Below are 54,988 nucleotides of genomic sequence, written 5' to 3' on the forward strand. Positions count from 1 at the left end.
CAGGGTCGCGCCATCGACGGCGTCGACGAAGGCATCGTCGACGTAGGCGCGGGTCTCGAAGCCTTGCTCGACCAGCGCGGCGGCCAGCGCCTGCCAGTCGTCACGGGTCGTCGGATGAGACATCGCTTGGGACTCGGTGGTCATGAAGGGCTCCCGTGATCAGGCCGGACGGTCGGCGCGAGCCAGCATGGCGTCGCACAGCACCTGGGCCCCCAGGCTGCAGTGCTCCGGGGTGGCGTACTCGGCCTCGTTGTGGCTGATGCCGTCGCGGCAGGGAATGAAGATCATCGACGTGGGGACGACGCGGGACACGTAGACGGCGTCGTGCCCGGCGCCGCTCATCATGCGCCGCCAGGGCACCGCCTGGGCCTGGGTGGCGGCCTCTACCGCGGCGATGCACTCGGGGGCGAACTCCACCACCGGCGAGGCCCAGATCCGCTGCTGTGATACCGCCACGCCGAAGGTCTCGCCGGCGGCAGCCAGCTCGCGCTCGAACAGCGCCTCCAGAGCGTCCAGCTCGGTCTCCACCACATGGCGCAGGTCGACGGTGAGGCGCACCTCGCCGGGGATCACGTTACGCGAGGCGGCCTCGATGTCCAGGCAGCCGCAGGTGACCTTGGTATCGCCGCTGGCATCGGCCAGGGCGTGGGCCTGCAGGCGGTCGATCAGGCGCGCCGCCGCCGCCAGGGCGTCGTGGCGCAGCCGCATCGGGGTGGGGCCGGCATGGGCCGACTGGCCGGTAAAGGTGACGTCGAACCAGCGCATGCCCTGCACGCCGGTGACCACGCCGACGGATTCCCCGGCGTCCTCGAGCACCGGCCCCTGCTCGATGTGCAGCTCGAAGAAGCCGTCCAGCCGCGGCTCGCCCACCGGCAGGTCGCCGGCGAAGCCGCAGGCCACCAGGGCCTCGCCGAGGGTCACGCCGTCGGCGTCGCGACGGGCCAGGGTGTCCTCGACGGCGAACTCGCCGGCATAGGTGCCGGAAGCGACCATCGCCGGGGCGAAGCGGCTGCCTTCCTCGTTGGTCCACACCACCAGTTCGAGGGGGCGCTCGGTGACGATGCCCTGGTCGTGCAGGCTGCGGAACACCTCGAGCCCGGCCAGCACGCCGAGGATGCCATCGAAGCGGCCGCCCTTGGGCTGGGTATCCAGGTGGCTGCCGGTGGCCACCGGCTCGAGGTCTTCGCGCTTGCCGGCGCGACGGATGAACAGGTTGCCGACCCGGTCGACCCGCCAGGTGCAGCCGATCGCCTCGCACCAGTCGAGCAGCAGGCGCCGGCCGGCGGCATCCTCGGGGGTCAGCGCCAGGCGGCAGCTACCGCCGTTGGCGGTGGGGCCGATCTCGGCCATGGCCATCAGCGTGTCCCACAGCCGCTGGCCGTCGATGGTCGTCGTCATGGTGCGCTCTCCGATCGTTGTTCGTCATGCCAGCGACCTTACGAGGACGGCGCAAGTCCCCGATATACCCCAATCAGGATATGTTGACGATAGCGCCTGAGGCGGGAACGGATTCCCGGTCGGCAGCCGGTACGCCTCGCCGGTGTGCCGACTTCCCTCGTTCGGGGTATATTGACGGCGTGTCGCCCCGCCCTACCTTGTTCGGAGGGCCGCACTCGCACTGTCTCCAGATGCCACCTCCGGAGGGCCCCGCACCATGACCACCATGCCGGCCACCTCCCGACAATACGATTGCCACAGCAGCACCGACTGGTTCGCCCTGAGCGCGCAGCACGACGCCTTCCGACTGCGCTGGGACCAGCCCGCGGGGCGCGGCTGGGAGGCCTGCTATCGCCTGTCCCCCGGCCTCTGGCTCCGCACCCTCGACCTGGAGCAGGCCTCGGGCTGCCTGCCGGCCTGGATCCCCGGCGGCCATCTGACCCTGGCCGGCATGCTGGACGGCGTCACCGCCCTGGAAACCCCGGAGGGGGAGGCCTTCGAGCTGGGAGACGGTCGGTTGCTGTGCAGCCATCGTCGCCAGGGCACGGCCTTCCTGGACCGTTGCCCAGAACCGGGGCGCTACCTGATGGTACTGCTGATCCTCGACCCCGAACGCCTGCGCCGACCTCCCTTCGGACTCACCGCCAACGATATTGCCCGCTTCGCCCCGGGAATCGACGGCAACCGCCGCCTGCCCCTGGACGCCGCGTTGCACCGCTGCCTGAGCGACATGGCCTCGCCGCCGGTGGATCCACGCCGCCTGCCGCTCTACCTGCAGGCCAAGATCAGCGAATTCCTCTGCCTGCTGATGAGCCCCCCCGCGCAGGCCTCCCCGCTCCCGGAGAGCGAGTGCAGGGATCGCGAGGCCCTGGAGGCGGCACGCCGCCGACTGCTCACCAACCTGGCCCGGCCACCGCACCTCGCCGAGCTGAGTCGCGCCATCGGCATGAGCGAGAGCAAGCTCAAGCAGCGCTTCCGGGAATACCACGGCCAGTCGCTCTCCGACTGCCTGCGCCAGGCGCGCCTGCGCGAGGCCGAGCGACTGCTGGGCGACGAGCGCCTGCCCATCGCCCGGGTCGCCGAGGCCCTGGGCTACGAGCATCCGGCCAACTTCACCACCGCCTTCAAGCGCGAGCTCGGCCTGACCCCGCGGGACTATCGCAAGCACAAGCGCCAGCGGCTTCAGCACTGAGCCCAGTCCGTTGCGCCACGGTACAGCTCCGTCTCGTCGCAATAGTTTTCCGGCTCGACGCAAAACATCGCCACCCCCGGCCCTGATAGCTTGTGGATGTCGCCATCCATAATCACAACCAAGGGCCCCTCCATGACTCACGACTCCCGTGCTCCGGCCGTCCGCGGCCCCCTCCCTCGGCGTCTCGATCCCGACGGCTATCCCGCCACCTTCCTGGTCTCCCTGGCCGGCTTCGGCGGCCTGGTGGTGCTGGCGGTACTACCCCTGCTGGTCACTCGCCTGGTGGTGGAACTCGGCCATAGCGAGGCCCAGGCCGGGATGGTGGTCTCCGCCAACCTCTTCGGCAACGCCCTGGGCATGCTCGGCGTCGCCGGGCTGCTGCGCCGCACCGGGCTCAAGGCCCTGGCGGCGGGTGGCGCCAGCCTGATCCTGGCCTGCGAGCTGGCCTCCCTGACCGTTACCGCCCTGGCGCCACTGGTGTTGGTGCGCCTGGCCTCCGGGCTCGGCGGCGGCCTGCTGGCCGGCGCCGCCTATGCCTGGGCCGCCCGGCGCCACCATCCCGAGCGCGGCTACGCCATGCTGCTGTTGCTGCAGTTCCTCGGCGCGGGCCTGCTGCTGTTCCTGCTCGAGGCCCCGGTGGCTCGCTTCGGCCTGTCCGCTCTCTACCTGACTTTCGCCGGCTGTGCCCTGCTGGCACTGCTGTGCATCCCCGCCATGGGCCGCACGGCCCCCGACGCCGCCGCGCCCCTGGGCAGCGCCCGCCACGGCACCAGCGCCATCTGGCGGGATTGGCGGCTGTGGGGCCTGCTGCTGGCCATCGCCCTGTTCGAGGTCGCCAACGCCGGCGCCTGGGCCTTCCTCCAGGCCTTCGGCCAGGCGCTGGCGCTGCCCGAGGCGCAGATCCATGGCGTCACCGTGATCGCCGGCGGTATCGGCGGCGTCGGCGCCCTGGCGGTGATGTGGCTCGGCGAACGCCGGGGACGCACTCGTCCCCTAGCCGCGGGGCTGCTGCTGTCGCTGGGCGCCACCGCCGCACTGCTGCTGGACCGGGGCCTCGCGCCCTACGCCGCGGCGGTGATGGTGCTGAGCATCTGCTGGGCCTTCACCCTGCCCTACCTCCAGGGCGCCCTGGCCCAACTGGATCGCCATGGCGAGCTCACCGCCATCGGCTGTTTCGTGATGATGTGCAGCCTGTCCCTGGGGCCCTGGTTGGTCGGCCTGGGCATCGATGCCGGCGGCAGCCCCCTGGGCCTGCTGCTGATCCTTGGCTGCTTCGCCGCCTGCCTGGCCGCCGCCCTGCCGGTGACCCGGCTCACCGATGCCCCCGCCACCCCCACCGAGGAGATCACCCCATGAACCTGGACCTTTGCTACCTGAGCGCCCGGGAATGCCTGAATCGCTTCCGCCGTGGCAGCCTCTCCCCCGTGGAACTGCTGGATGCGCTGATCGAGCGCGCCGAAGCCCTGGAGCCGCGCATCAACGCTTTCTCCTTCACCTATTTCGAGGAGGCCCGCGAGCAGGCGAAGCGGGCCGAGCGTGCCTGGCGCGACGGCACCGCCCGCCCCCTGGAAGGCATCCCGGTAGCGATCAAGGACGAGCCGATGATCGAGGGGCGCCCCACCACCAACGGCTCACTGCTGCTGGAGGGTCATGTGGCCGACTACACCGACCCTCTGCCACAGCGGCTGCAGGAGGCCGGCGCCATCATCCATGCCCGCACCACCACTCCGGAATTCTCCATGTCGCTGGCCACCTGGTCGACGCTGTGGGGGGTGACCCGTAACCCCTGGAACCCCGACTGCACCCCCGGCGGCTCCTCCGGCGGCGCGGCGGCGGCCCTGGCTGCCGGCACTACCATCCTGGCCAGCGGCAGCGATATCGCCGGCTCGATCCGCATCCCCGCTTCTCTCACCGGGAACGTCGGCTTCAAGGCGCCCTGGGGCCGGGTCCCCGAGATGTACCCCTGGAACCGCGAGCCCTTCGCCCAGAGCGGCGGCCTGGCGCGCTCGGTCGGCGACATGATCCTGATGCAGAACGTGATCGCCGGCCCCCACCCCTACGACCTCTGTTCGCTGCCCGCCTACACCCTGCCCAAGCGGCAGGCACCCATCGCCGGCATGCGCATCGCCCTGTGCCCCGACCTGGGCTATTTCGCCGTGGACCCGGAGGTGCGCCAGGCCCTGGAGGGCGCCGCCGAGGCACTGCGCGACCTGGGTGCCGAGGTGGAGGTCATCGATATCGACTGGCCCAGCGAGGCCGGCCGGGTGATCATGCAACACCTCATGTTCCAGGCCGGCAGCGTCTTCCATGAGCAGTTGGGCGATGACATCCCCATGGACAAGCTCACCTCCTATGCCCGCGAGATCGTCGAGGGTCGGGCCGGGGTCTGTTTCGACGACGAGAAGGCCGGCTGGCGAATCGCCGACGCCATGCTTCGCGAGCTGCAGGACAAGGTCTTCCAGGCCGGCTTCGACGCCCTGATCTGCCCCACCATGGCCACCACCCGGATCCCCGCGGACTACGACCAGACCCGCGACGTCCTGACGGTGGACGGCCGGCCGATCGACGGCATTACCGGCCTGTGCCTGACCTACCCCTTCAATATCCTCAACCGCTTCCCGGTGCTCTCGGTACCGGTGGGGGTCGGCGCCAACGGCGTGCCCATCGGCATGCAGATCGTCGCGCCGTCCTACGACGACGCCACCGCCTTCCGCATCGCCGGCGATCTGGAGGGGGTGCTGCCGACGCCTTTCACCGCCGGTCAACGACCGAAACTGACGTAACCCCAGGCCGCCGACCATCGGCGCCCCCTCCGCTACCAGCCCCCGCCCATGGGCGCGGGGGCGCGTCTCGTTGGCCGCCCAGGCCTCGGCGTCCACCCGTCTCCATCGACATATACCCCAATCAGGATATGTCGCCCCCTGCCCAGGGCTGGCTAGGCTGGCCTCCACTCGACAGGAGGTAATGCCATGACCACAACAAGCCCCCATCCGACAACCGACCGCCCCGTCCTCGATACCGAGACCCTGTGGCAGAAGGACAAGGATCACTTCATCCACCCCTTCACCGACTTCAGCGTCTTCCACGAGGAAGGCTGTGAACTGATCACCGACAGTGACGGCATCTACGTGGAAGACTCGCGTGGAAATCGCTTTATCGATGGCATCGCCGGGCTGTGGTGCGTCAACGTCGGCCATGGCCGCGCCGAGATCGGCCAGGCCATGGCCGACCAGGCCACCCGCATGGCCTACTTCTCTACCTTCAACAACCTGTCCAACGCTCCCGCCGCCGAGCTCTCCGCCAAGCTGGCCGAGCTCGCGCCCTCGCATCTCAACCACGTGTTCTACAGCTGCGGCGGCTCGACGGCCAACGACGCCACCATCCGCCTGGTCCACTACTACTTCAACCGGCTGGGCAAGCCGAACAAGAAGCGCATCATTTCACGCAACAACGCCTACCACGGCACCACCTACCTGGCCGCCACCCTGACCGGCATCGAGAGCAACAACTGGGCGTTCGATACCCTCGACCATCTGGTGACCCACCTCAGCGAGGCCAACTGCTATCGCCGGCCCGAGGGCATGAGCGAGGCCGAGTACTGCGACCATCTGGTCGATGAGTTCGAGCACACCGTCGCCGAGATCGGCGCCGACAACATCGCCGCCTTCATCGCCGAACCGATCATGGGGGCAGGCGGCGTGCTGGTGGCCCCGACGGGCTACCACAAGCGCATGCAGGCGGTATGCCGCGCCAATGAGATCCTCTACATCGCCGACGAGGTAGTGACCGGCTTCGGCCGCCTGGGGCATTTCTTCGCCTCCGAGGCGGTATTCGAGACCCAGCCGGACATCATCAACTGCGCCAAGGGCCTGTCGTCCGGCTACGCACCGCTGGGCGCCACCCTGATCTCCGACGAGATCTACGAAGTGCTGGGCACCCCACAGGGCAAGGGCGGCGTGCTGAGCACCGGCTTCACCTACTCCGGCCATCCGGTGAGCTGTGCGGCGGCGCTCAAGAGCATCGAGATCATCGAACGCGAGGCGATCTGCGAGAACGTTCGCGAAGTGGGCCCCTATCTCGAGCGGCAGCTGAAGACGCTCGGCCACCACGCCACCGTCGGCAACGTGCGGGGCAGCCACTTCATGATGTGCCTGGAGAACGTGGCCGACAAGGACACCAAGGCGCTGCTGCCGGTGGAGGCCCGAGTCGGCGACCGCATCGCCTTCGAGGCCCAGAAACGCGGTCTGATCATCCGCCCGGTGGGCCATCTGAACGTCATCTCGCCGACCCTGATCTGGACCCGCGAGACCGTCGATACCGCCGTGGCGATCCTCGACGAGGCGCTCTCCGCGGCCACCGAGTCGCTCCAGCGAGACGGCTTCCTGTAATCGTCCGATGCGGCGCCGTGACGGGCGCCGCACGCGTCAGATCCGCTCAATAGACAACGACAAAAGAGATCTCCCATGGAAACCTATGGCGCCTGGAGCCTGATCCCCACCCTGGTGGTGCTGGGCATGGCTCTCCTGACCCGACGCACCATCGAGTCCCTGCTGGCAGGCACCCTGGTCGGTCTGCTGATGATCGACCCGACCACCGTCATCACCCAGGGGTCCGATATCCTGCTCGGGGTGCTGGGCAACGATACCGTGACCTGGATCATCCTGGTCTGCGGCCTGTTCGGCAGCCTGATCGCCCTGCTGGTGAAGACCGGCGGGGTGCTCAGCTTCGGCGACGTGATGACACGCCGTATCCGGCACAAGCATCAGAGCCTGCTGACGACCTGGGTACTGGGCCTGGTGATCTTCGTCGACGATTACCTCAACGCCCTGACCATCAGCGCCTCGATGAAGAAGATCACCGACCGCTTCGGCATTTCCCGCGAGAAGCTGGCCTACATCGTCGACTCCACGGCGGCGCCGGTATGCATCCTGGTGCCTTTCTCCACCTGGGCGGTGTTCTTCGCCGGCCTGCTGGAGGAGAACAACGTGACGGGCAACGGCATGGGCCTGTACATTGAGGCCATTCCCTACATGTTCTATGCTTGGGTCGCGGCCGCCATCGTGCCGCTGGTGGCGCTCGGGTGGATGCCCGACATCGGCCCGATGAAGACCGCCGAGGCGCGCGCGACCGGCGGCCATCCGATACCCGAGGGGGTCGCCGACGCCACCCTGGAAGTCGACGAGGACAAGCCCCGCCCTCACCTGATCAACTTCCTGCTGCCCATCGCCACGCTGATCTTCTTCACCTGGTACTTCGACATCGATATCCTGCGTGGCGTCATCGTGTCGCTGGCCGTGCTGCTGGTGCTGATCGGCGCTCAGCGACTGCTGAGCTTCCACGAGACCTTCGACACCGCACTGGACGGTTTCAAGGCCATGATCATGCCGCTCGGCACCCTGGTGGCCGGCTTCACCCTCAAGGAAGTCAACGACGTCCTGGGGCTGACCGATTTCGTGATCGCCACCGTCGAACCGCTGATGACCCCCGGCATGCTGCCGGCGGTAGTCTTCGTCACCATGGCCTTCCTGGCGTTCGCTACCGGCTCCTTCTGGGGGCTGTTCGCCGTGGCCATGCCCATCGTGCTGCCGCTGGCAGGAAGCGTCGACGCCAGCATGCCGCTGGTGGTGGGCGCCCTGATCTCGGCCAGCGCCTTCGGCAGCCACGCCTGCTTCTACGGCGACTCCACCGTACTCTCCGCCCAGGGTAGTGGCTGCACGCCGATGGCCCATGCCCTGACCCAGCTTCCCTACGTGCTGATTGCCGCCACCATCGCCACCGGTGTATTCCTGGTGGTCGGTCACCTGTGAGACCCGACATGACGATGACATCAACCCAAGGCGCCCGGTCGGGCGCCGCTCCTCAGAGCCCGGCCGCCCGGGGCTTCGCCATGCCCGCGGAGTTCGCCCCCCATGATGCCTGCTGGATGCTCTGGCCCCAGCGCCCCGACACCTGGCGCTATGGCGCCAAACCGGCCCAGCAGGCCTTCGTCGAGGTGGCCACCGCCATCGCCGAGAGCGAGACGGTGTTCGTCGGCGTCAACGACGAGCAGTACGAGAATGCCCGCATCCAGCTGCCGGAACACGTGCGGGTGGTCGAGATCTCCAGCAACGATGCCTGGATGCGCGATGTGGGCCCGACCTTCCTCACCCACCCCGACGGCCGGATGGCGATGGTCGACTGGGAATTCAACGCCTGGGGCGGCCTGAAGGGCGGGCTCTACTTCCCCTGGGACAAGGATCGCCGCATCCGCACCAAGATCGCCGAGATGCTCGGTATCGAACGCTTCGTGGCGCCCGTGGTGCTGGAAGGCGGAGCCATCCACGTGGACGGCGAAGGCACCCTGCTGACCACCGAGGAGTGCCTGCTCAACGAGAACCGCAATCCGGACCTGTCGAGGGCCGAGATGGAACGCATCCTGTGCGATACCCTCGGCGTGGAGAAGGTGATCTGGCTGCCTCGCGGCTGCCACCTCGACGAGACAGACGGCCACGTCGACAACCTGGCCTGCTTTGTGGCCCCCGGCGAAGTGGCCCTGACCTGGACCGACGACGAGTCCGATCCCCAGCACGCCATCTCCCGGGAGGCGCTGGCGGTGCTGGAAAGCGCCACCGACGCCCGCGGGCGCCCCCTGACGGTACACCGACTGCCCCAGCCCGGCCCGCTGCACATTGCCGAGGACGAGGCCAGCGGCATCGACCGCCTCAGCCACTCGCACCCGCGGCGCCCCGGCGATCGCATGGCCGGCTCCTACGTCAACTTCTACATCGGCAACTCGGTGGTGGTGATGCCGCTGCTCGACCCGGCGCATGACGACGAGGCGCACGCCATCGTTCAGCGCCTGTTTCCGACCCGGCGGGTGATCGGTGTGCCGGCCCGGGAGATCCTCCTCGGCGGCGGCAATATTCACTGCATCACCCAGCAGCAGCCCCGCCCCTGACCCCGCCCCTGCCCCCCGTCCCGACGGGGGCAGGCTCACAGCACCAGGCTGACGATCAGCGCCGCCCCGCCGACCAGCAGGGCGGTGACCACGGCCAGGATGACCAGCCGATCCAGCCAGCGATCGAGGAGCGTCCAGTCGAGGCGGTGTGAGCGGCGATGCGGAGTGGCTCCGCGTCGTCGCGACGGGGAGCCCGGGGACCTGGGCGACATGAGCAAGCTTCCTTGTGCATCCTGTCTTCTGAGCTTAAGGGGGGCGCCGTAACGAAGCCAGCGGGCGCGTCCATTCGACCACGGCCATTGTGTCGAGCGGCGGTCGTCCCCATGTAACATTGAGCAAGCTAATGACTGGAGCCCTCATGCCCCGCCTCAACGAGATTCCGCTCTCGGTGCTCGACCTCGCCCCGATTCGCCACGGCGGCAGCGCCGCCGAGACCTTCGACGACAGCGTCACCCTGGCCCGACTGGCCGAGCGCCGCGGCTTCGAACGCTTCTGGCTGGCCGAACACCACAGCATCGACGGCATCGCCAGCGCCGCCACCTCGGTGCTGATCGGCCACGTCGCCGGCCGGACCTCGCGCATCCGCGTCGGCAGCGGCGGCATCATGCTGCCCAACCACCCACCGCTGGTGATCGCCGAGCAGTTCGGCACCCTGGAAACGCTCTATCCGGGCCGCATCGATCTGGGCCTGGGCCGCGCCCCGGGCGCCGACGCCGCGACCATGGCCGCCCTGCGCCGCGACGCCTTCGCCGGGGTCGACGACTTCCCCCAGCGCCTCGAGGAGCTCAAGGGCTATCTCGACGACGAGCGCCCCGGCCAACGGGTACGCGCGGTGCCCGGCCAGGGCACTCGGGTGCCGCTGTGGCTGCTGGGTTCCAGCGACTACAGCGCACGGCTGGCCGGCCGCGAGGGCCTGCCCTTCGCCTTCGCCGCCCAGTTCGCCCCGGCCCGCCTGCACGAGGCGCTCAGGGTCTATCGCGACAACTTCCAGCCCTCGGCGCTGCTCGATGCGCCCTACGCCATGGTCGGCCTGCCGGTGATCGCCGCCGACAGCGACCTGCAGGCCGAGTACCTGGCCAGCACCGCGCGTCAGAAGTTCCTCGGCCTGGTGCGCGGCCAGCGCATCCTGGCCCAGCCGCCGACGGAGCACCTGGACTGGTCGCCGCTGGAGCAGTCCCAGGTCGAGCAGTTCCTGGGCGCGGCGGTGATCGGCGGCCCGGACACCGTGCGCGAGGGCCTCGAGGCCTTCCTCGAGGCCACCGGCGCCGACGAGCTTATGCTGCACACCGACGTCTACAGCCTCGAGGATCGGCTTCGCAGCTACGAGATCGTCGCCGACCTGTGGCAGGCCGATACCTGAGGCGCCCCGACTGCAACGATTCTCCACTCGCGATGTCGATGGTGCGACGATGTCGAGATCGTGGGCCTCGATGGCGGCGACCGCGAGCTCGAACTCACACTCGATCACGACCTCAAGGTCACGGGAGCGGAAGATGACGGATAGACGCCAAGGGCAAGACCACAACGCCGCCTGGATGGCGGCCCGGCAGTGGCGGGAACGGGCGCGCCAGGCACGCCCGACCGGGGCCATGAGCGGCCCCCGGCTGGTGCTCACCTGGCTGCTGTTCGGCGCCATGATGATCGTCGGCACCCTGCTCGGCCTGGTGTTCCTGCTGGTCGGCTGGCTGATGCTGCCGTTCCTGCGCCACCGCATGAAGAAGCGCATGGAGCAGATGCGCGCCGAGCAGGCCGAGGACGTCGGCGGCGGCGCCCATCGCGAGGCCCCGTCACGGGAGCGCGAGGCGCGCCAGGGCCGCAGCGTCCGGCATGACACCCTGGAAGGCGATTACGTGGTCAAGGACGACGAGCGCTAGGGCCCCGGCGACGATTCGGCAACGCCTTGGGTGTCTAGTCCCGACGGCGCGCGTCGCCGATCTCCTCACCATCCCGGCGAGCCAGCTCGCCGCGCAGCGCGCCCACCTCCTCGCGCAGGGCGCGCACCTCGCCGTGCAGGTCACGGATCAGGTCGCGATTGGCCCGGTGCAGGCGTGACTGCTCGCTCTCCTGGTCATCGACGAACAGCGAGCCGACGTAAGCCGCGAAACTGCCGAACAGCCCCACGCCGGCGACCATCAGCGCCACCGCCACCATCCGCCCCAGGGTGGTGACCGGGAAGAAGTCCCCGTAGCCCACCGTGGTCACGGTCACGAAGGCCCACCACAGCGCCTCCTCGGCGGTGTCGATGGTACTTTCGGGATTGGGCCCCTCGACCAGCAGGATGGTCACCGAGCCGAAAGCCACCAGCAGCAGGGTCGCGGTGGCAGCCGAGACGAAGATGCCCTCGGCGCGATTGCGGAACAGCAGCCGCCAGATCATGTGCAGCGACTTGATCGCCCGCAGCAGACGGATCACCTGCACCACCCGCACCAGGCGGCCGGCGAACAGCAGCCCGGCCGGAATGCTCGCCACCAGATCGATCCAGCCCCAGCGCATGAAGCGCCACTTGTCCGTCGCGGCCCGGAAGCGCACGCAGAAGTCGGCGAAGAAGAACAGACAGGCCACCAGGTCGAGATAGTGCAGCAGCCGCGAGACCTCGGGCCGCAGGTCGAAGAGCACGTCCACGGCCAGGGCGCCGAGCACGTAGAAGGACAGGATCAGGATCAGCAGCTGAAAGGGCGTAAGGCGATCGTTCATGGCGGGTCGGTCAGCGTCCGTGGCACGAGCCTTCGCACCTTACGCCCCCGACGCCCGCTTGTCGCCCCGCACGCCCGGCTGCCCCCATCCCACGTCAGAGGAGCCGGGGCGAGACACCCGACGACGCTAGTGCGCCAGCATCTCCTCGGCGATCGCCTCGCCGTCCATGTCGGCGGGATAGTAGGTCGGCCAATGCTCGACCTCCTCCAGCAGCGCCTGGCGATCGTCGCCCCAGTACAGGTGGTAATGATGCGCATCGCGGGGGGCAATCGCATGATCGCTGAACTGGATGAACGCTGGCAGAGCCTCACCCCCGGCTTGCCGCTCGAAGATATAGCGGACACCGCGATTGCCGGCCTCGTAGGTCAGGACCTCGTAGCCGTCATAGGCATACTCTCCGGTACGTGCCCCTTGCGGGTCATGCAAAGTGACGTCACTGCCATCGATCTCGATACGCGCGACGTCCGTCCGGTAGCCTTTCTGGTAGTACGCCTTGACGTCATCGGCCGTCTTGTCGGCACTGTCCACCGCCTTGGCGGCCATCACCGGGTCGAGCGTGCCATCCTGAAGGTAGGGATAGACCGACTGCCACTCGCCCTGCCAGTCCGCCAGCGAACGGTCTTCGATCTGCTCGTCGTCGAAGTGGCCGGCGTAGATGTCCTCATCGTGGACATGTTCATGTCTGTGTTCATGAGCATGATCGTGGGTGTGATCATGCTCGTGGGCATCATCGGACGATTGGGCCCAGGCCCACTGGCCGCCGGCCATCACCAGCAGGCCGATGGCCAGAACGCCGAGTTTTCCAGGATATGTCATGTTCGCTATCTCTCCTCAGGGTGGTGGAACGCACCGGGCACCCGCATAAAAACAACGTTATAACATATCAAAAAAGGCCAGTGCGACCTGACCTTCCACCGAGGCCCGGGCGAGACGTGATTCTCGCGAAAGGCAGGCCCTTCACTACCCGAGCGACGCCGACCTGAACGCCATGACCAACTCATCCGGGGCGCATCGCCACCCACGCATTGGCCGGAAGCTTCTGCCGGCCGATGCGTTGTCGGAAGTATGCCGAGCGTGCCAGAGCGCTACTCCAGCGGCTCGTAGGGCAGCCCGACATAGTTCTCGGCGATGGTGGTGAGCCCAGCCTTGGAGCCGGTGACGTAGTCGAGCTCGGCCTGCTGCATGCGGGTGCCGAAGTCCTCCTCCTCGGAGAACTTGTGCAGCATCGAGGTCATCCACCAGGAGAAGCGCTCGGCCTTCCAGATCCGCTTGAGGCAGGTCTCGGAATAGCGCGGAATCAGGTCGGTGCGGCCCTCCTGGTAGACCTTGACCAGCAGCCGATAGAGAGTGTTCACGTCGCTGGCCGCCAGGTTGAGGCCCTTGGCGCCGGTGGGCGGCACGATATGGGCGGCATCGCCGACCAGGAACAGCCGGCCGTGCTGCATCGGCTCGACCACGAAGCTGCGCAGCGGGGCGATGCTCTTCTCCAGCGACGGGCCGGTGACCAGCGCCTCGGCGACCTCGTCGGGCACGCGGCGCTTGAGCTCTTCCCAGAAGCGCTCGTCCGACCAGTCCTCCACCTTCTCGTCCAGCGGCACCTGAATGTAGTAGCGGCTGCGGGTCTCGGAGCGCATGCTGCACAGCGCAAAGCCGCGCTCGTGGCGGGCGTAGATCAGCTCGTCGACCACCGGCGGCGTATCGGACAGCAGGCCCAGCCAGCCGAACGGATACACCCGCTCGAACGCCTTGATGCGGTCTTCGGGGATCGAGCGCCGCGACACGCCGTGGTAGCCATCGCAGCCCGCCACGTAGTCGCAGTCGAGACGCACCGTCTCGCCGTCCTTCTCGAAGGTGATGTAGGGGCTGTCGCTCTCGAGGTCGTGGGGCTGGACGTTGTCGGCCTCGTAGATCGTGGTGCCACCGCCGGCCTCGCGGGCCGCCATCAGGTCGCGGGTCACCTCGGTCTGGCCGTAAACCATCACCTGCTGGCCGCCGGTCAACGCGGCCAGGTCGATGCGCACCCGGCGGTTGTCGAAGGCCAGCTCGACGCCGTCGTGGGGCAGGCCCTCGGCATCCATGCGCTCGTCCACGCCGGCCTCGCGCAGCAGGTCGACCATGCCCTGCTCCAGCACGCCGGCGCGGATGCGGCTCAGAACGTATTCGCCGCTCTTTCGCTCGAGAATGACGTTGTCGATGCCCTGCCGGCTCAGCAGCTGGCCCAGCAGCAGCCCCGAGGGCCCCGCTCCGATAATAGCGACCTGTGTCTTCATGGCGAACTCCACCGTGTAGGGGTTTATCGTTGTAGAGTTGCATTTTTCCCTTAAGCGGACGCCTTTATAAGGCAATTTCTCCGTCAGAAATTGGACATTACCGGCATTCATGACCGACATTGGTCGTAGCCCCACTCAGGATGCGCCGCCATGCCCGACTCCCTCGTGCCCGTCTTCAAGCTCTACGGCGAGACCCGCCAGTGGCCGACGCCGGACCTGCTGCACTGCGAGTCGATCCCCGAGCGCAGCCGGCGCCACGACTGGCATATCCGCGCCCATCGCCACGCCGACCTCCACCACCTGCTGCACCTCTCGGCGGGCGGCGTGCGACTGGAACTGGAGGGCAGCAGCCGGGCCTACGACGGCCCGCTGCTGATTGTGGTACCGGCCATGAGCATCCACGGCTTCCGCTTCTCACCGGACACCACAGGTCACATCGTCACCCTGTCGCGGCCGCTGGTCGAAGGGCTGCAGCAGCGTCTGGGCGATCAGGCCGGCGTGCTGGCACGTGCTGAGGCCCATCCCCTGACCGCGCCGCGGCAGCGCGAGCGCATCGCCATCCTGGTGGCACAGATCGACGACGAGTATCGAAACCCCGCGCCGGGGCGCCGCCGCCTGCTGGAGGCGCTGATGGAAGCGCTGGTCGTGGAAACAGCCAGGCTGGCCGCGCCGGCCGCAAGTGCCCAGAGGTCGACGCCCCGGCAGCGCGATGAGGCCAGGACGCACCTGCAGGCGTACCAGGCGCTGATCGAGACGCACTACACCGAACAACCTCGCATCGAGTGGTTTGCCGAACGGCTGGGAATCACCGGCGACCACCTCAGCCTGCTGTGCCGGCGCCTGGCGGGCCGCAGCGCCCTGCAGCTGCTCCACGAGCGCCTGCTGCTGGAGGCCAAGCGCCAGCTCATCTACACCAACCTGACGGTGGGCGAGGTGGCCGACGGCCTGGGCTTCTCCGAACCCGCCTACTTCGCGCGCTTCTTCAAGCGCCTCGCCGGCACGCCGCCGCGCGACTTCCGCCGGCGACAGGACGAACAGGAAGGGAACGCATCCGGCGTGCCCTAACCCTGCCTCGCGCCAAGCTCCGACAGCCGCCAGCGCACCACGTTCGTCGAATTGTCGCTATCGACGCGACTGCTAGGCTCCTGATGGCGCAAAGCAAACATTAGTTCGCTTTGCGAATATCGCGGGCGCCACGTTCCCAGGGCCTGCCTTTGATCAGGAGATCGACAAGTCATGAATCTGCGCCCCATTCCCCTCCTGCTATTCGGCCTGTCGGCCGGCATGTCCGGCGCCGCCCTCGCCGAGACCAATATCGTCATGCTGGGCACCGGCACCCCGGTGCCCGACGGCGAACGCGCCGGAGCCGGCGTGGCCGTCATCCACGACGACGAAGCCTATGTGTTCGACGTCGGCGCCGGCGTCGTCGAGCGCGCGACCCAGGTCGCCGAGCGCCACGGCATCGAGCCCCTGAGCCCCATCAACATCGAGCATCTGTTTCTGACACACCTGCACAGCGACCACGTGCTCGACTATCCGGAGCTGCTGGCCACCTACTGGTGGCGCCGCAGCGACCCGCTGCAGGTGATCGGCCCGCAGGGCACCCAGGCGATGAGCGACGGCATCTACACCATGCTGGCCGAGGACACCCAGACCCGTCTGGCGGACAAGAGTCCGGTCACCAACCCCGACGCGGCTTACGCCGACGTCACCGAGATCGAGGGCCCGGGCGTGGTATTCGACGAGGACGGCGTGCGCATCGAAGCCTTCCCGGTCACCCACGGCCACTGGGACAGGGCCTATGGCTTCAAGGTCACGACCCCCGACAAGACCGTTGTCATCTCCGGCGACACCTCCCTCAACGACGAGGTACAGCGCCAGGCCGAAGGCGCCGATATCCTGGTCCATGAGGTGATCAGCCGCAGCGGCTGGGAGGAGCTCCCGGAGCAATGGCAGGCCTATCACCAATACGCCCACACCCTCACCGACGAGCTGGCGGGGCTGGCCACTGCCGCCGAGCCCGACCTGCTAGTGCTCTACCATGTGCTGCACTACGGAGCACCGATCGAGTCCGCCCTGGTGGAGGTCCAGCAGCAGTACGACGGCGAGGTGGTGCTGGCAGACGATCTCGACGTCTACCACTGATCGCTCGCCACCTCCGTTCGTCCCGGACCTCCCCGCTGCGAGGTCTCGCGGCGGGGAGGTGTCGTTCCGGACCCTGTCGAGGCCGAAGCTGCCGGAAGATCATCGTGTCTGACTCAAATAAAAAAACCGGCCCTAGGGCCGGTTAATCCATCGCCTGTGGGCAGGCAAGGTCAAAAGGAAGTCACGCGATCAGAAGTGGAACTGGGCACTGGCCTGCAGCCGGCTGGCATCCACTTCCTCGCCGTTGACCCGCTCCAGGTCGATCAGCTGGTACTCCATGCCCACCGTCATGCGCGAATTGACGTCCCAGATCAGGTTGACGTGCGAGTACTGCACGGTATCGGCCAGGCTCTGGAAGCCCGGGGCGTCGTCAGGCAGGTCCTGCTCGACCCGCGAGGTACCGATGGAGCTCGACCAGGCGTCGTTCCAGCGATGTTCCAGCGACACGCCGACGCTCTGCAGGTCGACGGCCTCGAGGTCGCCATTGGCATCCAGGTAAGCATCCGGCGCCCGATTCTTGGCGGCCCCGGGCGGCACGAAGTCCAGGTAACCTCCCAGGCCGCTGCCCACCATCATATTGCCCTTGAGTGTGGTGCTCCCCATTGGCAGCGCCCCTTGGGCGATCACGCCATAGCCAGTGGTGCTCTCGTCCTGACCGCTCACCGCCGAGTCGGTGGAGAACTGCCGCACCACCCCGGAGATCCCGAAGTTGCGCTTGTAGCGATAACGCAGGGTCAGGTCCGGCAGCTCGGTGTTCTCATCAACCGTGCCGCCGGGGCCGGCATCGGAGATGGAGTACTCGGGATTCTCGAGGGCCACCGCAAAGGTGTTGCCGCCCGCCTGATGGGTATAACGCACCTGCTCAGGCCGCCCGGCGGCATAGCCGATAGGATCGCCAAGCTTGAGCGTCCGCGGTGCGCCAAGGAAAAGCATGGCGTTGGACCAGGTCTGACCCGCCAGAAAGCCGTTGTACTCGCCGTAGGCGTGGCGCAGGTTCCAGCTGTTATCGGGGACGAAGTGGCCCTCGACATAGGTCTTGAGCATCTCGTCACCGAAACGCGTCTGGGTGCGGAAGTTGAGGCGAGACTCTTGGGCGGTGAAGGTCGTCTTGCCGTCGGTGGCATTGCCTTCACTGGCGGCTGCCAGCGGATCGGTGACCTCGCCCAGATCATAATCGAAGTCGTAGAGGGCATCGAACTTGACGTAGCCGCCGAAGGCAACATCGGTGTTGGTGCCGGGAATATTGAAGGTACTGCGATGGGCCCAGGGCGGGCCCACGCGGCTCGGCTCGCCGGTGACCACCGGCTGGCCAGCCTCGACCACATCGAAGGCAATGACGCTCTGGGCAGGCAGGAGGCTGGCCGGCAGCAGGGCCAGCAGCAGAGTCTTCTTGGCTTGCATATCGATCTCTCTAGTTGGTTGTTATGTATGCGTTGAACAACATTGTTTTTATAAAATTAAAACTGAATCAGAACTCTTTTTAGTCTCAACACCTCCTTTGGGCGCAGCGGTAGGAGCACCACCGATTCCTCGGTGGCGCTCACCTCTGAGTGAATGACGGGATTAGCGCAGGCTTACAGCAAGAACAGGCCGGTCAGCGCCGGGAACAGAATCAGCAGCGCCAGGCGCAGGAAGTCCGAGGCGATGAACGGCGACACGCCGCGAAAGATCTCGCCCAACGACACGTGCGGCGCCATGGCCTTGATCACGAACACGTTCATGCCCACCGGCGGGGTGATCAGGCCCAGCTCCACGGTCAGCACCGTGACGATGCCGAACCACACCGGATCGACGCCCAGCGACTGGATGATCGGGAACACCACCGGCACCGTGATCACCAGCATGGCGATGGCGTCCATGAACATGCCGAGCACGAAGTACATCAACAGGATGCACAGCACGATCACAATCGGCGCCAGGTCCATGCCGTACAGAAAGTCGCTGATCGAGAACGAGATCCGCGACACCGAGATGAAGTAGCCCAGGGTGTCTGCGCCCACCAGCATGAAGAACACCACCGTCGACAGCGACAGGGTCTCCTGCACCGCGCGCCACAGTTCGCGCCCGCGCAGGCCCTTGACCAGGGCATAGAGCAGGGTGGCGAAGGCGCCAACGCTGGCCCCCTCGGTGGGCGTGAAGATGCCGAAGTAGATGCCCAGAATCATGATCAGGAAGACCGCAAAGAACGGTACCAGTCCGCCCAGCGAGGCCAGCTTCTCGCGCCACGGGGTCGCCTCACCGGCCACGGCCAGCGACGGCTTCATGCGCATCACCACGGTCACGGTCAGGGCGTACATCACCAGCCCCATCAGCCCCGGCACCAGCCCGGCCATGAACATGTCGCCCACCGACTGCTCGGTGAGGATGGCGTAGATCAGCAGCGCGATGGACGGCGGGATCATGATGCCCAGGGTGCCGCCGGCGGCCAGCGCCCCGGTGGCCAGGCCGCGGTGATAGCCGTAGCGCTCCATCTCCGGCAGCGCGACGCGGGTCATGGTGCTGGCGGTGGCCAGCGACGAGCCGGAGATCGCGGAGAACACCCCACAGGAGCCCACCGCGGCGATGGCGAGCCCGCCCTTCCAGCCGCCGCAGATCACCCGGGTAGCCTGGAACAGCTTACCGGCCATGCCGGAATGCGCCGCCAGCACGCCCATCAGGATGAACATCGGCACCGCGCTGAAGCTGTAGTTGGACAGCACCTCCACCGGCACCGTCTTGAGCTGGGCGATGGCGGCGTCCCAGCTGATCACCTGGGCGAAGCCCACCACGCCGACGATCAGCATGGTCAGCGCCACCGGCACGCGCAGGATCATCAGGATCAGCAGCGCGCCGAGGCCCAGCGCGCCGATCATTTCACTCCCCATGGGACACCTCCGACTCGTGACCGAACAGCGCGCCGAGCAGCGCCTCGATCAGGCTGCGCACGCCCAGCAGCAGGCTCAGCAGCGACGCCGCGTAGTAGATGGGACTCATCGGCAGACGCAGGTCCTGGGTCACCTCGCCGTGGGAGGCGGCATTCTGCGCCGAGTCGAACAGGCTCAGGCACAGGATCAGGCCCAGCGCCGCGAAGCCCAGCAGATAGACCCCGTGCAGGCGATGCTTGATCGCCGGCGCGAGACCATGAGAGAAGGCCTCCACCACCACCTGACTCTTCTCGACGTTGGCGGCCATGGCCGCCAGCAGCGAGCACAACATCAGATAGCTGACCAGCTCGACGCTGCCGGTCACGCGCAGGGCAATGGCGCCCTCGGTGAGGCGATACAAATAGCGGGTGCTGACATCGGCGATGGTCACCGCCAGCAAGGCGACCAGGGCGACGCCGGCCACCACCCGACAGACGAGGGCCAGCCCGCGGCTGGCCCGTTCCAGATAGGCCGTCATCATGGCTTATTCCTGGGGAGCCGCGCAGGACTCGCTGGCCGCCAGCGCCGCCTCGTAGACCTCGCGGCCAGGCAGGCCGCGCTCCTCGAGGCCGGCGAGGTAGCCGTCGATGCCGTCCTGGAGCGGCTTCTGCCAGTCGGCATCCTGCAGCGGATCGGCGATCTCGCGGATGGTGTGACCGGCCTCGGCGGCCTCCTGCTTGCCCTCGCGGTCGAGGCGGTCGAACACCGCGCCGGCGTTCTCGGCCCACTGCATGCCGGAGTTGTCGTCGATCACCGCCTGCTGCTCGGGGCTCAGGCGGTCATAGGTGCGCTGGCTCATGGTGGCGACGAAGATCAGCGAGTAGAACGGCACCTCGGTGTGGTGCTCGGTCAGCTCGTTGAGGCGAAACACCTTCATGCCCTCCCAGGGGAAGCTCAGGCCGTCGATCACGCCGCGCTGCATGGCGGTGTAGATGTCCGGGGCCGGCATGCCGACCGGGCTGGCGCCCATGTTCTCGAGGATATCGCCGGCTACGGAGGTCGGGCGGCGGATGCGCAGCCCCTCGAGGTCCGCGGGCAGCTGCACGTCGGTGTCGATGGTGTGGATGCCGCCCGGCCCAGTGGTGAACATGAACAGCGGGCGAGTGTCCTCGTACTCGGCGTCCAGGTGGCCGTCGTCGTAGAGGGTCTGCAGCACGCAGGCGCCCTGGGTGGCATTGGTGGCCACGCCGGGCAATTCGACGATCTGCGACAGCGGGAAGCGCCCGGCGGTGTAGCCCTGGGCAGTGGCACCGATGTCGGCGATGCCGTTGGCCGCCGCCTCGTAAATGCCATCGGGCTTGGCCAGGGTGCCGGAGGGATACATCTCGATACGCAACTCGCCGTCGGACGCCTCCTCGATGGTCTGTGCCCAGTCCTTGAAGAGGTCCTGGTTGATGGCAGAGGCGCCGGGCCAGAAGTGGGCCATGCGCAGGGTGGTGGCGGCCTCGGCGGAGGCGGCGGTCAGGCCGGCCACGGAAGCAGCCAGCAGGCAGGCGGTGACATGAGTCTTCATGGGGCTTCTCCGAACGTCTTGTATCGTTGTGATGCACCATGGTGAGTTCGCATGGTGAACATGTGTTCGTTATTTAAGCCTGAAGATAAACCACCCGCCGCTTAGGCGAAAAGCGACTTTGGTCGCACTCAGGATCCATTAACCCCATTACACTCAGCGCGATCTTCCCTCCAGCACCTCGGTGTAGCGCAGTCCGATCAAGGCATGTTCACGCATCAGCATCTCGGCCCGCGCGCCCTCACCATTACGCAGCGCCTGAAACACCAGCTCGTGCTGCATCTGCGCCAGCTGCAGCTTGCGATATTCCCTTTCCAGCCATGCCGTATCGAGGATAATCGAATCCGCCGCCGCGAACGGCAGGTGGTTATTACGAGCGATCGCATCGCCGACGACATCACTCCCGGCCGCGGCCACGATCGTCCCGTGAAAACCGAGATTCAACTCGCTCCAGTCGGCGACATCGTCCTCGACGAGATATCCCTTCGCGAGCAGCTCCCGTCCTTTTTGGATCCAATTGGCCAGCTGATCGTGAAGCTCGGATGACAGTCTCTGCTCGGCCAGGCGTCGCGCCGCCAGCCCCTCCAAGACCCCTCGCACTTCGACCGCACAGCGCACGTCGGTGTCGGAAAACTCGCGCACTTGAAAGCCGCGCTTGCCGGCCCGCTGCAGCAGGCCCTCCTGTTCCAGGGTGCGAAACGCCAGGCGAACCGGCGTTCTCGAGACGCCCAGCTGCTCGGCGACCGCGACCTCCCCGAGCCTTTGGCCGGGGACAAGCTCGCCCTCACTGATCCATCGACGCAGCTGACCCACCACGCTCTTGCCACTGTTATTCACTTGATTTCCCTACCTTCATCATGTGTTTGACTACCCAACGATCAATGGATCCAACTAAAGGATAAGTTGACCTCTTGAGGGCAAAAAACCTTAACTTTGGATCCAAAATAAAACGACCTTGACCGAGTCACCGAGGAGATCCCATGACCCATCAAGCGCCCTATCCCAAGAATACCTGGTACGTCGCCTGCACTCCGGACGAGCTGGAAGACAAGCCTCTGGGCCGCACCATTTGCAACGAGCCGATCGTCTTCTTCCGTGGCGAGGAAGGCAAGGTCGCTGCCGTCGAGGACTTCTGCCCCCACCGTGGCGCGCCGCTGTCGCTGGGCTTCGTGCGCGACGGCCAGCTGGTGTGCGGCTATCACGGTCTGGAGATGGGCTGTGACGGCAAATGCTCGAGCATGCCGGGCCAGCGAGTCAGAGGCTTCCCGAGCATTCGCGCGTATCCGGTCGAGGAGCGCCACGGCTTCGTGTGGATCTGGCCGGGCGACCCCGAGCAAGCTGATACTGCGCTGATTCCCGAGCTGCATTGGGCCGAGGATCCGGGCTGGGCCTACGGCGGCGGGCTCTACCACATCCACTGCGACTATCGCCTGATGATCGACAATCTCATGGACCTGACCCACGAGACCTACGTGCACGCCTCCAGCATCGGCCAGCCGGAGATCGAGGAAGCGGCTCCCGTCAACCGCACCGAAGGCGACGAGGCGATCACCGAGCGTCACATGGAACGCATCCCCGCCCCGCCCTTCTGGCAGGCCGCGCTGCGCGGCAACGGCCTGGCCGACGACGTGCCGGTGGATCGCTGGCAGATCTGCCGCTTCACGCCGCCCAGCCACGTGCTGATCGAGGTCGGCGTGGCCCACGCCGGCCACGGCGGCTACGAGGCGCCGGCAGAGGTCAAGGCCTCAAGCATCGTGGTCGACTTCATCACCCCCGAGACCGACACCTCGATCTGGTACTTCTGGGGCATGGCGCGCAATTTCAATCCGGGAGACCAGGCGCTCACCGACCGCATCCGCGAGGGTCAGGGCCAGATCTTCGCCGAGGACCTGGAAATGCTGGAATCGCAGCAGCGCAATCTGCTGCGCTACCCCGACCGGCAGCTGCTCAAGCTCAATATCGACGGTGGCGGCGTCCAGGCGCGTCGCATCATCGACCGGATCCTCGCCGAGGAACGAGAGTCCCAGTCTGAGGAGGCCGCCTCATGAGTCAGGCATCCCTTTCATTGATCGTCGAGGTCAAGGCCCGCCGACAGGAGGCCCGAGACATCGTCACCTTCGAGCTGGCCGACCCACACGGCCGGCCGCTGCCAGCCTTCGGCGCCGGCGCCCATATCGACGTGCGGGTGAAGGACGGCCTGGTGCGTCAGTACTCGCTCTGCAACCACCCCGAGGAACGCGACCGCTACCAGATCGGCGTGCTGCGAGATCCGGGCTCGCGGGGCGGCTCCGAGGCCATGCACGACGAGATCCAGGAAGGCGACCTGCTGCAGATCAGTGCGCCCAAGAACCACTTCCCGCTGGAGCCGGCCGAGCGCATCCTGCTGCTGGCCGGCGGCATCGGCATCACGCCGTTGCTGTGCATGGCCGAACGCCTGGCCCATACCGACACTGACTTCAGTCTGGACTACTGCACCCGCTCGCCTGAGCGCACGGCCTTCCGCGAACGCATCGACGCCTCCACCTTTGGCGACCGGGTGCGCTTCCACTTCGATGACGGCGAGGCGTCACAGAAACTCGACCTGGAGGCGCTTCTCGGCAACCCGGATCCCGAGGCCCGAGTCTATGTCTGTGGCCCCACCGGCTTCATCGAGGCCGTAATGGCCACGGCCAAGGCCCACGGCTGGCCCGCCGACCGACTGCATAGCGAATACTTCGCCGGCGCCGTGACCACCAGTGATGACGATGACAGCTTCGAAGTCAAGCTCGCCAGCAGCGGCGCCAGCTACACCGTGCCGGCCGACAAGACCGTGCATCAGGTGCTGGCCGAGAACGGCGTCGAGATCATGGTCTCCTGCGAGCAGGGCGTGTGCGGTACCTGCCTGACAGGCGTGCTGGAGGGAGAACCCGATCATCGCGACCTCTACCTAGAGGACCATGAACACGCCGCCAACGACCAGTTCACCCCCTGCTGCTCGCGCGCCAAGAGCAAGACCCTGGTACTGGACCTCTGAACCACGCCCTTTCCCCACAATCACAACGACACAACGAGGATTGCATGCGACTCAAACCGATCGTGACCGGTCTCACCCTGGCCTGCGCCCTGACCAGCCAGGCATCGTTCGCCGAGACGACCCTGCGCGTCGCCCATGTCTGGCCCGGCGGCTCGCTGATCGACAGGGAACTCTTCCAGGCCTGGGCGAACAGCATCGAGGAGGCCTCCCAGGGACGACTGGAAGTGGAAGTCTATCCCGGCCAGACCCTGACCAAGTCGGACAAGACGTACGAAAGCGCCGCCAATGGCATCGCCGATATCGGCGCCTCAGCACAGGGCTATACCGCCGGACGCTTCCCGCTGACCCAGGTGGTCGAGCTGCCCGGGGTGTCGTCCAGCGCAGCCCAGGGCGCCTGCATCCTTCAGTCGCTCTATGACCAGGGCCATCTGGACGACGAATACGCCGATACTCACCCGCTGTTCCTGTTCACCACCGGCCCGGGCTACCTGCATACCAAGGAGCGCGCGATCGAGACCCCCGAGGACCTCGCGGGCCTGCGCCTCCGCCGCCCCACGCCACTGGTGGGCGACATGTTCGAGCGCCTCGATGCCCAGGCCGTCGGCATGCCGGCCCCGGACGTCTATACCGCCATGCAGCGCGGCGTGGTCGACGGGCTGAGCTTCAACTGGGAGGCCATGAAGACCTTTCGGCTCAACGACCTGGCCGATCATCACACCGAGATTCCGCTCTATGACCTGTCACTGTTCGCCACCATGAGTCAGCGCAGCTACGAGCGGCTGCCCGCGGACCTGCAGCACATCATCGACGAGCACAGCGGCGCCGAATGGGCACAGCGCGCCGCCGTCGTCTACGACGAGCTGATCCAGCAGGGACGCCAGGAAGCCGAAGCGGCCGGCGACGAGATCCTGGTCATCGAGAATGCCCTCGAGGACGACGACTGGGGGCCTGTTCTACAGGACACCATCGATCGCTATCTGAACGAGAACGGTGATCGCGCCGAGGCGGTCTATGAAGCCGCCATGACGTTCAAGGGGCAGTGCCCGGCCTGATCCCCCTCTCCATGTCTCGACGCGAAACGGCGGCCCTGGGGCCGCCGTTTCGCGTTGTGCAGCCTTGTCAGCATCAGCCTGAATGCCGGGGCCTTCGATCATTCACCGACGCTAGGCCATCAGGCAGCAAAAGGCCCCGCCGTGGCGGGGCCTTTCGCGTCCTGTGAATGGCGGTGCCGCGGTCGCAGCCTCTAGAAGTCGAAGAACACCGTCTCGCCCTCGCCCTGCAGGCGGATGTCGAAGCGATAGCGCACCCGGCCGTCGGCATCCTCGCGCCGGGCGATCAGCGTCTGACGACGGACCGGGGACTCGACGGCGTTCAGCACCGGGCAGGCCGCGTTGGCCTCGGCTTCATCCTCGAAGTAGAGGCGCGTCTGCAGATGGATATTGATGCCGCGCGCCATCACGGTGAGGTTGATGTGCGGCGCCATCACACGACCGTCGCCGCGGCTCACAGCACCAGGCTTGATGGTCTCGAGACGCCACTCGCTGGCGCCCTCGGCGGTGGTGGCAGTGCGGCCGAAGCCGTTGAACGGCTGCTCGAGGTCGAACTCGGGCCGGTACTCGCCCCGGGCATCGGCCTGCCAGGCCTCGAGCAGTGCGTCGCGCACCGGATCGCCGTTGCCGTCGATGACGGTGCCGACCACCTCGATGTGCTCGCCCTCGGCCTCGGGCCGGGCCATGCGGTTCCAGATTTCCTCGTCACGCTCCGGCAGGCCGGCCACGTCCAGGGCCAGGCCGATATGCACGTACGGGCCGGCGGTCTGGGACGCGGTCTCGCGCAGCATCAGCGCGGAGGTGGGTTGAGAATTGGGCTGTTTCATGAGGGTCCCCTGATCCTGTGTCACTGGTTCTCGAAGTAGGTCTGCAGCTCGCCTCGTACCACCAGGTCGAAGCGGTAGGCCAGGCAGTCCATGGGGCGGCTGCGCGCCATGTCGAGACGACCGATCATGGTCTCGACGGCTTCGGGGTCGCGCAGGGTCTGCACGATCGGACACAGCGGGATCAGCGGATCGCCCTCGAAGTACATCTGGGTGATCAGGCGCGTGGAGATCGCCGGCCCCATCACCGAGACGTGAATATGCGCCGGGCGCCAGCTGTTGACGTCGTTGGGCCAGGGATAGGGGCCGGGCTTGATGGTGCGGAAGCGATACCAGCCCTGCTCGTCGGTGAGGCAGCGGCCCACCCCGCCGAAGTTGGGATCGAGCGGCGCCAGGTAGCCGTCCTTCTTGTGGCGGTAGCGGCCGCCGGCGTTGGCCTGCCACATCTCCACCAGGGTATGCGGCACCGGCTTGCCGTACTGGTCGACCACGCGACCGAACATGATGATCCGCTCGCCCGCCGGCAGGCCGGCGCTGCCCGCCATAGCGGGATCCTCGCGGAAGTTCATCAGCAGATCGTTGTCGTAACGTCCCGTACGCAGCCGGCGGAAATCAGGGCCGGTCAGCTCGGAGACACTGGGGGCCTGCAGGCTGACCAGAGCCTGACTCGGCGAGCGGGCGACGCTGGTCTTGTAGCCGGGGGCATAGGCCGGGGGATGCCAATCACGGTCACGCTCCACGAAGCGCTTGTTGTCGTTTTGCATCTCGAGTTCTCTTGCTGGCATGAAGTCGGACGACGCACCTCGTGTGCACCGGACCGATATCGGCAGTGTGGCGCCCTGTCGCAGGGCTGCCAATTGACGTCTCACCGATCCCTCATAACCCTATGGTTATGACTTGGGTGCCATCACGTCAGCGCTCGGAGGCCGTTTCGCGCAGCGCCTCACAGAAGGCTTCAAGCGCCAGCGAGGGCTGCATGCTGGCGTTGATGCACAGCCCTACCGAACCACCCTGCCCCTCCAGCGGCAGCGACAGCTCGACCAGCCCGCCCGCGTCGAGCTCCTCAACCACCGCCTCCCGGGGCGCCACCCAGACCGCCTTGCTGTCGCGGGTGTAGCCCAGGCTGACGGGCAACGACAGGGTCTCCAGCAGCCGGCCGGGCCGCTCCAGCCCATGGCGCACGAAGAAGCTGTCGACCTGCTGACGCAGCGTGGTCTGCGGCGGCGGCAGCACCCAGGGAAATTCGATCAGCCGACCGGGCGCCAAGTCCTCGACGCCGGCCAAGGGATGGCCGGCGCGCACCACCAGCACCAGCGGCTCGTAGTAGAGATGCTCGAAGGTCAGGTCGCGGATCTCGCGCGCCTCGGTCATGCGCCCCACCACCAGATCGAGCTCGCCGAGGCGCAGCTGCGAGAGAAGAAAGGCGCTGCGCCCCGTCACCACGTCGACGCCGACCGACTCCGAGGACTGGGAGGTCTGCCAACGGCGAATGGCACGGGGCAGCAGGCGGCTCTCGACGGTGGACAGCGCCCCCACGCGCAACCAGCGCGCTCCCTGATGAGCATCGCCAACTGCGCTGACGCCTTCCTCCAGAGCCCGGATCGCCGGCCCGGCGTGGCGCAGGAAGGTCAGGCCGGCCTGGGTCAGCGCCACGCCCTGGGTCCCGCGTTCGAACAGCTCGGCGCCGAGGATCTCCTCGAGCTCACGGATGGTCTTGGACACGCCCGGCTGGCTGATCGCCAGGCACTCGGCGGCGCGGGCGAAGCTGCGCTGCCGCGCCACCTCGAGGAACGCCATCAGGTGGCGCAGTTTGATGCGAGCATTCAGCATGGCTCTCCATCCACGATAAGAAAAACCCCTACCTTCGCCAATTCGCGCACACAAGAAAACCGCCCGCTTCACTCCACGCATCGTCGCCCAGACTCAAGGCGTGCTCGTAAAGTTCCCGGGCGTTATCCAAGCCGCGCTCCAACAGCCCCGTCAGGTAGTGCTCGACATCTTCTGAGGCACCGCCCTGCAGCGTGGGGGAGATGTCTGACGCCAGCATGTACCGCGGGGCCGCGCCCAAGCTCGAGAGCATCCCACCGACCATGTCGCTCGGCTGATCCGCCGGGGACAATGTAGCCCGAAAGACAAAAGCGACGCCTCGAGGCGCCGCTGTCTAATCCGGAAACGATCGTTGGGCCGGCTTCAGATCGGGTATTGCCGCGGGCCATTCTGCAGCGTCATCCAGCGCAGGTCTGTGAACTCCTCGATAACCGCCTTGCCGCCGAAGCGGCCGTAGCCGCTGCTCTTGACGCCGCCGAAGGGCATCTGCGGCTCGTCGTGCACCGTGGGCGCGTTGATGTGGCAGATGCCGGTGACGACCTGCCCCGCCACACGCAAACCGCGGGCGCTGTCGCGGGTGAAGACCGCGCCGGAAAGGCCATACTCGCTGTCATTGGCGATGCGTATAGCCTCCTCTTCGCCCTTGACACGAATCATGGCTACCAGCGGCCCAAAGGACTCTTCCGAGTAGAGGCGCATGTCGGAGGTCACGCCATCGAGGAGAGTGGGCTGCATGACCACGCCCTCCGCCTTGCCACCGGAAGCGAGCCGCGCGCCCTTGCCAGTGGCATCGTCGATCAGATCGTTGAGCTTGTCGCCGGAGGCCGCGGTCACCAACGTGCCCAGTGCATTACTGTCGTCACGCGGATCGCCGGCGCGCAGGGCCTTCGCCTTCGCCGCAAGCTTCTCGGCGAATTCGTCTGCCACGGCCTCATCGACGATCAAGCGCTCCGTGGACATGCAGATCTGCCCCTGGTTGAAGAAAGCGCCGAAGGCGGCCGCCTCCACCGCCGCGTCGATATCGGCATCGTCGAGAACGAGAAACGGCGCCTTGCCCCCCAGCTCGAGCAGCACCGGCTTCAAGTGGCGCGCCGCCTGCTCGGCGATGATCCGCCCCACGTGGGTGGAGCCGGTGAAGTTGATCCGCCGTACTGCCGGATGCTCGATCAGCGCACTGACCACTTCCGCCGCCTGCTCCGGGTCGTTGTGGATGACGTTCACCACGCCGGCGCCGAGGCCCGCCTCATCGAGTACTTCACCGATCAGCGCATGGGTGCGCGGGCACATCTCCGAGGCTTTGAGAATCACGCTGTTGCCGCAGGCCAGCGGCCCAGCGATAGCGCGCGTGCCGAGGATGATTGGCGCGTTCCAGGGCGCAATACCCACCACCACGCCGCAGGGGACGCGAACGCCCATGGCCAGGTTACCCGGCACGTTGGAGGGGATCACGTCGCCCTGGATCTGAGTAGTCAGCGCCGCCGACTCACGCAGCACGTTGGCTGCCACCGAAACGTTGAATCCGGCCCAGCCTGGCGTGGCCCCGGTCTCGTCGACCATAGCGTCGACGAACGCCTGCCGGCGCGCCTCCATCAGGTCGGCGGCCTTGTTGAGCTTCGCCCGGCGCTCCCCCGGGCCGACCTGCGCCCACGTTTCGAACGCACGCTGTGCCGCCTCGGCCGTGCGCGTCACGTCCTCAAGTGACGACGCAGCCACCTGGGAGACGACCTCACCGCTGAGTGGATTATTGCGGGTGAAGGTCGCATTGCCCAAACCAGGGCACCATTGACCATCGATGAGTAGCGAAACGGACGTCATGACGTCACTCCTGATGTAATGTTTGAACGCACGGCATAGGAAATAGAAGCCCCCTGTCACTCCCCCCAGCCCAGCTGCTTGGCCAGGGCGAAGGCATGATTGGCCGCCGGCACACCGCCGTAGACGGCCACGTGCATCAGCACCTGGCGCAGCTGGGCCTCGCTGAGGCCGATGCGCTTGGCGGTCTTCAGGTGCAGTTCCAGCTCCTCGCGCCCCAGGGCGGCCAGGATGCCGGTGGTGATCATGCTGCGCTCGGCACGGGTCAGGTCCTCGTTGCCCCACAGCTCGCCCCAGGCCAGACGGGTGATCATCTGCTGGAAGGGCGCGTCGAGGCTGTTGGCGTTCTCGGTGGAGCGCGCCACGTGTGTCTCGCCCAGCACCTGCTTACGGGTCTCGAGGCCCTCGGCGTAGGCCACGCCCTGCTCGCCGACCCGCGCGCGATCCGCGGCCATCCACTTGAGCAGCCGCTTGGCGACCATCTCCGGGGCTTCCACCGAAGGCACGTGGGCGATGCGCTCGATGACCTCGAGCGGCGCGCCGTCGCACTCGGCGGCCAGGGTCTGCAGCGTCTCCGGCGGAGTCGCCATGTCCTCGCTGCCGCCCAGCAGGTGCACATCGACTCCGTGGCCCTTCAATTGGCCGCGGAAGTCGGTGCGACCGAGCATCTCGCACAGCCGCGCGTAGCTCTCGTCGTCGGTGCGGCCCATCTGCACGCGCCAGCCCTGGTCCAGCGCCGGCACGCGCGCCACCAAATCGGGCGCGAACCAGCGCGGCACGATCTCGCCGGCCATCGCCGCCAGGCCTTCCTCGCGCACGCGCCCGGCCCGGGTGCTCCACAGCTCGGCGTTGCCGATCACCGCACCGGTATTGGTCAGCGTCGCCGACAGCAGGCGATCGGCGTGCGCCTTGAGCAGCTGCTGGCCGATCACGCCGCCGATGGAGGTACCGACGAAGTGGAAGTGTGCCGCGCCGGCCTGCTCGGCCAGGGCCAGTGCTTCGGCGGCCAGCGCCCCGGAGCTGATCTCGCCGCCGTCGGCCGGCCAGGCCTCGCTGGCGCCGTGGCCGGGCAGGTCCCAGGTCAGCACCCGGTAGCGCGGTAGCAGCGCCGCCAGCACGTCGTCCCAGACCGCCTGGGTCATGCCCAGCGGATGAGCCAGGATCACCAGCGGATTGGCCTCGGCGCCGAGCAGGCGATAGGCCACGCTGCGTCCGTCGATGTTCAGAAATGCCATGCGTTCTCTCCGTACAGGAAACGGGAAGGGCCGGCGACGCCGGCCCCGGAGACGGTCGAGCGTCTCTTTCTATACTCTCTCGATCAGCGTGGCGATGCCCTGCCCCACGCCGACGCACATGGTGCACAGCGCGTAGCGCTTGCCGGTCTTCTGGAGTTCCACGGCGGCGGTCTGCAGCAGCCGCGCGCCGGACATGCCCAGCGGATGGCCCAGGGCGATGGCGCCGCCGTTGGGGTTCACCCGGGGATCATCGTCCTCGAGGCCCAGGTCACGCATGCAGGCCAGCGCCTGGGCGGCGAAGGCCTCGTTGAGCTCGATGACGTCGATCTCGTCCAGCGACACGCCGGTGCGCTCGAGCAGGCGACGCACGGCCGGCACCGGGCCGTAGCCCATGATGCGCGGCTCGACGCCGGCGGTGGCCATGCCGACGATTCTCGCCATCGGCGTCAGGCCATGCCGCTCCACCGCGGACGCGCTGGCCACCAGCATCGCCGCGGCGCCATCGTTGACGCCGGAGGCGTTGCCCGCGGTGACGCTGCCGCCCTCGGCCTTGAACGGCGTCGGCAGCCTGGCGAGCTTCTCGACGGTGGTGCCGGCCCGCGGGTGCTCGTCGGACTCGAAGATCAGCGGCTCCTGCTTGCGACGCGGGATCTCGATGGCGACGATCTCCTCGGCGAAGCGTCCGGCCTGCTGGGCCTCGGCGACCTTGGCCTGGGAGCGCGCGGCGAAGTCGTCCTGATCCGCGCGGGAGATGCCGAACTGCTCGGCGACGTTCTCCGCGGTCTCGGGCATCGAGTGGGTATCGAAGACCTTCTTCATCAGCGGATTGACGAAGCGCCAGCCGATGGTGGTGTCCTCGATCTTCTGACCGCGGGCATAGGCGCTCTCGGCCTTGCCCATCACGTAGGGCGCCCGGGACATGGATTCCACGCCGCCGGCCAGGGCCAGGTCCATCTCGCCGGCCTTGATGGCGCGGAAGGCGGTGCCCACGGCGTCCATGCCCGAGCCGCACAGGCGGTTCATGGTGGTGCCGGGCACCGAGGGCGGAAGGCCCGCCAGCAGCGACGACATGCGCGCCACGTTGCGGTTGTCCTCGCCGGCCTGGTTGGCGCAGCCCATGAAGACTTCCTCGATCGCCGCGGCCTCCAGCCTGGGCGCCTCGGCCAGTACCGCCTTGAAGATGTCGGCGGCCAGGTCGTCGGGGCGCACGCTAGCCAGGGTGCCGCCGAAGCGGCCGATGGCGCTGCGACGGGGATGACAGAGATAGACGTCGGTCATGCGATGATCTCCTGATTTACTGGCCGGCGTGGGCTTGAGCGGTACGTTCTTTCAGCCCGCGCAGGACCTCGAGCTCGCGGGCGCTGGGCTCCGGGGTGCTCTCCAGGGTCTCGGCGAAGCGGATCTCCCAGCCGGTGGCCTCCTGGACCTGCTCGGCGGTCACGCCCGGGTGAAGCGATACCACCACCAGCTCCTTGGTCTCCGGATCCGGCTTCATCACGCACAGGTCGGTGATCACCCGGGTCGGGCCCTTGCCGATGTTGGGCACGCCATCGCGGCCCTTGCCGTCGCGGCCGAAGCCCAGGGTGGTGATGAAATCGACCTGGTCGACGAAGGCACGCTTGGAGTGCTTGAGGGTGATGAACACTTCGCCTGCGTTGGTCGCGATCTCCGGCGCCCCACCGCCGCCCGGCAGACGCACCTTGGGCGCGGTGTAGTCGCCGATCAGAGTGGTGTTGAGGTTGCAGTAGCGGTCGATCTGGGCGGTGCCGAGGAAACCGACGTTGATCTTGCCGCCCTGCAGCCAGTAGCGGAACATCTCCGGCACCGAGACGGTGGTCAGCGCGGTCTCGCACAGTTCGCCGTCGCCGATCGACAGCGGCAGCACCTCGGGCTTGGTCTGCAGGGTGCCGGATTCGTAGATCAGCACCACGTCCGGGGCGTGGGTCAGGCGCGCCAGGTTGGCGGCCTCGCTGGGCAGGCCGATGCCGACGAAGCAGGTGGTGCCGTTCTCCAGCGCCCGCGCGGCGGTCACCGTCATCATCTCGCCGGCGGTGTAGTCCAGGCTCTTATCGACGTGGCTCATCAGGCGTTCCCCCCGGCGTTCATGACGTTCTCTTCGATCCACTGGGTGAAGGCATCGCGGTCGCGGGCGATGGCGTCCCACTCCTTGTAGAAGCGGTTGTTGCGCGGGTAGTAGCCGTGCGCGTAGGACGGCAGCGAGCCCTGCTCGGCCACGGCGATGGCGTCGATGGCCCAGCCCGGGATCACGCAGGCGTTGGTATGGGTGTCGAGATCGTCGACGATCTCCTCGACCGTGACGATGCTGTGCGTGGCGGCCAGTATCGCCTCCTTCTGCACGCCGACGATGCCCTCGACCAGCACATTGCCGGCGCGGTCGGCCTTCTGGGCGTGGACGATGGAGACGTCTGGGCGCACGGACGGCACCGCGGCCAGGCGCTCGCCGGTGAAGGGGCACTCGATGAACTTGATCTGGTCGTTGACGTTGGGCAGCTCGCTGCCGACGTAGCCGCGCAGCACGGCCAGCGGCAGCCCGGCGGCGCCGGCCTCGAAGGCGCAGGCCATGGCGGCGTGGCTGTGCTCGAGGATCTCGACCTTGTGCGGCCAGCCCTTCTCCACCGCGTCGCGCAGGCGGTGCAGCGAGCCCACGCCGGGGTTGCCGCCCCAGGAGAAGATCACCTTCTTGGCGCAGCCGGCGCCGATCAGCTGGTCGTAGACCAGGTCCGGAGTCATGCGAATGAGGGTCAGGTCGCGCTTGCCCTGGCGGATGACTTCGTGCCCGGCGGCGAAGGGAATCAGGTGGGTGAAGCCCTCCATGGCCACGGTGGCGCCGTCTTCGACGTAGCGCGCCACCGCGTCATGCAGGCTGAGGATCTCGGCCATGATAGTCGCCTCTGATGGGAACGCCCGGATCGAGGAGTGTGCAGAGATCGCCGGCGTTCACGGTTGCTGTTCGGATCTCCATGTGCGCCGAATAGTTCGCTATACGCACATAGATTTGCAGTACGAACAAATTAATCCGCACGCCCGGCGGCGTCAAACGCCGGAAACGCCAGGAGCCGGCATGGCCGGCTCCTGGAATTGCTCGATTTCCCCATCCTTTTCAGCGAGTTACTCAGCTCTCCAGCCAGCGGATCGCACGCGCGACCTGGGCCTTGCTGCTACCAAGGTATAAGGCCGGATCCGTGGCGGCCTCGAGCTCATCGCGCGTGATTTCGTCCGCCAGCTGGGGGTGACGCTCGCCCAGCAGCGTTTCCAGGGCCTGCGCATAGGGGCACGACGCCTGCCGGGCGCGCTCGGCCGCGTCCGCCGCCAGCGCCTTGGCGGCATCGGGCCCCAGTTGCGACGTCAGCCGCCGCGCTACCGGCTCGGCCATGATCGCGCCGCCGGTCACCGCGAGATTGCGGCGCATGGCCTCGGCATTGACCTCCAGCCCCTCGAGCAGCACGGCGGCCTGCTCCAGCGCGCCTTCCAGCAGCAGCACACCGTCGACCAGCGGCGTCCACTCGGCGTGCCACTCGCCGAGCCCACGCTCCAGCGGCTGCGCCGTGGCGTTGAGGATCACCGAGGCATGGCCATGGACCCGGCGGCAGGCCCCGCGGATCATCGCGCAGCGCACCGGATTGCGCTTGTGGGGCATCGACGACGATTCGCCCATGCCCTCGCCGGCGGGTTCGGCCACCTCGCCCAGCTCGGTCTGGGTCAGCAGCGAGACGTCCAGCGCCAGCTTCTCGGCGGCGCCGGCCAACGCATCGACGGCGCTGGCCAGGGCATGGATCGGCTGGCGATCGGTGTGCCAGGGCAGCACCGGCGCCGCCAGGCCGAGCCGCGCGGCAAGGCCGTCCATGACGCCGAGGCCGAGGCCCTCCCAGCCCTGCCCGTCTAAACCGGAGTGCACGCCCACCGCACCGCCGAACTGTACCGGCAGCGTCAGCCCGGCCAGCCGCCGGCGCCCCTCCTCGAGGCCCAGCGCCCAGTGGGCCACCTTGACGCCGAAGGTGATCGGCAGCGCCTGCTGCATCAGCGTGCGCCCCACCATCACGGTCTCGTCGTGGCGCGCCATCAGCGCGATGCCGGCGATGCGGCAGCGCTCCAGCAGCGCATCGAGCCGCACCAGGCGCGGCGCGAGCAGCAGCATCAGGGCGCTATCGACCACGTCCTGGCTGGTGGCGCCGAGGTGCCAGTAGCGCTTGAGATCGTCGGGCAACGCGGCGCGGCCGGCCTTGACGAAGGGAATGGCGGCGTTGCCGCCGCTGGCGATGCCCGCGGTGATGGCGGGCACGTCGAAGGCATGCCCCTCCAGATGGGCCCGCATGCGCTCGGCGGTGCCGGCGGGGATGGCGCCCTCGGCCTCATGGGTCTCGGCCAGGGCCAGCTCGAAGGCCAGCATCGTGCCGACGAAGTCCTCGTCGCGGCTGACCGCCTGGGCCTCCTGGCTCATGAAGGGGGACTGGAGCATATCGACGGGCATGGCAGAATCTCCGCAGTGGGCAGGAAGTGGCAATCTCGAGCGGCCATGGCGACCCCGACCAAAGTCGCACAAGTGTTCGCATTTCGAACATTATGCTAGATTGTTAGCGGATGCCCCATCAACTCGATACGGATAACCTGCGATGATGCGCCCATGCAAGACGACACCCTGACCCCGGACGATCGCGACTTCGTCACCGCCCTGGCCAGCGGCCTGGAGGTGATCCAGGCCTTCGATGATGACAACCCGCGCATGACGCTGAGCGAGGTCGCGGCCAAGACGGGCATGAACCGCGCCCGCGCCCGCCGCTTCCTGCTTACGCTCCATGCCCTGGGCTACGTGCGCAAGCAGCAGCGCCACTTCGAGCTGACGCCCAAGGTGCTGCAGCTCGGCTATTCGTATCTGTCGGCCAACCAGTATCGCGCGGTGATCCAGCAGTATCTGGAAGACATCACCACCGAGATCGGCGAATCCTCGTCGCTGGGCGTGCTGGACGGCGACGAGGTGACCTACGTGTGCCGCTCGTCGGCCCGACACCGCCTGATGGCCATTACCCTGTCGGTCGGCACCCGCCTGCCCGCGGCCTACACCTCCATGGGCCGGGTGCTGCTGGCCCAGCTGCCCGACGACGAGCTCGACGCCTACCTCGAGCGGGTGACGCTCAGCGCCCACACCGAGCGCTCCATCACCGACAAGGCCCAGCTGCGCCACTGCATCGAGCAAGTCCGCCAGCAGGGCTACAGCATCGTCGACCAGGAGCTGGATCCCGGACTGCGCTCCCTGGCGGTGCCGGCCTTCGACGCCAACGGCACGCTGCTCGGCGCCATCAACGTCAGCACCAACGCCGCGCGCATCGACTTCGACACCCTGACCCACTCCTTCCTGCCGCTGCTGCAGGACAAGGTGCACCTGATCCGGTCCCACGTCAGCTGAGACCGATCACCCGGCACGACGGCAAGGAGGCTTGCGTGCTCGACATTCTCGCTATCACCACCCCGATCTTCCTGATCATCGGCCTGGGCTATCTGGCCCGGGCCGGCGGCATCATCGAGGCGGCACCGCTGCAGGGCGTCGGCACCTTCGTCATGTACTTCGCGCTGCCGGCGCTGGTGATCCGGGCCCTGACCGAGAACCCGCTGGGCGAGGTCTTCGATCCGACCTATCTGCTGGCCTACGGCGGGGGCTCGCTGGCAGTGTTCCTGAGCGGCCTGACGCTGGCCATGACGCTGCAGCGCAAGCCGCTGGGCACCGGCGCCATCCAGGCGCTGGGCATGTCGGCGGCCAACAGCGGCTTCATCGGCTATCCGGTGGCCGCCATGGTGGTGGGCTCGCAAGCGGCGCTGTTCCTGGCCATGAACATGCTGGTCGAGAGCCTGCTGATCATCCCGCTGGCGCTGATCCTCGCCGAGCTGGGCCAGCAGGCCGGCAGCGGCCTCGGCAAGGCGCTGCGCGAGACCGGCCGCCGGCTGGTGCGCAACCCGATCCTGATCGGGCTCACCGTCGGCGTGCTGCTGTCGGCGACGGGGCTGTCGCTGCCCTCGCCGCTGACCCGAGTCATCGACATGCTGGCCGGCGCCGCCGGCCCCGCCGCGCTGTTCGTGATCGGCGGCTCGCTCTACGGCCTGAAACCCAAGGGCATGGTACGCGACATCGGCCAGGTCGCCGTGGGCAAGCTGGTGCTGCATCCGCTGGCGGTGTTCGGCGTCTTCCTGCTGCTGCCGGACGTCGACCCCACCATGCTCACTGGCGCGCTGCTGTTCGCCTGCGCTCCGATGATCAGCGTCTACCCGCTGCTCGGCCGGCGCTTCGGCCTCGACGACATCGCCGCCGCCACCCTGATGGTCAGCACCCTGACCTCCTTCGTGACCATCAGTCTGATGCTGTGGCTGATCCGCCACGTGGCTTTCCTCGGCACGAGCTGAGCCCTCGCCGACGCTAGGCTTTGTCTGAAAAGTCGACGAGCGAAGGATAGACAAGGCAAAAATCAGTGAAAAAGCGGAGTTTACGAGCTGTAAATGAGCATTTTGAGCTGATTTTTAACGCCGTATAGCCGAGCGCAGACAGTTTTCAGACATTGCCTAGGTCAGACGGCCCCCATCACCGCATCCAGGGCGGCATGATAGCCCTGACTACCGAGGCCGGCGATCACGCCGTCGGCACGCAGCGAGACGTAGGAGTGGTGGCGGAAACTTTCCCGCTTGTGCACGTTCGAGAGGTGCACCTCGATCACTCGCCCCTCGAAGGCGTTGAGGGCATCGAGGATCGCCACCGAGGTGTGGGTATAAGCGGCGGGATTGATGATGATCGCCGCGGTGCCGTCGAGCCGTGCGGCATGGATGGCATCGATCAGTTCGCCCTCGTGATTGCTCTGCCGGCAGGCGATCTCCCAGCCCTCGCCCTCGGCCCGGCGGCGCAGGGCATCGTCGATGTCGGCCAGGGTCTCGCGACCGTAGATCTCGGGCTGACGGGAGCCCAGCAGGTTGAGGTTGGGGCCGTGCAGGACCAGAACCTTGTGCATCGTGATGGCTTCCTTGTGGTCACGTTCTTGAACATTGAAGGGCGGAGGACCGCGATGTCAGGCCGCCGGCTCGAGCAGCCGCCGCCAGACCGCGATGACCGCCTGGCGATGCGCCGCGAAGTCGGCGTTGTCGCCGCGGGCGGGATCGCCGGTCAGCGCCGCGCGGTGGGCCGCGGTGCGGCAGGCCAGATAGGCCTCGCGCAGGCGCTCGCCGTCCTCGGCGGGCAGCCGGCCGCACTGTTCCAGGGTCTCGAGGATGCGCATGTTGTCGCTCCACTGCAGCAGCGCCGGGCTGTCGTGGGCCATCGCCAGCACCGCGTACTGGCACAGGAACTCGATGTCGACCATGCCGCCCGGATCCTGCTTGAGGTCGAAGTCGTCGCCCTGGCTCGCCAGGTGCTTGCGCATCTTGTGGCGCATCGCCACCACCTCCTCGCGCAGCGCCTCGACGTCGCGCTCGCGGCCGAGGATCTCGCCGCGCACGGCATCGAAGCCCTCGGCCAGGGTGTCGTGGCCGGCCACCACCCGGGCGCGCACCAGCGCCTGATGCTCCCAGGTCCAGGCCTCGCGGCGCTGGTAGTCGGCGAAGGCGTCGAGGCTCGACACCAGCAGCCCGGCATTGCCCGAGGGCCGCAGGCGCATGTCGACCTCGTAGAGACTGCCGGCGGGGGTCACCGCGGTGAGCAGGTGGATGACGCGCTGGCCGAGGCGGGTGAAGAACACCGCGTTGTCGATCGGCCGGTCGCCATCGGTGCTGCCACGGGTGGCGCCATCATGGAGGAACACCAGGTCCAGGTCGGAGCCGTAGCCGAGCTCGATGCCGCCGAGCTTGCCGTAGCCGATGATCAGGAATTCCGGGGCCTGGCCACAGCGCTCGCCGTCGCGGCGCAGCGGGAAGCCGTGCTTGCGGGTCAGGTGCTTCCAGGCCATGCCCAGCACGGTTTCCAGCACCACCTCGGCGATGTAGGTGAGGTAGTCGCTGACCTTCATCAGGTGGCGGGTGCCGGCGATGTCGGAGGCCGCCACGTGCAGCACCTGGGCGTGCTTGAACACCCTGAGCGTCTCCAGCTCGGCCTCTTCGTCGCCCTCGGGAATCCGCCCCAGGGCCTGGCGCAGCTCGTCGGCCAGCCGCGCCTTGTCGGCGGGCGTGTAGAGGGTGTCCGGGGTCAGCAGCTCGTCGAGCAGGATCGGATGGCGAGCCAGCTGCTCGGCGATCCAGGGGCTGGCGCTGCACAGGTGCATCAGGTGCTCCAGCGCCTCGGGATTCTCGCGCAGCAGCGCCAGATAGGCGGTGCGTCGCAGCACCGCCTCGACCAGCGGCAGCACCCGCTCCAGGGCCACGTCCGGCGCCTCGCTGTCCGCGGCGGCGTCGAGCAGCAGCGGCATCAGCGCCTCCAGGCGCTCGTAGCCGATGCGCTGCATGGCCTGCACCTGGCGCGAATCGCGCAGCGCGCGCAGCCGCCGCCAGGCGGCGGCCGGATCATGGAAACCCGCCTCCCGGAAACGCGCCTCGGCCTCCTCCTCGGCCGGCTCGCCGCGCCACAGCGCCCGCCATTCCTCGCGCTCGCGGCCGCCCGCCGGGGCGGGGGCATCCTCATCGGCGTCCTCGGGATCGGCGATCACCGCGTCGAAGTGGCGGCGGACCCGGTCGCGCACCTCGTCGAGCCGCGCCATCAGCGCCGGCCAGTCCTCCATGTCCAGCGCCAGGGCCACCCGCTCACGGGCGACCTCCTCGGCCGGCAGGGTCTGGGTCTGGCGATCCTCCAGCGCCTGGATGGCGTGCTCGAGGTCGCGCAGGAAAACGTAGTCGGGGATCAGCTCGTCGACCACCGCGGCGGGCAGCAGGCCCAGGTCCGGCAGGCGCGACAGCGCCGTCTTCAGCGAGGTGACCTGCAGCTCGGTGTCGCGGCCGCCGCGGATCAGCTGGAAGGCCTGGACCACGAACTCCACCTCGCGGATGCCGCCCGGACCGAGCTTGATGTTGTCCTGCATGCCGCGACGGCGCACCTCGCGGTTGATCATCGCCTTGAGCTCGCGCAGCGATTCGATGGCGCCGAAGTCCAGATAGCGGCGATAGACGAAGGGTCGGATGCTCGCCAGCAGCTCGGCACCGGCCTCGAGATCGCCGGCCACCGGGCGCGCCTTGAGCATGGCGTAGCGCTCCCACTCGCGGCCCTGGTCCTGGTAGTAGCTCGACAGCGAGGCGAAGTTGCCGACCAGCGGGCCGCCGTCGCCCAGCGGGCGCAGGCGCATGTCGACGCGGAAGGCGAAGCCGTCGGCGGTCACCGCGTCCAGCGCGCCGATCAGCTTCTGGCCGATCTTGGTGAAGTATTCCTGGTGCTCGAGCGCCTTGCGCCCGCCTACCGTCTCGCCCTTCTCGGGGAAGGCGAAGATCAGGTCGATGTCGGAGGAGAGGTTGAGCTCGCCGGCGCCGAGCTTGCCCATGCCGAGCACCACCAGGCGCTGCTCGCTGCCGTCGGTGCGCGGCCCGGGGCGCCCCCAGCGCGCCTCGAAGTGGCGCTCGAGCCAGGCCAGCGCCTGCTCCAGGCAGGTCTCGGCGAGCCGGGTGACGGCGGCCGCGGTGGCCCACATGTCGATGCCCGGCGGACGGGTCAGGTCGCGCCACACGATGCCCAGCATGCGCGCCTGGCGGAAGCGGCGCACCGCGGCGTGCATGGCCGCCTCGTCCTCGGCGGCCTCCAGCCGCTCGGCCAGGGTCTCGCTCAGGGCGTCGGCGTCCGGCGCGGCGTCCAGCTCGCCCAGGGCATCGAGCTGCGGCAGCCAGTCGGGGTGGCGAATCAGCGTCTCGGCGACGAACTCCGACACCGCCAGCACCCGCGCCAGCTGTTCGCGGCGATGCGGCGCCAGCGCCGCCCAGCTCTCGCCGGGGCCTTCCTGCTGGCGCATGTCGGCCAGGTTGTCGGCCTGCTCGAGGGCCGTGGCCAGGCGTTCCCGGGCGTGTTGCAGCGGGGCCGCCAGCGGCTCGGGAATGGCGTCCAGCGGCAGGAAGTCGTCGGGCAGGGCCATGGGCGTCTCGCATCCGGTTGATCGATGCCCTCAGCATACCCAAGCCGGGGCGCCGCGCACTAGCCGGCGGCCGCCCGCCTCAGCCCAGGAACCGGTCCCAGGCGATCAGTCCCCAGGTCAGACCGACGGTCAGCAGCGCCATCATTACCGCCGCCGAGCCGATGTCCTTGGCGCGGCCGGAGAGCTTGTGGCGCTCCGGACCGATGCGATCGACCACGTTCTCGATGGCGCTGTTGAGCAGCTCGACGATCAGCACCAGCAGGCAGCTGCCGATCAGCAGGATCCACTCCACCGGCTCGCGGCCCAGCCACACGGCCAGCGGTGCCATCACCAGGCACAGGCCGAGCTCCTGGCGAAAGGCGGCCTCGTGGCGATAGGCCGCCCCGAGGCCCTTGAGGGAGTAGCGGGTGGAGTGCACCAGATGGCGCCAGCCGGTGTATCCGGGTTTCATCGATTTCATCCATCAGCTTCGGCGTGGGAACGCCGATGGTAGCAGAGCCGGATGGGGCAATTATGACGCGCCGGCCAACGTGACTCAGTGCGCCTCGATCATCGCCGAGAGGTCCACCGACAGCCGGTCCAGCACCTGGGACCAGCTCAGGTAGGGCGTCGAGCCGGTGCCGTTGACCAGCACGCTGAACACGCCCCAGCGCCCGGTGCGGGTGCGGAAGTAGCCGGCCGCGGCGCGCACCGACACCGGCTGGTTGAGGGTGCCGGTCTTGAGCATGACGTGGTCCTGGAAGGTCGCCGGGCCGCGGCGAATGAAGCGCATCACGCCGTTGCTCGGCGACTGCAGGGCGGCGACGAAGCTCGGGAACAGCGAGGGCTGACGGAACATGTGCTCGAGCAGCACGTTCACCCCGGCGGCGCTGGTGCGGTTCTCCGGCGTCAGGCCGCTGCCGCTGTCCAGGCGCAGCGGGCCGTGGCCCGGCAGGCCGCCGGCGAAGGCCTCGATGGCATCGCCGCCCTGGCTCAGCGACGGGCGCGGCGTGGTGGCCAGATCCAGCGTCAGGGTGTCGGCCATGAAGTTGTTGGAGTAATTGAGGGTGCGCAGCAGCAGCTCCTGCAGCGGCTTGCCGTCCACCGCCGCGAGGCGCGAGGCGCCGGCCGGCGGCTCCAGGGTGGTGGTGACGTGCCCGCCGGCCACCGCGATGCCGGCCTGCTCGAGCATCGCCATCAGGGTGTGGCCTGCCTGCTCGGCGGGGTCGGAGCTGGTGCGATAGAGCTCGCGCGGACGGGCATTGGTGGAAATCTGCCCAGACACCCGCATCACGTCGCCGTCGCCGTCGGTCACCCGCAGCGCCGAGAGCTCGGTGCCGCTGTTGGGCGGCCGAGTCTCGATGCGATTGTCGATGCGCACCAGATCGGCCTGACCGTCGCAGGGCGTGACCTCGGCCGGCGCGCCGGCGGTACGCGCCGGCGCCACGGTCACGCACCAGTTGCCGTAGTTGACCGCCGCCGAGGAGAGCAGCGCGCTGTAGGCGTTGTCGACGCGACGCTGGCCCTCGCAGCGATCGGTGGTCAGGCAGGCCACCGGGCCGAAGCGCCACTGGCTGACCACCAGCCGCCCGGTGACCTCGCGCACCCCGGCCTGATGCAGCCGCTGCACCAGGCGCCACAGGTCCTCGGTGGTCAGCGCCGGATCGCCGCCGCCGTCGAGGATCAGGTCGCCCTGCAGCACGCCCTCGGCATCGGGCTCGGCGCTGCCGAGCAGCTGCGTGGTGAAACGATGCTGGGGGCCGAAGCGCTCGAGTGCCGCCGCCGCGGTATAGATCTTGGACACCGAGGCCGGCGACAGCTGGCGCTCCGGCGAGAGGCTGCCCAGGGTCTCGCCCGGCTCGCCGTTGCCCAGCAGGCGCGCCTCGGCACCGATCAGGAAGCCGTCATCGGCCAGTTCCTCGAGGTGGGAAAACCCGTGCCCCAGGGCGGTCAGGGGCAGCAGCAACAGCAGGCAGAGCGAGAGGCAGCGAGACAGCATGGGCGTCATCCGTGAGGTCGAAGGGCACAGGAGAAAGCGCGGCAGAGCCGCAGTCTACCCGTGCCCCGGGCGCGATTCGACCGTGCGCCACCTCAGTGGGCAGACACCCGGGAGAAGGCCTGGATGACCACCACCCCGCCGATGATCATGGCAAGGCCCAGCGCCGCCGGCGCATCCAGGCGCTCGCCGTAGACCAGGATGCCGATCAGGGTCACCAGCACGATGCCGAGCCCGGCCCAGAAGGCATAGGCGATGCCCACCGGCAGGGTGCGCAGCGCCAGCGTCAGCAGGTAGAAGGCCAGCACGTAGCCCACCACCACGATCACGCTCGGCCACAGCCGGGTGAACTCCTGGGACGCCTTCAGCGAGCTGGTCGCCACCACCTCGGCGACGATCGCCAGTGCCAGGTACAGATAGGCCATCAGGCACCTCCCCGCGCCAGCCGACGGCGCATCACGAGATCGAACAGCGTATTGAAGACCATGGCATAGGCCAGGAAGAACAGCATGAAGCCGAGGTCCAGCCAGAAGGCCTCCACGAGGCCGATGCCCATCCACCAGGCGACCGCCGGCAGGGTCATCACCAGCAGACCCAGCTCGAAGCCGAAGGACTGGGCGAAGCGCTGTCCCAGGCTGCGGCGACGAGTCGGCACCAGCGCATCGAAGGCGCGATTCCAGACCAGGTTCCAGAGCATGGCGGCGGTGGCCAGCCCTGCGGCCAGCACGCCGATCTCGCCCATGTCATGGCCGGTCAGCCAGCTGGCCAGCGGCGTCACCATCACAAGGCCGCCGGCCTCGAACAGCGTGGTATGCGTCAGACGTTCCTTCCAGGAGCGCATCGTCACCTCCAAGATATCGTCACGAGACCATCTGGCCTCGACCTGACGGACTATTCTCGCCACCATGGCGATGGATACGAGTTAGATTCCATCTACAAACCCGATAGGTCACCCATGCGCTGGACCCTCGATCAGCTGGAAGTGCTCATCGCCTGCGCCGAGTGCGGCTCCTTCTCCGCCGCGGCCCGGCACCTGGGCCGCGCCCAGTCGGCGGTGAGCACCGCCGTCGCTCACCTGGAGGCCGATCTCGCCTGCACGCTCTTCGACCGCGACGGCCGCCTGCCGCGTCTGACCGAAGCCGGCGAGGCCCTGCTCCACGAGGCCCGCGCGGTGCTGCGCCAGTGCCAGCGGCTGGACTCCCACGCCAGGGCCATCGCCGAGGGCGAGGAGGCCCGGCTGGTGCTGGCCATCGACGAGGCGCTGGTCGAGATGCCGCCGGTGGACGAGACCCTCGAGGCCCTGGCCCACCACTATCCCGCCCTGCAGCTGACCCTGCTCTACGGCGCCCAGGGCGATATCGCCGGCTGGGTCGAGGATCGCACCGCCGATCTGGGCATCCTGCTCGGCCGGCTCGGCCGCGGCCCGCTGCTCGAGGGCATGCCGATCGCCCATCTGCGCCAGTCGCTGGTGGTCGGCCGCGACCACCCGTTGGCCGATCAGGGGCCGCCTTCCCTCGGCGACCTGGCCGACCATCGCCAGCTGCTGATCGCCTCGCGCTCCGCGGGCGACGACGAGACGTCGCTCAGCGCCCAGTTCTGGCGCCTCAACAGCTTCTACTCGATGGGTGAGCTGGCCGTTCGCGGCCTCGGTTGGGCCCTGGTCCCCGAGCACATCGCCCGCTATCCACCGTTCCGCGAGCATCTGGTCGCGCTGTCGGACGAGACCCTGGGCACCCTGCCGATCATCGACGTGGAGACGGTCTCGCGCCGGGACGCGGCCCAGGGGCCGATCGCCCGCTGGCTGCGGCAGACGCTGGGTGAGAGGTTCCGCGACCGCCGCAGCCGCTGAGCCGGCTCACTCGACCGGCAGCAGCCCCGGGCGATGCGGCAGCTCGGCGACCATCTTCCACAGCGGCTGGCCGCTGAGGTGGTACTTGCGCTCGAAGTGGGTCAGGAAATCCCCCGCCGGATCGTGGGCTTCCACCGGCGCGGCGACGCCGGTCGCCTGCTCGAGGGCCAGCGAGAACTCCTCGACGTAGAGCCGCCAGTTGGAACGCAGCTCCAGCCGCCCGCCCAGCGCCAGGATGGCGGGGAACACCGGATGCCCCTGCCAGCGCATCTTGAGGTGCGTCGACTTGGGGTAGGGGTTCGGGTACAGCAGATAGTGGCGTACCGGGCGCCAGCCGGCGGCCAGCGCCAGCCGCCAGAAGTCCACCAGGTCGGCACGCACCAGCAGGGCATTGTCGGGCGGCGCGCCGTGCTCCCGGGACAGCCGGTCGGCGCTGCGGTCCACGCCAATCACCACGCAGTCGGGATGGGCCTCGGCCAGCCGCCGCGTCGACAGCCCCACGCCACAGCAGGCGTCGAGGATCAGCGGCGCCTCGCCGTGCGACGCCCGCCACGCCTCGGCCGCGGCGAAGGCCTCGCGGGTATGATCGGCCAGCGGCTTGCGCAGCGGATGGGTCAGGGCCCGTTCGACCCGGCGCGCCAGATCGTGATGGGGGCCGGGCTGGTTGGACGTGATGATGCGGGAACGCTCGGACATGGCGGTGATCGGTCGGGGGCTTGGGAAGGCGTGCATTCTACCAGCCATGGGCCGGCCCGCGGGCCTCTCGCCTGCCCGGCCGGCCGGGTTGTGGAAAACCCCTCCATGCCCCGCATGACGGCGCACCGGGCCGGGTGCTATGATCCTTGGCCAAAAGGACAATAGCAGCCCATATATCAACCGCACTACGAGGAACCCGGCTTGTCACATTTACCGGTGATCGTGGGCATGGGTGGCGTGAATCCCGCCGGCCGAGCCTCGGGACATCAGGCGTTTCGCCGCACCGTGCTCGACGCCTTGCCCGACGACGTCCAAGCCCAGACCCTGCTCGGCCTGGCGGCCATGATGCGCCTGGCCAGCGCCCAGGCCGACGATGCCTGGCACGACGCCGACGGCAACCCCCTCGACGCCGCGGCCATCGTCGAGCAGACCCGCCAGCGCGTGCTCGACCATACCCTGATCCGTCGCAACGAAGACCCCCGTTTCAACGCCGAGGGCCTGCCCGCCAACCGTCGCGCCAGCCTCGATCTCGAGGCGCCGATGACCTTCCGGGTACGCCGTCGTCAGCTGCCGGACAGCCTGCCGCCCACCTGGCAGGTCCGCGAGATCGACCGCAAGCACCTGGAAGTGACGGTGCCGGCCGGCGAGATGGACGTCATGCTGCCCGAGACTCGCCCGGCCCAGGTGCGCGCCGCCGGCCAGCTGCCCTCCGGCTTCGAGCCCGGTCAGCTGTACCGCAGCGTGCACCACCCGCGCGGCCTGTCCATGGCGATCTTCGCCGCCAGCGACTGCCTGGGCGACAGCGGCCTGGCCTGGGAAGACCTGCATGACCGACTCGACCCCGACCAGGTCGCCGTCTACGCCGGCAACTCCATCGGCCAGCTCGACGACGACGGCTGGGGCGGGCTGCTCAAGAGCTTCGCCACCGGCAAGCGCGCCACCTCCAAGCAGATGCCGCTGGGCTACGGCCAGATGCCGGCCGACTTCCTCAACGCCTATGTCCTCGGCAGCGTCGGCAGCACCGGCGCGGCACTCGGCGCCTGCGCCAGCTTCCTCTACAACCTGCGCCTGGGCGTCGACGACATCCGCGCCGGCCGCCGCCGGGTGGTGATGGTCGGCACCGCCGACGCGCCAATCACCCCCGAGATCATCGAGGGCTTCCGCACCATGGGCGCCCTGGCCGACGACGAGAGTCTCAAGGCGCTGGACGCCCTCGAGCTGCTCACCGACCTGGACTACCAGCGCGCCTGCCGCCCGTTCGCCCGCAACTGCGGCTTCACCATGGGCGAGTCCAGCCAGTTCGTGATGCTGATGGACGACGCCCTGGCGCTGGAGGTCGGCGCCGAGGTGCTGGGCAGCGTGCCGGACGTCTTCGTCAACGCCGACGGCTGGAAGCGCTCGATCTCGGCGCCCGGCATCGGCAACTACATCACCCTCGGCAAGGCCGCCTCGCTGGTGCGCGAGATGCTCGGCGAGACCGCCCTGCGCGAACGCACCTTCCTGCACGCCCACGGCACCAGCACGCCGAAGAACCGCGAGACCGAGTCCCACGTCTTCGACATGGTCGCCCAGGCCCACGGCATCGAGGACTGGCCGGTGGTGGCGGTCAAGGCCTTCGTCGGCCATTCCCAGGGCAGCGCCGCCGGCGACCAGCTGGCCAGCGCCCTGGGCAGCTTCGCTCACGACCTGCTGCCGGGCATCCCGACCCTGGATGACAGCCAGCCCGAAGATCTGCACGCCGAACGCCTGCGACTGTTCCGCGAGCCGCTGCGCTTCGCCGCCGACGCCGCCTTCGTCAACGCCAAGGGCTTCGGTGGCAACAACGCCACCGGCGTGGTGCTGTCGCCGGCCGTCACCGAGCGGCTGATGACCGCCCGCCACGGCGACGCCGCGATGGACGAATGGCGCAGCCGCCGCGAGGCCACCCGCCAGGCCGCCGCCGCCTATCGCCACGAGGCCGACCGTGGCCGCTTCCAGCCCCGCTATCGCTTCGGCGAGGGCGTGCTGGAGGGCCCCGAGCTCGAGGTCGGCGCGGACAGCATCCGCATCCCGGGCTACGCCAAGCCGGTCTCGCTGGCCGTGGACAATCCCTTCGGACGCCTCGACGACGGAGAAGCGTGATGAACGTCGCCGTCTACCCCGGCACCTTCGACCCCATTACCAACGGTCACTTCGACCTGATCGAGCGCGCCTCGCGGCTGTTCGACAAGGTGGTGGTGGCCATCGCCACCAGCCCCGGCAAGGGGCCGACGCTGGACCTCGACACCCGGACCGCGCTGGCGCGCCGGGTGGTCGAGGGCCTCGACAACGTCGAGGTGACGGGGTTCTCGGGGCTGATGACCGAATTCATGAAGCAGCAGCAGGCCCGGGTGCTGCTGCGCGGGCTGCGCGCGGTCTCGGACTTCGAGTACGAGCTGCAGCTGGCCAACATGAACCGCGCCCAGATGCCCGAGCTCGAGACGGTCTTCCTGACCCCGGAGGTGGAGAACTCCTACATCTCCTCGAGCCTGGTGCGCGAGATCGCCCGGCTCGGCGGCGACGTCTCGAAGCACGTGCACCCCGAGGTCGCCGAAACGCTGAAGCGGCATTACAATACCTGACCATGGCACTCGGGCATGATGCCCGAGCCCGCCGGCCGCGATTTTCGTGAGGTACTCCATGGCCCTGATGATCACCGACGAGTGCATCAACTGCGACGTCTGCGAACCCGAATGCCCCAACGGCGCCATCTCGCCGGGGGAAGAGATCTACGTCATCGATCCCGGCCTGTGCACCGAGTGCGTCGGCCACTATGACGAGCCCCAGTGCCAGCAGGTCTGCCCGGTGGACTGCATCCCGCTCGACCCCGAGCGCAAGGAGAGCCAGCAGCAGCTGATGGCGAAGTACGAGCGCATCACCGCCGCCTGACCGTCTCGCCACCACAGACGCCGCGACGATCGATACCACGACGCCCCGCCTAGCGGGGCGTCGTGGTATCGATCGCGTTTACATCTCGTCGGCGCGGCGGCTCACCTCGCAGCCCAGACAGCGCCGGAAGGTCGCCTCGGCCGGCGTCTTGATCAACGTCTCCGCGGCCTCTCCCACATTGCCGCCCAGAGCGCTGAACGGCAGCGAGACCAGGAACACCGCCGCGCCGCCCACCGTGGCCGCGGCCAGCAGCGGCCGGGCGAACAGGGCATCCACCGCCATGGCGCCGCCGCTGGGACGCGCTTCATCGTCCATGGCCAGCGCCGGCGGCGCGCTCATCAGCAGCGCCAGTAGCAACGCCAGCCCCAGGCTCCCACCGTTCACTCGTGTCATGGCTCGCCCCTCCTGCGATGGTGACATTCGGGGACGCCTCCCCGGCTTTCTCTCCAGCGTAGACGGACTGGCGACGCCGGGCCGCTTGCACTGCCCGATGCCAGCGGCCATGCTCCCCGCCTCCAGCCACCGACCGGAGCCACCGTGACCGCGACCGCCCCCGCCTCGACCGCCCGTTCCTCACAGCGCATCTGGGCTCTGGCCTGGCCGATCATCCTCTCCAACATCACCGTGCCGCTGCTCGGCCTGGTCGATACCGCCGTGGTCGGCCACCTGCCGGACTCCCGCTACCTGGCCGCGGTGACGCTCGGCGCCACCCTGTTCGGCTTCCTCTACTGGGGCTTCGGCTTCCTGCGCATGGGCACCACCGGGCTGACCTCCCAGGCGGCGGGCCGGGAAGACGACGAGTCGGTGAAGACCCTGCTCGGGCAGTCGCTGCTGCTGGCGGCGGCGATCGGCGTCGTGCTGATCCTGGCCGGCGACCCGCTGATCGCGCTCGGCCTCCGGCTGCTCGACGGCAGCCCCGAGGCCACCCGGCTGGCCGCGGAATACGCCGGCATCCGGCTGCTCTCGGCGCCGGCGGTGCTGGCCAACTACGCCATCCTCGGCTGGTTCCTCGGCCAGCAGAACTCGCGGGTGACCCTGGCGCTGCTGGTGCTGACCAACGGCGTCAACATCGTCCTCGACCTGGTGTTCGTGGTCGGCCTGGGCATGACCAGCGACGGCGTGGCCTGGGCCACGGTGATCGCCGACTACACCGCGCTGGCCTTCGGCCTGTGGCGGGTGTGGCACCAGCTGGCCGGCCTCGGCGGCCGCTTTCGCCGCGCGCGACTGCTGCGGCTCTCGGCCTACGGCGAGCTGTTCCGAGTCAACGCCCAGCTGTTCGTGCGCACCCTGGGGCTGCTGTTCGCCATGGCCTTCTTCACCTCCCGCGGCGCCGCCCAGGGCGACACCGTGCTGGCGGCCAACGCCGTGCTGCTGCAGTTCATCATGCTGACCTCCTACGGCCTGGACGGCTTCGCCCACGCCGCCGAGGCGCTGACCGGCCGCGCGGTGGGCCGCGGTCGCTGGGAGGAGTTCGCCGCCTCGGTGCGCGCCGCGGCACGCTTCTCGCTGCTCACCGCCGGCCTCGCTTCCCTGGCCTTCGCCCTGGGCGGCCCCTGGCTGATCGCCCTGCTCACCGGGTTGCCGGAAGTGCGCGACACCGCCGGCGAGTACCTGCCGTGGATGGTCGCCATGCCACTGATCGCGGTGTGGAGCTATCTGCTCGACGGCGTCTTCATCGGCACCACCTCCACGCGCGAGATGCGCAACAGCATATTCATCGCCCTGGCGGTCTATCTGCCCGCCTGGTGGCTGAGTCGCGGCCTTGGCAACCACGGGCTATGGCTGGCCTTCACGCTGTTCACCACGGTGCGCTCGGGGGTGTTGATCGCCTATTACCGCCACTACCGCCACACGCGCTGGTCGGGCACCGACGCTTGAGCTTTTCCCGGTTCATCGAGGTGCGCTCGGGGGGATCGCCGCCTTCCACCTTGTGCGCCACTACCGCCGCACGCGCGGGTCGGGCGCCGACGCTTGAGCTTTTCCCGGTTCATCGAGGTGCGCTCGGGGGGCCGATCGCCGCCTTCCACCTCGACCGCCACTACCGCCGCACGCGCGGGTCGGGCGCCGACGTTTAAACCGCGTCGGGCGCTAAAACTTAGACATTCGTCGGCTTTGGCTATCTTTCACCTTTACGTTGGCGTCAATTGACCCGAGGCTTGCTCTCCCAGCCGCCCCGGCGGCTCTTCACCAGCGAAAAGGGATGTCTCCATGCTGAAGGTAATCTCGCGTCCGGCCGTGAAGCTGGTCGAACGCTACCTGCCCGACCCTTATATCTTCGTGCTGCTGCTGACCGTGATCGCCGCGGCGGCGGCCATCGCCGTGGAACGCCAGACGCCGCTGGCGGTGCTGCGCTTCTGGGGCGACGGCTTCTGGAACCTGCTGACCTTCTCGATGCAGATGCTGCTGGTGCTGGTCACCGGCTACATGCTGGCCAGCTCGCCGCCCGTGAAACGCCTGTTGCGGCGCCTGGCCGGCCTGGCCAACAACGCCGGCGCGGCGATCGTGCTGGTCACTCTGGTGTCGCTGGCGGCGAGCTGGATCAACTGGGGCTTCGGCCTGGTGGTCGGCGCGCTGTTCGCCAAGGAGCTCGCCAAGCAGATCCGCGTCGACTACCGGCTGCTGGTGGCCAGCGCCTACTCGGGCTTCATCGTCTGGCACGGCGGCCTGGCCGGCTCGGTGCCGCTGACCATCGCCACCGAGGGCCACTTCAGCGTCGAGCAGATCGGCGTGATCGGCACCTCCGAGACCATCTTCTCGCTGTTCAACCTGGCCATCGTGGTGGCGCTGTTCGTCGCCGTACCGCTGTTCAACCGCCTGATGCTGCCCGACGAGAAGGACAGCGTGTTCATCGACCCGAGCCTGCTCGAGGACGACGAGGAGCGGCGCGTGCGCATCACCCGCCCGGCGGAGCGCCTCGAGAACAGCATGACCCTGGCCTGGCTGGTCGGCATCCCCGGGCTGCTGTTCCTGGTCGACCACTTCGTGCTGCAGGGCGGCGGGCTCAACCTCAACGTGGTCAACTTCCTGTTCCTGTTCCTGGCCATCGTGCTGCACCGCACCCCGCGCAGCCTGCTCGAGAGCCTGCAGGAGGCGATCAAGGGCGGCGCCGGCATCGTCATCCAGTTCCCTTTCTACGCCGGCATCATGGCGATCATGGTGCAATCGGGGCTGGCCGAGACGCTGTCCCAGGCGCTGGTCTCGCTGGCCACCGAAACCACCCTGCCGTTCTGGACCTTCATCAGCGCCGGCATCGTCAACATCTTCGTGCCCTCCGGCGGCGGCCAGTGGGCCGTGCAGGCGCCGGTGATGCTGCCGGCCGCCGAGGCGCTGGGCGTCGACGTGCCGCGGGTCGCCATGGCCGTGGCCTGGGGCGACGCCTGGACCAACCTGCTGCAGCCGTTCTGGGCCCTGCCGGTGCTCGGCATCGCCGGCCTCAAGGCCAAGGACATCATGGGCTTCTGCCTGGTCCAGCTGCTGCTGACTGGCATCATCATCGCCGTCTGCCTGACCTGGTTGTAACCAGCGCTCTCTTTTAAACAATGGCAACCAGGAACGCCTTGTCCCCATCGCGGGGGCAAGGCGTTATGCTGTGGGAAAATAGACCCAAGGATCCCCTCTCGATGGACGAACACGCCCTTTCCGGCCAGCACGAGCTGACCATGACCGTGCTGATGACCCCCGACATGGCCAACTTCAGCGGCAAGGTGCACGGCGGCGCCATCCTCAAGAAGCTCGACGAGGTGGCCTACGCCTGTGCCAGCCGCTTCTCCGGGCACTACGTGGTGACCCTGTCGGTGGACCAGGTGCTGTTCAAGCAGCCGATCCACGTCGGCGAGCTGGTGACCTTCCTGGCCAGCGTCAATCACGTGGGGCGCTCCTCCATGGAGATCGGCATCAAGGTGGTCGCCGAGGACATCCAGAACAAGCTGATCCGCCACACCAACAGCTGTTACCTGACCATGGTGGCGGTGGACGAGCACGGCAAGCCGGCCCGGGTGCCGGAGCTGGCCCTCAAGACCGATACCCAGCGGCTGCGTTTCGAGAAGGCCGAGATGCGCAAGCAACGGCGCAAGCAGGCCGAGGAAGAGGAGCGCCGAGCCCAGGTCGAACACGGCGCCGGATGATGCATCAGTAGGAGGTTTCCTGGATCGCCTCGCCACCCTGCTCGATGTCCTGGCCCACGCCGCGCACGGTGTTGCAGCCGGCGAGCAGGGACAGGGTGAAGAGCGCGGCGATCGACAGCAGAAGAGTCCGTTTCATGTGAGCTCCTGAGTATGGGTTCATGAGAACTGCCTGTGCCGATTCAATCTAGCAAACCTGGCGCGTTGAGCCAGCCCCGTCAGGTCAACAGCAGCCGCAGCATGATCGCCACGATCACCGCCACGGTCAGCCACTTCACCCACAGCGCGCCGCGGGCGCTCATGTTGACCTTCACCGCCAGCCAGGCGCCGGTCATGCTGCCGGCGGCCAGCGCCAGGCCGTAGCCCCAGCGCACCTGTCCCTCGAACACGAACACGGCCAGCGCCGGCAGGGTGTAGACCAGCACGATCAGCACCTTGAAGACGTTCACCTGGGCCAGATCGATCTTGAGCAGACGGTAGAGCACCACGATGAACAGGATGCCCACCCCGACCTGGATGAAGCCGCCATAGACGCCGATGGCGAACATCGCCAGATAGACCGCCGGCGTCAGACGCTCCGGCGTCAACGGCCGGGTCTCGAGCCTCGGCTGCGGCAGCAGCATCAGCAGCGCCGACAGCGCCATGACCACCACCAGCACCGTCTCGAACAGGGCGTCGCTCACGCCCAGCGCCAGGCGCGCCCCGAGCAGGGCGCCGAGCATCGCCGGTACCGCCAGGCGCAGGCTGAGCCCCAGATGATGGGCGCCGGCGCGGAAGAAGTTGGCCACCGCCGACACGCTCTGCAGGGCGACCGACACCCGGTTGGTGCCGTTGGCGGCCTGGGGCGGCAACCCCAGGAAGATCAGCAGCGGCAGGGTGAGCATCGAGCCCCCCGCCGACAGCACGTTGATGAAGCCGGCCAGCCCGCCGATGGCGAACAGGGCCAGGAGCTCGAGTGGCGTCATGATGGCATCCCTTCCGATTCGTAACGCGCCCGGGGCATCGCCGGACGCCGTGCTGTGCCATCATAGCGCCATCACGCCCCCAGGATGCCACCAGGAGCCCCCATGACGGATGTCACGCTGGATCCCCGCCTGATCGAGGACACCCACCCGCTCACCGAGCTGCCGCTGTGCCAGCTGCGGCTGATGGACGACACCCGCTACCCCTGGCTGGTGCTGATCCCGCGTCGCCCCGGCGCGGTGGAGGTATTCGACCTGAGCGAGGACGACCAGCAGCAGCTGTGGCACGAGGCCGGCCTGCTCGGCCGCGCCCTCAAGGAGACGCTGGGCGGCGACAAGCTCAACATCGCCACCCTCGGCAACCTGGTGCCGCAGCTGCATCTGCACGTGGTGCTGCGCCGGGAAGGCGACGACGCCTGGCCGGGGCCGGTCTGGGGCCAGGGCCAGGCCGACCCCTACGATCTGGACGGCCTGGCGGCGATGCGCGACCGGCTGCTGGCGATCGTCGACGGCATCGACGCCCTGCGCGGGTCGTAAGTCAGAGAGGCTAGCGATCGAGGCGAACGCTCAGCTCGGTCAGCAGCGGCTCGACCAGCGACGGCGGCAGCGGCTGGCCGCCGCGCCAGGCGGTCATGGCCAGCCGGCTCTGGCCATCGCTCGCCTCGCCGTTCATGCCGTCGGCCGCTTCGATCTCCAGATGCAGGCGATAGCCTGGCCAGCGGGCGATCACCGCCTCCAGGCGCCCCAGCTCGACGTCGGCGTGGCGAATCACATAGCCACGCTCCATCAGCATCGCCTGGGATGCTTCCAGCACGGCGGCCGGCGCCACCGCGAACGTGCGGGTGGCGGGCACGGCCGGTGACGGCGTCGCCGCGCATCCGCCAAGGCCCGCGCCTAGTACCAGCGCCAGCAGCGCGGCCAGCACCGTTCGTGTCAGCTTCAAACGTCTCATGAGGCCTCCCCCGACCGACGGCGCATCGCCTCGCGCAGCTCACGACAGAAGGCGTCGTCGCTGGCGGTGCGCGAGCGGCGCAGCTCGCCCCGCCAGTCGAACAGGCGGATGTCCCGGCTCACCCGCACCGTCCGCTCGCCGACCGCCACCGAGACCCGCTCGATCTCGGTGGCCTCGTCATCGAGCAGGCCGAAACTCGCGCCGCCGCCGATCAGCACGCCATGCCCCGCGCCTCGAGAGACACCCAGCAGGAAGAGGTCCGGTTCGGGCGCACCGTGGAAGAAGGTGCGCCGAGAGCGCTCGGCGCTGACCAGCCCCAGCGTGGTCTCGGTGTGGCGGATCAGGAAGTCGTCATCCTCCAGCGCCGCCACCGCGCCGGCCAGGGTGATCGCCGGCACGTCATCGCCGCGCGGCCAGTGGCATGCCTCCGCCGGCGGCGGCTCGGCCACCGGCAGCTGCGTCGGCGCCACCTGACAGCCGGCCAGCCCCGCGAACAGGATGATTCCCAGTGGACGCCACATGAACGGTTTCTCCTCGGCCTGACTCGAGTCTAGCAGCCCCTTGAAAGACGACGTCGACGCCTCGATGTCATGGAGCAGGGCTATGATGGCGATGCAGTCAATTAGCTTATCCCCTACGCTCTG

54 protein-coding genes are annotated in these 54,988 nt (G+C 68.2%); 23 read left to right on the plus strand and 31 right to left on the minus strand.

The annotated features are described in order from the left end of the window. Positions 1–159 precede the first annotated feature (159 nt). Complete coding sequence (locus tag CVH10_RS13455) at positions 160–1,398, minus strand: M20 family metallo-hydrolase (RefSeq protein WP_106488936.1); 1,239 nt, start codon at positions 1,396–1,398, stop codon at positions 160–162. 256 nt (positions 1,399–1,654) lie between these two features. Between CVH10_RS13455 and CVH10_RS13460 the strand changes: the two genes are divergently transcribed. From CVH10_RS13460 to aguA, 6 genes are all read left to right on the plus strand, one after another. Further along, positions 1,655–2,629, plus strand: coding sequence for a helix-turn-helix domain-containing protein (locus CVH10_RS13460; RefSeq protein WP_106488937.1), 975 nt, complete (start codon positions 1,655–1,657; stop codon positions 2,627–2,629). Positions 2,630–2,761: 132 nt separating this feature from the next. After that, positions 2,762–3,985: an MFS transporter gene (locus tag CVH10_RS13465; RefSeq protein WP_181244413.1), complete on the plus strand. Its 1,224-nt coding sequence runs from the start codon at positions 2,762–2,764 to the stop codon at positions 3,983–3,985. After that, complete coding sequence (locus CVH10_RS13470; RefSeq protein ID WP_106488939.1) at positions 3,982–5,412, plus strand: amidase; 1,431 nt, start codon at positions 3,982–3,984, stop codon at positions 5,410–5,412. The genes CVH10_RS13465 and CVH10_RS13470 overlap by 4 nt, the downstream gene beginning before the upstream one ends. A 186-nt stretch (positions 5,413–5,598) precedes the next feature. Next, the gene (locus tag CVH10_RS13475; protein WP_106488940.1) at positions 5,599–7,017 is read left to right on the plus strand and encodes an aminotransferase; all 1,419 of its coding nucleotides are present in this window, start codon (positions 5,599–5,601) and stop codon (positions 7,015–7,017) included. A 75-nt stretch (positions 7,018–7,092) separates the two neighbouring features. Then, entirely contained in the window at positions 7,093–8,436 is a 1,344-nt protein-coding gene (locus tag CVH10_RS13480) for a Na+/H+ antiporter NhaC family protein (protein WP_035599382.1), read from the plus strand. 14 nt (positions 8,437–8,450) lie between these two features. Continuing rightward, the gene (aguA, locus tag CVH10_RS13485; protein WP_035599394.1) at positions 8,451–9,566 is read left to right on the plus strand and encodes an agmatine deiminase; all 1,116 of its coding nucleotides are present in this window, start codon (positions 8,451–8,453) and stop codon (positions 9,564–9,566) included. A gap of 35 nt (positions 9,567–9,601) precedes the next feature. Here the strand turns inward: aguA and CVH10_RS25640 are convergent, their stop codons facing one another. Then, complete coding sequence (locus CVH10_RS25640) at positions 9,602–9,778, minus strand: hypothetical protein (protein ID WP_173834936.1); 177 nt, start codon at positions 9,776–9,778, stop codon at positions 9,602–9,604. Between the two features lie 146 nt (positions 9,779–9,924). Here CVH10_RS25640 and CVH10_RS13490 point away from each other — a divergent pair, with 146 nt between their 5' ends. Next, the gene (locus tag CVH10_RS13490; protein ID WP_106488941.1) at positions 9,925–10,926 is read left to right on the plus strand and encodes an LLM class flavin-dependent oxidoreductase; all 1,002 of its coding nucleotides are present in this window, start codon (positions 9,925–9,927) and stop codon (positions 10,924–10,926) included. A 133-nt stretch (positions 10,927–11,059) separates the two neighbouring features. Continuing rightward, positions 11,060–11,440, plus strand: a complete 381-nt coding sequence (locus CVH10_RS13495) for a hypothetical protein (protein ID WP_035599376.1) — start codon at positions 11,060–11,062, stop codon at positions 11,438–11,440. A 34-nt stretch (positions 11,441–11,474) separates the two neighbouring features. Here the strand turns inward: CVH10_RS13495 and CVH10_RS13500 are convergent, their stop codons facing one another. The 3 genes from CVH10_RS13500 to pobA form a co-directional block, all read right to left on the minus strand. Continuing rightward, positions 11,475–12,260: an ion transporter gene (locus CVH10_RS13500; protein ID WP_035599373.1), complete on the minus strand. Its 786-nt coding sequence runs from the start codon at positions 12,258–12,260 to the stop codon at positions 11,475–11,477. Between the two features lie 126 nt (positions 12,261–12,386). After that, on the minus strand, positions 12,387–13,076 hold the full coding sequence (locus CVH10_RS13505) for a metal-binding protein ZinT (RefSeq protein WP_106488942.1): 690 nt from the start codon (positions 13,074–13,076) through the stop codon (positions 12,387–12,389). Between the two features lie 269 nt (positions 13,077–13,345). Continuing rightward, the gene (gene pobA / locus CVH10_RS13510) at positions 13,346–14,530 is read right to left on the minus strand and encodes a 4-hydroxybenzoate 3-monooxygenase (protein WP_106488943.1); all 1,185 of its coding nucleotides are present in this window, start codon (positions 14,528–14,530) and stop codon (positions 13,346–13,348) included. A 150-nt stretch (positions 14,531–14,680) separates the two neighbouring features. Between pobA and CVH10_RS13515 the strand changes: the two genes are divergently transcribed. Beyond that, complete coding sequence (locus CVH10_RS13515; RefSeq protein ID WP_106488944.1) at positions 14,681–15,595, plus strand: helix-turn-helix domain-containing protein; 915 nt, start codon at positions 14,681–14,683, stop codon at positions 15,593–15,595. 171 nt (positions 15,596–15,766) lie between these two features. Further along, positions 15,767–16,675: an MBL fold metallo-hydrolase gene (locus tag CVH10_RS13520; protein ID WP_106488945.1), complete on the plus strand. Its 909-nt coding sequence runs from the start codon at positions 15,767–15,769 to the stop codon at positions 16,673–16,675. A gap of 189 nt (positions 16,676–16,864) precedes the next feature. Here the strand turns inward: CVH10_RS13520 and CVH10_RS13525 are convergent, their stop codons facing one another. The 5 genes from CVH10_RS13525 to CVH10_RS13545 all read right to left on the minus strand — a co-directional run bounded on the left by CVH10_RS13525 (position 16,865) and on the right by CVH10_RS13545 (position 21,925). Then, the gene (locus CVH10_RS13525) at positions 16,865–18,076 is read right to left on the minus strand and encodes a DcaP family trimeric outer membrane transporter (protein WP_106488946.1); all 1,212 of its coding nucleotides are present in this window, start codon (positions 18,074–18,076) and stop codon (positions 16,865–16,867) included. A gap of 173 nt (positions 18,077–18,249) precedes the next feature. Continuing rightward, a complete protein-coding gene (locus CVH10_RS13530; protein ID WP_106488947.1) occupies positions 18,250–19,539 on the minus strand; it encodes a TRAP transporter large permease in 1,290 nt (429 codons plus the stop codon). After that, positions 19,529–20,059 (minus strand): TRAP transporter small permease, encoded by a 531-nt coding sequence (locus tag CVH10_RS13535; RefSeq protein WP_369335804.1) that lies wholly within the window; start codon positions 20,057–20,059, stop codon positions 19,529–19,531. Before CVH10_RS13535 ends, CVH10_RS13530 begins: the two co-directional genes overlap by 11 nt. A gap of 3 nt (positions 20,060–20,062) precedes the next feature. Then, positions 20,063–21,091 (minus strand): TRAP transporter substrate-binding protein, encoded by a 1,029-nt coding sequence (locus CVH10_RS13540; RefSeq protein ID WP_106488948.1) that lies wholly within the window; start codon positions 21,089–21,091, stop codon positions 20,063–20,065. A gap of 153 nt (positions 21,092–21,244) precedes the next feature. After that, positions 21,245–21,925: a GntR family transcriptional regulator gene (locus CVH10_RS13545; protein ID WP_106488949.1), complete on the minus strand. Its 681-nt coding sequence runs from the start codon at positions 21,923–21,925 to the stop codon at positions 21,245–21,247. Between the two features lie 143 nt (positions 21,926–22,068). Here CVH10_RS13545 and CVH10_RS13550 point away from each other — a divergent pair, with 143 nt between their 5' ends. The 3 genes from CVH10_RS13550 to CVH10_RS13560 are packed head-to-tail and all read left to right on the plus strand — an operon-like array spanning position 22,069 to position 25,153. Beyond that, on the plus strand, positions 22,069–23,136 hold the full coding sequence (locus CVH10_RS13550; RefSeq protein ID WP_106488950.1) for an aromatic ring-hydroxylating dioxygenase subunit alpha: 1,068 nt from the start codon (positions 22,069–22,071) through the stop codon (positions 23,134–23,136). Then, positions 23,133–24,101, plus strand: a complete 969-nt coding sequence (locus tag CVH10_RS13555) for a PDR/VanB family oxidoreductase (RefSeq protein ID WP_106488951.1) — start codon at positions 23,133–23,135, stop codon at positions 24,099–24,101. The genes CVH10_RS13550 and CVH10_RS13555 overlap by 4 nt, the downstream gene beginning before the upstream one ends. Before the next feature lie 44 nt (positions 24,102–24,145). Then, entirely contained in the window at positions 24,146–25,153 is a 1,008-nt protein-coding gene (locus CVH10_RS13560; protein WP_106488952.1) for a TRAP transporter substrate-binding protein, read from the plus strand. A 191-nt stretch (positions 25,154–25,344) separates the two neighbouring features. On the opposite strand, the gene pcaG is transcribed toward CVH10_RS13560, so the two are convergent. The 9 genes from pcaG to CVH10_RS13610 all read right to left on the minus strand — a co-directional run bounded on the left by pcaG (position 25,345) and on the right by CVH10_RS13610 (position 35,337). Continuing rightward, positions 25,345–25,977: a protocatechuate 3,4-dioxygenase subunit alpha gene (pcaG, locus tag CVH10_RS13565; protein WP_106488953.1), complete on the minus strand. Its 633-nt coding sequence runs from the start codon at positions 25,975–25,977 to the stop codon at positions 25,345–25,347. Between the two features lie 20 nt (positions 25,978–25,997). Further along, complete coding sequence (gene pcaH / locus CVH10_RS13570; protein ID WP_219924704.1) at positions 25,998–26,759, minus strand: protocatechuate 3,4-dioxygenase subunit beta; 762 nt, start codon at positions 26,757–26,759, stop codon at positions 25,998–26,000. A 127-nt stretch (positions 26,760–26,886) separates the two neighbouring features. Beyond that, positions 26,887–27,804: a pca operon transcription factor PcaQ gene (gene pcaQ, locus CVH10_RS13575; protein ID WP_106488955.1), complete on the minus strand. Its 918-nt coding sequence runs from the start codon at positions 27,802–27,804 to the stop codon at positions 26,887–26,889. Between the two features lie 360 nt (positions 27,805–28,164). Beyond that, complete coding sequence (locus CVH10_RS13585) at positions 28,165–29,616, minus strand: aldehyde dehydrogenase (RefSeq protein WP_106488957.1); 1,452 nt, start codon at positions 29,614–29,616, stop codon at positions 28,165–28,167. Between the two features lie 56 nt (positions 29,617–29,672). Then, positions 29,673–30,848: an alpha/beta fold hydrolase gene (locus CVH10_RS13590; protein WP_106488958.1), complete on the minus strand. Its 1,176-nt coding sequence runs from the start codon at positions 30,846–30,848 to the stop codon at positions 29,673–29,675. A 69-nt stretch (positions 30,849–30,917) separates the two neighbouring features. Beyond that, the gene (pcaF, locus tag CVH10_RS13595; RefSeq protein WP_106488959.1) at positions 30,918–32,126 is read right to left on the minus strand and encodes a 3-oxoadipyl-CoA thiolase; all 1,209 of its coding nucleotides are present in this window, start codon (positions 32,124–32,126) and stop codon (positions 30,918–30,920) included. 16 nt (positions 32,127–32,142) lie between these two features. Beyond that, positions 32,143–32,910, minus strand: coding sequence for a CoA-transferase subunit beta (locus tag CVH10_RS13600; protein WP_369335806.1), 768 nt, complete (start codon positions 32,908–32,910; stop codon positions 32,143–32,145). A 20-nt stretch (positions 32,911–32,930) separates the two neighbouring features. Beyond that, positions 32,931–33,749, minus strand: a complete 819-nt coding sequence (locus CVH10_RS13605; protein ID WP_106488961.1) for a CoA transferase subunit A — start codon at positions 33,747–33,749, stop codon at positions 32,931–32,933. 232 nt (positions 33,750–33,981) lie between these two features. After that, entirely contained in the window at positions 33,982–35,337 is a 1,356-nt protein-coding gene (locus CVH10_RS13610; RefSeq protein ID WP_106488962.1) for an adenylosuccinate lyase family protein, read from the minus strand. Between the two features lie 153 nt (positions 35,338–35,490). Here CVH10_RS13610 and CVH10_RS13615 point away from each other — a divergent pair, with 153 nt between their 5' ends. Both CVH10_RS13615 and CVH10_RS13620 read left to right on the plus strand, forming a co-directional pair. After that, positions 35,491–36,270, plus strand: a complete 780-nt coding sequence (locus tag CVH10_RS13615; RefSeq protein ID WP_106488963.1) for an IclR family transcriptional regulator C-terminal domain-containing protein — start codon at positions 35,491–35,493, stop codon at positions 36,268–36,270. Between the two features lie 35 nt (positions 36,271–36,305). Beyond that, on the plus strand, positions 36,306–37,259 hold the full coding sequence (locus tag CVH10_RS13620) for an AEC family transporter (RefSeq protein WP_106488964.1): 954 nt from the start codon (positions 36,306–36,308) through the stop codon (positions 37,257–37,259). A 161-nt stretch (positions 37,260–37,420) separates the two neighbouring features. Here CVH10_RS13620 and aroQ read toward each other — a convergent pair whose 3' ends face one another. From aroQ to CVH10_RS13650, 6 genes are all read right to left on the minus strand, one after another. Continuing rightward, positions 37,421–37,855 (minus strand): type II 3-dehydroquinate dehydratase, encoded by a 435-nt coding sequence (gene aroQ, locus CVH10_RS13625; protein ID WP_181244414.1) that lies wholly within the window; start codon positions 37,853–37,855, stop codon positions 37,421–37,423. A gap of 57 nt (positions 37,856–37,912) precedes the next feature. After that, positions 37,913–40,882: a bifunctional [glutamate--ammonia ligase]-adenylyl-L-tyrosine phosphorylase/[glutamate--ammonia-ligase] adenylyltransferase gene (gene glnE / locus CVH10_RS13630; RefSeq protein WP_106488966.1), complete on the minus strand. Its 2,970-nt coding sequence runs from the start codon at positions 40,880–40,882 to the stop codon at positions 37,913–37,915. 79 nt (positions 40,883–40,961) lie between these two features. Beyond that, on the minus strand, positions 40,962–41,333 hold the full coding sequence (locus tag CVH10_RS13635) for a diacylglycerol kinase (RefSeq protein WP_035599364.1): 372 nt from the start codon (positions 41,331–41,333) through the stop codon (positions 40,962–40,964). A gap of 84 nt (positions 41,334–41,417) precedes the next feature. Continuing rightward, the gene (gene dacB, locus CVH10_RS13640) at positions 41,418–42,860 is read right to left on the minus strand and encodes a D-alanyl-D-alanine carboxypeptidase/D-alanyl-D-alanine-endopeptidase (RefSeq protein WP_106488967.1); all 1,443 of its coding nucleotides are present in this window, start codon (positions 42,858–42,860) and stop codon (positions 41,418–41,420) included. 92 nt (positions 42,861–42,952) lie between these two features. Continuing rightward, positions 42,953–43,282: a multidrug efflux SMR transporter gene (locus tag CVH10_RS13645; RefSeq protein ID WP_035599357.1), complete on the minus strand. Its 330-nt coding sequence runs from the start codon at positions 43,280–43,282 to the stop codon at positions 42,953–42,955. Then, positions 43,282–43,698: a PACE efflux transporter gene (locus tag CVH10_RS13650; protein WP_052052593.1), complete on the minus strand. Its 417-nt coding sequence runs from the start codon at positions 43,696–43,698 to the stop codon at positions 43,282–43,284. Before CVH10_RS13650 ends, CVH10_RS13645 begins: the two co-directional genes overlap by 1 nt. A 114-nt stretch (positions 43,699–43,812) precedes the next feature. Between CVH10_RS13650 and CVH10_RS13655 the strand changes: the two genes are divergently transcribed. Continuing rightward, positions 43,813–44,706: a LysR family transcriptional regulator gene (locus tag CVH10_RS13655; protein ID WP_035599355.1), complete on the plus strand. Its 894-nt coding sequence runs from the start codon at positions 43,813–43,815 to the stop codon at positions 44,704–44,706. 6 nt (positions 44,707–44,712) lie between these two features. Here CVH10_RS13655 and CVH10_RS13660 read toward each other — a convergent pair whose 3' ends face one another. Beyond that, the gene (locus CVH10_RS13660) at positions 44,713–45,402 is read right to left on the minus strand and encodes a tRNA (guanosine(46)-N(7))-methyltransferase TrmB (protein WP_035599352.1); all 690 of its coding nucleotides are present in this window, start codon (positions 45,400–45,402) and stop codon (positions 44,713–44,715) included. 228 nt (positions 45,403–45,630) lie between these two features. On the opposite strand from CVH10_RS13660, the gene CVH10_RS13665 reads away from it, so the two are divergent. The 3 genes from CVH10_RS13665 to CVH10_RS13675 are packed head-to-tail and all read left to right on the plus strand — an operon-like array spanning position 45,631 to position 48,309. Then, positions 45,631–47,523: a beta-ketoacyl synthase gene (locus CVH10_RS13665; RefSeq protein WP_035599349.1), complete on the plus strand. Its 1,893-nt coding sequence runs from the start codon at positions 45,631–45,633 to the stop codon at positions 47,521–47,523. Beyond that, positions 47,523–48,002, plus strand: a complete 480-nt coding sequence (gene coaD / locus CVH10_RS13670; protein ID WP_035599346.1) for a pantetheine-phosphate adenylyltransferase — start codon at positions 47,523–47,525, stop codon at positions 48,000–48,002. The genes CVH10_RS13665 and coaD overlap by 1 nt, the downstream gene beginning before the upstream one ends. Before the next feature lie 58 nt (positions 48,003–48,060). Next, positions 48,061–48,309 carry a YfhL family 4Fe-4S dicluster ferredoxin gene (locus tag CVH10_RS13675; protein WP_035599344.1) on the plus strand — a complete coding sequence of 83 codons (249 nt, stop codon included), beginning with the start codon at positions 48,061–48,063 and terminating at the stop codon, positions 48,307–48,309. 78 nt (positions 48,310–48,387) lie between these two features. Here the strand turns inward: CVH10_RS13675 and CVH10_RS13680 are convergent, their stop codons facing one another. After that, positions 48,388–48,702 carry a hypothetical protein gene (locus CVH10_RS13680; protein ID WP_106488968.1) on the minus strand — a complete coding sequence of 105 codons (315 nt, stop codon included), beginning with the start codon at positions 48,700–48,702 and terminating at the stop codon, positions 48,388–48,390. A gap of 144 nt (positions 48,703–48,846) precedes the next feature. Between CVH10_RS13680 and CVH10_RS13685 the strand changes: the two genes are divergently transcribed. The 3 genes from CVH10_RS13685 (at position 48,847) to CVH10_RS13695 (ending at position 52,433) form a co-directional block, all read left to right on the plus strand. Then, the gene (locus tag CVH10_RS13685) at positions 48,847–50,187 is read left to right on the plus strand and encodes an MATE family efflux transporter (RefSeq protein ID WP_106488969.1); all 1,341 of its coding nucleotides are present in this window, start codon (positions 48,847–48,849) and stop codon (positions 50,185–50,187) included. A 330-nt stretch (positions 50,188–50,517) separates the two neighbouring features. Further along, positions 50,518–51,828, plus strand: coding sequence for a short-chain fatty acid transporter (locus tag CVH10_RS13690; RefSeq protein WP_035599339.1), 1,311 nt, complete (start codon positions 50,518–50,520; stop codon positions 51,826–51,828). Between the two features lie 101 nt (positions 51,829–51,929). Further along, complete coding sequence (locus CVH10_RS13695) at positions 51,930–52,433, plus strand: acyl-CoA thioesterase (protein ID WP_035599336.1); 504 nt, start codon at positions 51,930–51,932, stop codon at positions 52,431–52,433. Between the two features lie 4 nt (positions 52,434–52,437). Here CVH10_RS13695 and CVH10_RS13700 read toward each other — a convergent pair whose 3' ends face one another. Beyond that, entirely contained in the window at positions 52,438–52,569 is a 132-nt protein-coding gene (locus CVH10_RS13700; protein WP_035599326.1) for an entericidin A/B family lipoprotein, read from the minus strand. A gap of 79 nt (positions 52,570–52,648) precedes the next feature. Continuing rightward, complete coding sequence (locus tag CVH10_RS13705) at positions 52,649–53,395, minus strand: sulfite exporter TauE/SafE family protein (protein WP_035599323.1); 747 nt, start codon at positions 53,393–53,395, stop codon at positions 52,649–52,651. Between the two features lie 102 nt (positions 53,396–53,497). On the opposite strand from CVH10_RS13705, the gene CVH10_RS13710 reads away from it, so the two are divergent. Beyond that, positions 53,498–53,929 carry an HIT domain-containing protein gene (locus tag CVH10_RS13710; protein ID WP_035599320.1) on the plus strand — a complete coding sequence of 144 codons (432 nt, stop codon included), beginning with the start codon at positions 53,498–53,500 and terminating at the stop codon, positions 53,927–53,929. Between the two features lie 10 nt (positions 53,930–53,939). Here CVH10_RS13710 and CVH10_RS13715 read toward each other — a convergent pair whose 3' ends face one another. Further along, a complete protein-coding gene (locus CVH10_RS13715) occupies positions 53,940–54,344 on the minus strand; it encodes a hypothetical protein (RefSeq protein ID WP_369335805.1) in 405 nt (134 codons plus the stop codon). After that, positions 54,341–54,865 carry a hypothetical protein gene (locus tag CVH10_RS13720; protein WP_052052590.1) on the minus strand — a complete coding sequence of 175 codons (525 nt, stop codon included), beginning with the start codon at positions 54,863–54,865 and terminating at the stop codon, positions 54,341–54,343. The genes CVH10_RS13715 and CVH10_RS13720 overlap by 4 nt, the downstream gene beginning before the upstream one ends. Positions 54,866–54,988: the final 123 nt, after the last annotated feature.

Origin of the sequence: Halomonas sp. ND22Bw (genome assembly GCF_003011945.1) — a bacterium.
GTDB lineage: Bacteria > Pseudomonadota > Gammaproteobacteria > Pseudomonadales > Halomonadaceae > Halomonas > Halomonas halophila.

Excerpts from the sequence above, each read along its gene's own strand:
- CVH10_RS13480 (WP_035599382.1), top strand. The coding sequence starts at position 7,093 with ATGGAAACCTATGGCGCCTGGAGCCTGATCCCCACCCTGGTGGTGCTG.
- CVH10_RS13490 (WP_106488941.1), top strand. The coding sequence starts at position 9,925 with ATGCCCCGCCTCAACGAGATTCCGCTCTCGGTGCTCGACCTCGCCCCG.
- CVH10_RS13555 (WP_106488951.1), top strand. The coding sequence starts at position 23,133 with ATGAGTCAGGCATCCCTTTCATTGATCGTCGAGGTCAAGGCCCGCCGA.
- CVH10_RS13690 (WP_035599339.1), top strand. The coding sequence starts at position 50,518 with ATGCTGAAGGTAATCTCGCGTCCGGCCGTGAAGCTGGTCGAACGCTAC.
- CVH10_RS13715 (WP_369335805.1), bottom strand. The coding sequence starts at position 54,344 with ATGAGACGTTTGAAGCTGACACGAACGGTGCTGGCCGCGCTGCTGGCG.
- CVH10_RS13470 (WP_106488939.1), top strand. The coding sequence starts at position 3,982 with ATGAACCTGGACCTTTGCTACCTGAGCGCCCGGGAATGCCTGAATCGC.
- CVH10_RS13560 (WP_106488952.1), top strand. The coding sequence starts at position 24,146 with ATGCGACTCAAACCGATCGTGACCGGTCTCACCCTGGCCTGCGCCCTG.
- pcaF (WP_106488959.1), bottom strand. The coding sequence starts at position 32,126 with ATGACCGACGTCTATCTCTGTCATCCCCGTCGCAGCGCCATCGGCCGC.
- CVH10_RS13605 (WP_106488961.1), bottom strand. The coding sequence starts at position 33,749 with ATGGCCGAGATCCTCAGCCTGCATGACGCGGTGGCGCGCTACGTCGAA.
- CVH10_RS13455 (WP_106488936.1), bottom strand. The coding sequence starts at position 1,398 with ATGACGACGACCATCGACGGCCAGCGGCTGTGGGACACGCTGATGGCC.
- pobA (WP_106488943.1), bottom strand. The coding sequence starts at position 14,530 with ATGAAGACACAGGTCGCTATTATCGGAGCGGGGCCCTCGGGGCTGCTG.
- CVH10_RS13460 (WP_106488937.1), top strand. The coding sequence starts at position 1,655 with ATGACCACCATGCCGGCCACCTCCCGACAATACGATTGCCACAGCAGC.
- CVH10_RS13710 (WP_035599320.1), top strand. The coding sequence starts at position 53,498 with ATGACGGATGTCACGCTGGATCCCCGCCTGATCGAGGACACCCACCCG.
- CVH10_RS13475 (WP_106488940.1), top strand. The coding sequence starts at position 5,599 with ATGACCACAACAAGCCCCCATCCGACAACCGACCGCCCCGTCCTCGAT.
- pcaQ (WP_106488955.1), bottom strand. The coding sequence starts at position 27,804 with ATGCTGAATGCTCGCATCAAACTGCGCCACCTGATGGCGTTCCTCGAG.
- CVH10_RS13515 (WP_106488944.1), top strand. The coding sequence starts at position 14,681 with ATGCCCGACTCCCTCGTGCCCGTCTTCAAGCTCTACGGCGAGACCCGC.
- CVH10_RS13665 (WP_035599349.1), top strand. The coding sequence starts at position 45,631 with ATGGGTGGCGTGAATCCCGCCGGCCGAGCCTCGGGACATCAGGCGTTT.
- CVH10_RS25640 (WP_173834936.1), bottom strand. The coding sequence starts at position 9,778 with ATGTCGCCCAGGTCCCCGGGCTCCCCGTCGCGACGACGCGGAGCCACT.
- CVH10_RS13695 (WP_035599336.1), top strand. The coding sequence starts at position 51,930 with ATGGACGAACACGCCCTTTCCGGCCAGCACGAGCTGACCATGACCGTG.
- CVH10_RS13540 (WP_106488948.1), bottom strand. The coding sequence starts at position 21,091 with ATGAAGACTCATGTCACCGCCTGCCTGCTGGCTGCTTCCGTGGCCGGC.
- CVH10_RS13645 (WP_035599357.1), bottom strand. The coding sequence starts at position 43,282 with ATGGCCTATCTGTACCTGGCACTGGCGATCGTCGCCGAGGTGGTGGCG.
- pcaH (WP_219924704.1), bottom strand. The coding sequence starts at position 26,759 with ATGCCAGCAAGAGAACTCGAGATGCAAAACGACAACAAGCGCTTCGTG.
- aroQ (WP_181244414.1), bottom strand. The coding sequence starts at position 37,855 with ATGCACAAGGTTCTGGTCCTGCACGGCCCCAACCTCAACCTGCTGGGC.
- CVH10_RS13495 (WP_035599376.1), top strand. The coding sequence starts at position 11,060 with ATGACGGATAGACGCCAAGGGCAAGACCACAACGCCGCCTGGATGGCG.
- CVH10_RS13590 (WP_106488958.1), bottom strand. The coding sequence starts at position 30,848 with ATGGCATTTCTGAACATCGACGGACGCAGCGTGGCCTATCGCCTGCTC.
- glnE (WP_106488966.1), bottom strand. The coding sequence starts at position 40,882 with ATGGCCCTGCCCGACGACTTCCTGCCGCTGGACGCCATTCCCGAGCCG.
- CVH10_RS13500 (WP_035599373.1), bottom strand. The coding sequence starts at position 12,260 with ATGAACGATCGCCTTACGCCCTTTCAGCTGCTGATCCTGATCCTGTCC.
- CVH10_RS13535 (WP_369335804.1), bottom strand. The coding sequence starts at position 20,059 with ATGATGACGGCCTATCTGGAACGGGCCAGCCGCGGGCTGGCCCTCGTC.
- CVH10_RS13520 (WP_106488945.1), top strand. The coding sequence starts at position 15,767 with ATGAATCTGCGCCCCATTCCCCTCCTGCTATTCGGCCTGTCGGCCGGC.
- CVH10_RS13655 (WP_035599355.1), top strand. The coding sequence starts at position 43,813 with ATGCGCTGGACCCTCGATCAGCTGGAAGTGCTCATCGCCTGCGCCGAG.
- CVH10_RS13530 (WP_106488947.1), bottom strand. The coding sequence starts at position 19,539 with ATGGGGAGTGAAATGATCGGCGCGCTGGGCCTCGGCGCGCTGCTGATC.
- CVH10_RS13610 (WP_106488962.1), bottom strand. The coding sequence starts at position 35,337 with ATGCCCGTCGATATGCTCCAGTCCCCCTTCATGAGCCAGGAGGCCCAG.
- CVH10_RS13675 (WP_035599344.1), top strand. The coding sequence starts at position 48,061 with ATGGCCCTGATGATCACCGACGAGTGCATCAACTGCGACGTCTGCGAA.
- coaD (WP_035599346.1), top strand. The coding sequence starts at position 47,523 with ATGAACGTCGCCGTCTACCCCGGCACCTTCGACCCCATTACCAACGGT.
- CVH10_RS13525 (WP_106488946.1), bottom strand. The coding sequence starts at position 18,076 with ATGCAAGCCAAGAAGACTCTGCTGCTGGCCCTGCTGCCGGCCAGCCTC.
- CVH10_RS13720 (WP_052052590.1), bottom strand. The coding sequence starts at position 54,865 with ATGTGGCGTCCACTGGGAATCATCCTGTTCGCGGGGCTGGCCGGCTGT.
- CVH10_RS13660 (WP_035599352.1), bottom strand. The coding sequence starts at position 45,402 with ATGTCCGAGCGTTCCCGCATCATCACGTCCAACCAGCCCGGCCCCCAT.
- CVH10_RS13465 (WP_181244413.1), top strand. The coding sequence starts at position 2,762 with ATGACTCACGACTCCCGTGCTCCGGCCGTCCGCGGCCCCCTCCCTCGG.
- CVH10_RS13680 (WP_106488968.1), bottom strand. The coding sequence starts at position 48,702 with ATGACACGAGTGAACGGTGGGAGCCTGGGGCTGGCGTTGCTACTGGCG.
- CVH10_RS13650 (WP_052052593.1), bottom strand. The coding sequence starts at position 43,698 with ATGCGCTCCTGGAAGGAACGTCTGACGCATACCACGCTGTTCGAGGCC.
- CVH10_RS13705 (WP_035599323.1), bottom strand. The coding sequence starts at position 53,395 with ATGACGCCACTCGAGCTCCTGGCCCTGTTCGCCATCGGCGGGCTGGCC.
- CVH10_RS13635 (WP_035599364.1), bottom strand. The coding sequence starts at position 41,333 with ATGAAACCCGGATACACCGGCTGGCGCCATCTGGTGCACTCCACCCGC.
- pcaG (WP_106488953.1), bottom strand. The coding sequence starts at position 25,977 with ATGAAACAGCCCAATTCTCAACCCACCTCCGCGCTGATGCTGCGCGAG.
- CVH10_RS13700 (WP_035599326.1), bottom strand. The coding sequence starts at position 52,569 with ATGAAACGGACTCTTCTGCTGTCGATCGCCGCGCTCTTCACCCTGTCC.
- CVH10_RS13505 (WP_106488942.1), bottom strand. The coding sequence starts at position 13,076 with ATGACATATCCTGGAAAACTCGGCGTTCTGGCCATCGGCCTGCTGGTG.
- aguA (WP_035599394.1), top strand. The coding sequence starts at position 8,451 with ATGACATCAACCCAAGGCGCCCGGTCGGGCGCCGCTCCTCAGAGCCCG.
- CVH10_RS13615 (WP_106488963.1), top strand. The coding sequence starts at position 35,491 with ATGCAAGACGACACCCTGACCCCGGACGATCGCGACTTCGTCACCGCC.
- CVH10_RS13550 (WP_106488950.1), top strand. The coding sequence starts at position 22,069 with ATGACCCATCAAGCGCCCTATCCCAAGAATACCTGGTACGTCGCCTGC.
- dacB (WP_106488967.1), bottom strand. The coding sequence starts at position 42,860 with ATGCTGTCTCGCTGCCTCTCGCTCTGCCTGCTGTTGCTGCTGCCCCTG.
- CVH10_RS13585 (WP_106488957.1), bottom strand. The coding sequence starts at position 29,616 with ATGACGTCCGTTTCGCTACTCATCGATGGTCAATGGTGCCCTGGTTTG.